Source organism: Acetobacterium paludosum (assembly GCF_008086595.1).
Taxonomy (GTDB): domain Bacteria; phylum Bacillota; class Clostridia; order Eubacteriales; family Eubacteriaceae; genus Acetobacterium; species Acetobacterium paludosum.
The window spans coordinates 56,857-114,527 of the sequence record NZ_RXYA01000015.1 but is presented as its reverse complement, the minus strand read 5'-3'; the positions used below and the strand labels follow the sequence as shown (position 1 = coordinate 114,527).

The 57,671-nt window shown below is 40.0% G+C and carries 51 protein-coding genes and 2 riboswitches (2 of these 53 only partly in view); of the genes, 18 read left to right on the top strand and 33 right to left on the bottom strand.

Annotation, left to right across the window (positions count from 1 at the left end; genetic code table 11):
* The 12 genes from fliR to FZC41_RS14775 all read right to left on the bottom strand — a co-directional run.
* A protein-coding gene (fliR, locus tag FZC41_RS14830; RefSeq protein ID WP_170254003.1) for a flagellar biosynthetic protein FliR crosses the window boundary here: on the bottom strand, positions 1-724 show its 5' portion. The gene continues 32 nt to the left of window position 1, outside the view; 724 of the gene's 756 nt are visible here — the first part of the coding sequence; the start codon lies at positions 722-724; its stop codon lies beyond the left edge, outside the window.
* Between the two features lie 37 nt (positions 725-761).
* The gene (fliQ, locus tag FZC41_RS14825) at positions 762-1,028 is read right to left on the bottom strand and encodes a flagellar biosynthesis protein FliQ (protein ID WP_148568223.1); all 267 of its coding nucleotides are present in this window, start codon (positions 1,026-1,028) and stop codon (positions 762-764) included.
* A 15-nt stretch (positions 1,029-1,043) separates the two neighbouring features.
* The gene (gene fliP / locus FZC41_RS14820; RefSeq protein WP_243136733.1) at positions 1,044-1,832 is read right to left on the bottom strand and encodes a flagellar type III secretion system pore protein FliP; all 789 of its coding nucleotides are present in this window, start codon (positions 1,830-1,832) and stop codon (positions 1,044-1,046) included.
* Position 1,833: 1 nt separating this feature from the next.
* Complete coding sequence (locus FZC41_RS14815; protein ID WP_148568222.1) at positions 1,834-2,181, bottom strand: FliO/MopB family protein; 348 nt, start codon at positions 2,179-2,181, stop codon at positions 1,834-1,836.
* Between the two features lie 18 nt (positions 2,182-2,199).
* Entirely contained in the window at positions 2,200-2,562 is a 363-nt protein-coding gene (locus FZC41_RS14810; RefSeq protein WP_148568221.1) for a response regulator, read from the bottom strand.
* A gap of 32 nt (positions 2,563-2,594) precedes the next feature.
* Positions 2,595-3,722: a flagellar motor switch phosphatase FliY gene (gene fliY / locus FZC41_RS14805; RefSeq protein ID WP_148568220.1), complete on the bottom strand. Its 1,128-nt coding sequence runs from the start codon at positions 3,720-3,722 to the stop codon at positions 2,595-2,597.
* Positions 3,722-4,732 carry a flagellar motor switch protein FliM gene (locus FZC41_RS14800; RefSeq protein WP_148568219.1) on the bottom strand — a complete coding sequence of 337 codons (1,011 nt, stop codon included), beginning with the start codon at positions 4,730-4,732 and terminating at the stop codon, positions 3,722-3,724. Before FZC41_RS14800 ends, fliY begins: the two co-directional genes overlap by 1 nt.
* Before the next feature lie 106 nt (positions 4,733-4,838).
* Positions 4,839-5,042: a flagellar FlbD family protein gene (locus FZC41_RS14795; protein WP_148568218.1), complete on the bottom strand. Its 204-nt coding sequence runs from the start codon at positions 5,040-5,042 to the stop codon at positions 4,839-4,841.
* A 79-nt stretch (positions 5,043-5,121) separates the two neighbouring features.
* A complete protein-coding gene (locus tag FZC41_RS14790) occupies positions 5,122-6,588 on the bottom strand; it encodes a flagellar hook-basal body complex protein (protein WP_148568217.1) in 1,467 nt (488 codons plus the stop codon).
* Between the two features lie 74 nt (positions 6,589-6,662).
* Complete coding sequence (locus FZC41_RS14785) at positions 6,663-7,070, bottom strand: TIGR02530 family flagellar biosynthesis protein (protein ID WP_148568216.1); 408 nt, start codon at positions 7,068-7,070, stop codon at positions 6,663-6,665.
* Between the two features lie 32 nt (positions 7,071-7,102).
* Positions 7,103-7,534: a flagellar hook capping FlgD N-terminal domain-containing protein gene (locus tag FZC41_RS14780; protein ID WP_148568215.1), complete on the bottom strand. Its 432-nt coding sequence runs from the start codon at positions 7,532-7,534 to the stop codon at positions 7,103-7,105.
* A 13-nt stretch (positions 7,535-7,547) separates the two neighbouring features.
* On the bottom strand, positions 7,548-9,134 hold the full coding sequence (locus tag FZC41_RS14775; RefSeq protein ID WP_148568214.1) for a flagellar hook-length control protein FliK: 1,587 nt from the start codon (positions 9,132-9,134) through the stop codon (positions 7,548-7,550).
* A gap of 459 nt (positions 9,135-9,593) precedes the next feature.
* Positions 9,594-9,678: riboswitch (cyclic di-GMP riboswitch) on the bottom strand.
* Between the two features lie 279 nt (positions 9,679-9,957).
* Here FZC41_RS14775 and FZC41_RS14770 point away from each other — a divergent pair.
* Positions 9,958-11,352, top strand: coding sequence for a glycine--tRNA ligase (locus FZC41_RS14770; protein WP_148568213.1), 1,395 nt, complete (start codon positions 9,958-9,960; stop codon positions 11,350-11,352).
* A gap of 52 nt (positions 11,353-11,404) precedes the next feature.
* Here FZC41_RS14770 and FZC41_RS14765 read toward each other — a convergent pair whose 3' ends face one another.
* The 5 genes from FZC41_RS14765 to uvrC all read right to left on the bottom strand — a co-directional run bounded on the left by FZC41_RS14765 (position 11,405) and on the right by uvrC (position 16,803).
* Positions 11,405-11,791 (bottom strand): 4Fe-4S binding protein, encoded by a 387-nt coding sequence (locus FZC41_RS14765; RefSeq protein ID WP_148568212.1) that lies wholly within the window; start codon positions 11,789-11,791, stop codon positions 11,405-11,407.
* 136 nt (positions 11,792-11,927) lie between these two features.
* Positions 11,928-12,998, bottom strand: coding sequence for a peptide chain release factor 1 (gene prfA / locus FZC41_RS14760; protein ID WP_148568211.1), 1,071 nt, complete (start codon positions 12,996-12,998; stop codon positions 11,928-11,930).
* A 103-nt stretch (positions 12,999-13,101) separates the two neighbouring features.
* Positions 13,102-13,878, bottom strand: coding sequence for a phosphatase (locus FZC41_RS14755; protein WP_148568210.1), 777 nt, complete (start codon positions 13,876-13,878; stop codon positions 13,102-13,104).
* Between the two features lie 7 nt (positions 13,879-13,885).
* Complete coding sequence (hprK, locus tag FZC41_RS14750) at positions 13,886-14,881, bottom strand: HPr(Ser) kinase/phosphatase (RefSeq protein ID WP_148568209.1); 996 nt, start codon at positions 14,879-14,881, stop codon at positions 13,886-13,888.
* Positions 14,882-14,970: 89 nt separating this feature from the next.
* Complete coding sequence (gene uvrC / locus FZC41_RS14745) at positions 14,971-16,803, bottom strand: excinuclease ABC subunit UvrC (RefSeq protein ID WP_148568208.1); 1,833 nt, start codon at positions 16,801-16,803, stop codon at positions 14,971-14,973.
* Positions 16,804-16,937: 134 nt separating this feature from the next.
* Here uvrC and FZC41_RS14740 point away from each other — a divergent pair, with 134 nt between their 5' ends.
* Both FZC41_RS14740 and FZC41_RS14735 read left to right on the top strand, forming a co-directional pair.
* Positions 16,938-17,186, top strand: a complete 249-nt coding sequence (locus FZC41_RS14740; protein WP_148568207.1) for a hypothetical protein — start codon at positions 16,938-16,940, stop codon at positions 17,184-17,186.
* Between the two features lie 328 nt (positions 17,187-17,514).
* Entirely contained in the window at positions 17,515-17,715 is a 201-nt protein-coding gene (locus tag FZC41_RS14735; RefSeq protein WP_014356887.1) for a cold-shock protein, read from the top strand.
* Positions 17,716-17,789: 74 nt separating this feature from the next.
* Here the strand turns inward: FZC41_RS14735 and FZC41_RS14730 are convergent, their stop codons facing one another.
* The 12 genes from FZC41_RS14730 to FZC41_RS14675 form a co-directional block, all read right to left on the bottom strand.
* Positions 17,790-17,957 carry a FeoB-associated Cys-rich membrane protein gene (locus FZC41_RS14730; protein ID WP_148568206.1) on the bottom strand — a complete coding sequence of 56 codons (168 nt, stop codon included), beginning with the start codon at positions 17,955-17,957 and terminating at the stop codon, positions 17,790-17,792.
* Between the two features lie 24 nt (positions 17,958-17,981).
* Positions 17,982-20,003 carry a ferrous iron transport protein B gene (gene feoB / locus FZC41_RS14725; protein ID WP_148568205.1) on the bottom strand — a complete coding sequence of 674 codons (2,022 nt, stop codon included), beginning with the start codon at positions 20,001-20,003 and terminating at the stop codon, positions 17,982-17,984.
* A gap of 78 nt (positions 20,004-20,081) precedes the next feature.
* Positions 20,082-20,306: a FeoA family protein gene (locus tag FZC41_RS14720; RefSeq protein ID WP_148568204.1), complete on the bottom strand. Its 225-nt coding sequence runs from the start codon at positions 20,304-20,306 to the stop codon at positions 20,082-20,084.
* Positions 20,307-20,606: 300 nt separating this feature from the next.
* Positions 20,607-23,420 (bottom strand): excinuclease ABC subunit UvrA, encoded by a 2,814-nt coding sequence (gene uvrA / locus FZC41_RS14715; RefSeq protein ID WP_148568203.1) that lies wholly within the window; start codon positions 23,418-23,420, stop codon positions 20,607-20,609.
* 23 nt (positions 23,421-23,443) lie between these two features.
* Positions 23,444-25,420 (bottom strand): excinuclease ABC subunit UvrB, encoded by a 1,977-nt coding sequence (gene uvrB / locus FZC41_RS14710; protein WP_279235190.1) that lies wholly within the window; start codon positions 25,418-25,420, stop codon positions 23,444-23,446.
* 159 nt (positions 25,421-25,579) lie between these two features.
* The gene (locus FZC41_RS14705) at positions 25,580-26,779 is read right to left on the bottom strand and encodes a S41 family peptidase (protein WP_148568202.1); all 1,200 of its coding nucleotides are present in this window, start codon (positions 26,777-26,779) and stop codon (positions 25,580-25,582) included.
* 194 nt (positions 26,780-26,973) lie between these two features.
* Entirely contained in the window at positions 26,974-28,125 is a 1,152-nt protein-coding gene (locus tag FZC41_RS14700) for a murein hydrolase activator EnvC family protein (RefSeq protein WP_148568201.1), read from the bottom strand.
* A gap of 50 nt (positions 28,126-28,175) precedes the next feature.
* The gene (ftsX, locus tag FZC41_RS14695; protein ID WP_148568200.1) at positions 28,176-29,093 is read right to left on the bottom strand and encodes a permease-like cell division protein FtsX; all 918 of its coding nucleotides are present in this window, start codon (positions 29,091-29,093) and stop codon (positions 28,176-28,178) included.
* On the bottom strand, positions 29,083-29,772 hold the full coding sequence (gene ftsE / locus FZC41_RS14690; RefSeq protein ID WP_148568199.1) for a cell division ATP-binding protein FtsE: 690 nt from the start codon (positions 29,770-29,772) through the stop codon (positions 29,083-29,085). Before ftsE ends, ftsX begins: the two co-directional genes overlap by 11 nt.
* 369 nt (positions 29,773-30,141) lie before the next feature.
* Entirely contained in the window at positions 30,142-31,422 is a 1,281-nt protein-coding gene (locus FZC41_RS14685; protein ID WP_148568198.1) for a murein hydrolase activator EnvC family protein, read from the bottom strand.
* Positions 31,423-31,771: 349 nt separating this feature from the next.
* Positions 31,772-32,950 carry a methionine adenosyltransferase gene (gene metK / locus FZC41_RS14680; RefSeq protein ID WP_148568197.1) on the bottom strand — a complete coding sequence of 393 codons (1,179 nt, stop codon included), beginning with the start codon at positions 32,948-32,950 and terminating at the stop codon, positions 31,772-31,774.
* An 89-nt stretch (positions 32,951-33,039) separates the two neighbouring features.
* Positions 33,040-33,142: riboswitch (SAM riboswitch) on the bottom strand.
* Between the two features lie 58 nt (positions 33,143-33,200).
* The gene (locus tag FZC41_RS14675; protein WP_148568196.1) at positions 33,201-34,391 is read right to left on the bottom strand and encodes a M24 family metallopeptidase; all 1,191 of its coding nucleotides are present in this window, start codon (positions 34,389-34,391) and stop codon (positions 33,201-33,203) included.
* Positions 34,392-34,608: 217 nt separating this feature from the next.
* Between FZC41_RS14675 and FZC41_RS14670 the strand changes: the two genes are divergently transcribed.
* Genes FZC41_RS14670 through FZC41_RS14655 form a run of 4 tightly spaced genes read left to right on the top strand, consistent with a single transcriptional unit; the run spans position 34,609 to position 38,964 of the window.
* Positions 34,609-35,319, top strand: coding sequence for a tRNA lysidine(34) synthetase (locus FZC41_RS14670; RefSeq protein ID WP_148568195.1), 711 nt, complete (start codon positions 34,609-34,611; stop codon positions 35,317-35,319).
* 42 nt (positions 35,320-35,361) lie between these two features.
* Complete coding sequence (locus FZC41_RS14665; protein ID WP_148568194.1) at positions 35,362-36,048, top strand: response regulator transcription factor; 687 nt, start codon at positions 35,362-35,364, stop codon at positions 36,046-36,048.
* Complete coding sequence (locus FZC41_RS14660) at positions 36,048-37,853, top strand: HAMP domain-containing sensor histidine kinase (RefSeq protein ID WP_148568193.1); 1,806 nt, start codon at positions 36,048-36,050, stop codon at positions 37,851-37,853. Before FZC41_RS14665 ends, FZC41_RS14660 begins: the two co-directional genes overlap by 1 nt.
* Positions 37,834-38,964 carry a hypothetical protein gene (locus FZC41_RS14655; protein ID WP_148568192.1) on the top strand — a complete coding sequence of 377 codons (1,131 nt, stop codon included), beginning with the start codon at positions 37,834-37,836 and terminating at the stop codon, positions 38,962-38,964. The genes FZC41_RS14660 and FZC41_RS14655 overlap by 20 nt, the downstream gene beginning before the upstream one ends.
* Positions 38,965-39,095: 131 nt before the next feature.
* On the opposite strand, the gene pyk is transcribed toward FZC41_RS14655, so the two are convergent.
* From pyk to FZC41_RS14640, 3 genes are read right to left on the bottom strand one after another with little or no spacing between them, the layout of a single operon-like run.
* Positions 39,096-40,838 (bottom strand): pyruvate kinase, encoded by a 1,743-nt coding sequence (gene pyk / locus FZC41_RS14650; RefSeq protein WP_148568191.1) that lies wholly within the window; start codon positions 40,836-40,838, stop codon positions 39,096-39,098.
* A 37-nt stretch (positions 40,839-40,875) separates the two neighbouring features.
* Complete coding sequence (locus FZC41_RS14645) at positions 40,876-41,832, bottom strand: ATP-dependent 6-phosphofructokinase (protein ID WP_148568190.1); 957 nt, start codon at positions 41,830-41,832, stop codon at positions 40,876-40,878.
* 1 nt (position 41,833) lies between these two features.
* Positions 41,834-45,382 carry a DNA polymerase III subunit alpha gene (locus FZC41_RS14640; protein ID WP_205737085.1) on the bottom strand — a complete coding sequence of 1,183 codons (3,549 nt, stop codon included), beginning with the start codon at positions 45,380-45,382 and terminating at the stop codon, positions 41,834-41,836.
* A gap of 518 nt (positions 45,383-45,900) precedes the next feature.
* On the opposite strand from FZC41_RS14640, the gene glpK reads away from it, so the two are divergent.
* The 10 genes from glpK (at position 45,901) to FZC41_RS14590 (ending at position 56,701) form a co-directional block, all read left to right on the top strand.
* Complete coding sequence (gene glpK / locus FZC41_RS14635) at positions 45,901-47,391, top strand: glycerol kinase GlpK (RefSeq protein ID WP_148568188.1); 1,491 nt, start codon at positions 45,901-45,903, stop codon at positions 47,389-47,391.
* A gap of 142 nt (positions 47,392-47,533) precedes the next feature.
* Positions 47,534-48,151, top strand: a complete 618-nt coding sequence (locus FZC41_RS14630; protein WP_148568187.1) for a glycerol-3-phosphate responsive antiterminator — start codon at positions 47,534-47,536, stop codon at positions 48,149-48,151.
* A gap of 104 nt (positions 48,152-48,255) precedes the next feature.
* The gene (locus FZC41_RS14625; RefSeq protein ID WP_148568186.1) at positions 48,256-49,725 is read left to right on the top strand and encodes an NAD(P)/FAD-dependent oxidoreductase; all 1,470 of its coding nucleotides are present in this window, start codon (positions 48,256-48,258) and stop codon (positions 49,723-49,725) included.
* A 2-nt stretch (positions 49,726-49,727) separates the two neighbouring features.
* On the top strand, positions 49,728-50,996 hold the full coding sequence (locus FZC41_RS14620; protein WP_148568185.1) for an NAD(P)/FAD-dependent oxidoreductase: 1,269 nt from the start codon (positions 49,728-49,730) through the stop codon (positions 50,994-50,996).
* A complete protein-coding gene (locus FZC41_RS14615; protein WP_148568184.1) occupies positions 50,993-51,358 on the top strand; it encodes a DUF1667 domain-containing protein in 366 nt (121 codons plus the stop codon). The genes FZC41_RS14620 and FZC41_RS14615 overlap by 4 nt, the downstream gene beginning before the upstream one ends.
* A 179-nt stretch (positions 51,359-51,537) precedes the next feature.
* Positions 51,538-52,308 carry a GDSL-type esterase/lipase family protein gene (locus tag FZC41_RS14610; RefSeq protein ID WP_148568183.1) on the top strand — a complete coding sequence of 257 codons (771 nt, stop codon included), beginning with the start codon at positions 51,538-51,540 and terminating at the stop codon, positions 52,306-52,308.
* A 15-nt stretch (positions 52,309-52,323) separates the two neighbouring features.
* On the top strand, positions 52,324-52,785 hold the full coding sequence (locus tag FZC41_RS14605) for a DUF4358 domain-containing protein (RefSeq protein WP_148568182.1): 462 nt from the start codon (positions 52,324-52,326) through the stop codon (positions 52,783-52,785).
* 15 nt (positions 52,786-52,800) lie between these two features.
* Entirely contained in the window at positions 52,801-54,201 is a 1,401-nt protein-coding gene (locus FZC41_RS14600) for an MBOAT family O-acyltransferase (RefSeq protein WP_148568181.1), read from the top strand.
* Between the two features lie 10 nt (positions 54,202-54,211).
* On the top strand, positions 54,212-55,399 hold the full coding sequence (locus FZC41_RS14595; RefSeq protein ID WP_148568180.1) for a DHHW family protein: 1,188 nt from the start codon (positions 54,212-54,214) through the stop codon (positions 55,397-55,399).
* A 225-nt stretch (positions 55,400-55,624) separates the two neighbouring features.
* Complete coding sequence (locus FZC41_RS14590) at positions 55,625-56,701, top strand: N-acetyltransferase DgcN family protein (RefSeq protein WP_148568179.1); 1,077 nt, start codon at positions 55,625-55,627, stop codon at positions 56,699-56,701.
* Positions 56,702-56,747: 46 nt separating this feature from the next.
* Here FZC41_RS14590 and FZC41_RS14585 read toward each other — a convergent pair whose 3' ends face one another.
* Positions 56,748-57,353, bottom strand: coding sequence for a flavin reductase family protein (locus FZC41_RS14585; protein WP_148568178.1), 606 nt, complete (start codon positions 57,351-57,353; stop codon positions 56,748-56,750).
* Between the two features lie 230 nt (positions 57,354-57,583).
* Here FZC41_RS14585 and ade point away from each other — a divergent pair, with 230 nt between their 5' ends.
* A protein-coding gene (ade, locus tag FZC41_RS14580; RefSeq protein ID WP_148568177.1) for an adenine deaminase crosses the window boundary here: on the top strand, positions 57,584-57,671 show its 5' end (the start). It continues 1,637 nt past the right edge of the window; the window shows 88 of its 1,725 coding nt (coding positions 1-88); the start codon lies at positions 57,584-57,586; its stop codon lies off the right edge, out of view.

Sequence of the window (57,671 nt, the reverse complement as noted above, 5' to 3'; positions counted from 1 at the left end):
TTTCCATCATAATCATGTTTATTTTAGTCATAAAGCCTGCCAGAGTCGGTATAATTGTGAGAATTACGATCAATCCAATGATTATTTTAAGTTGCAGGTTAATAACAAACACACTGATGTTCGGTACCAGTCGCATCATCACTCCCACGGCAAATTCGGCGATAAGCTCGGTTACGATGATCGGTATGGCAACCTGTAAAGCATATAAAAAAATATAACTGATGAGTTCTACAAAAAAAATTCCAACACGCTGGTCGATATATCCAAAACCCACGGGAATTACCTGATAGGACTTGATAACAACATTTATCAGCGCCAGGTGACAGTTAGAAACAAAAAAAAGCAAAACATACATTGCCCCGAACATATTTCCTGTTGCTGTAATATTGGCCTTTGAAGCGGGGTCATACATGGATGCCATGCTCAACCCGATTTGCATATCGATCAATTCTCCGCTGATTTGGAAAATGGAGAGAAATGATTGCATGATCAAGCCGATAACAAAGCCGATAACGAAGCCTTGAAGCATTGCCCCTACAAACTCGATAATTGTATAGTCGATGACTTGAGTACTTCCAATACTATAAACCGAGAACATGGCGATAACCAAAGATAAACCTATTTTTAGTGTAGTTGGAACACTGCTTCTGCCAAAAATCGGATTAAAAAAGATTACTCCAGCGGCCCTGCAACTGGCTAACAGAAATATCAAATACTGATTCATATCAAACGTCACTAGCATCACCCATTTTTATTGTCTTTTAAATCTGTGTGGCAATTAATTCAAATATTCGCATCGTAAAATCCATCATTTGCTGAAGCATCCATCCGCCACACAAAACAAGTGCTATTGCCACAATAGCTAATTTAGGAACAAAGGTCATGGTTTGTTCGTTGATGGAGGTTGCTGCCTGAAAGATTGCGATAATAAGCCCCACTGCCATTGTCAGTAAAAGAATCGGGGCGGCTACTTTTAATCCGGTAATAACGGCATCTCTAAAAACCTCAATTAAAGCTGATGTATCCAATCTGATTCTCCTTTCTTAGTGATATGTCATAATCAACGTTTTAACGATCAGACCCCAGCCATCCACCACCACAAATAACATCAGTTTAAAGGGTAATGAAATCATAACCGGTGGAAGCATAATCATCCCCATGGACATCAGAACGCTGGCGACGATCATGTCGATGAGTAAGAATGGGATGTAAATTAAAAAGCCAATAATGAAGGCTCTTTTAAGCTCACTGATTACAAAAGATGGAACAACAATGGTCAAGGGCAAATTCTGGGCGGTTAGGTTTTCCACCTCTGTTTGACCTGCCTGAACCGATAGATTTTTAAACAAATCAACAGAATCTGTTGTCGTCTGTTTTAACATCCATTCTTTTATCGGGGATGAAGCCAGATCAATAAACTGCGTCGTATTGATGGTTCCAGCATTATAGGGCTGCAGTGCCACCTCATTAATTTTCATCATTACCGGAGACATTACAAAGAAAGTAATGGCCAACGCCAAACCAACCAGAACCTGATTCGGCGGCGTTTGCTGCAAACCTAAGGCATTTCTTAGAAACGAAAGGACAATGACAATTCGTCCAAAACAGGTCATCATGAGTAAAAGCGTTGGAATAATGGCGATCAGCGTCATTAATACAATAATTTTTACCGTATCCGAGCTTTCTCCAGCTAAAAGACTTTCAATCGAAAAATCTGCACAATACACTTTTGTCATGGTAAGAAAAAACAAAAAGGTGATGACCGGCATTATGACTAGGGCTTTTTTGATAAGCGCTTTTCCTTTGTAAATTGTTTTTTTTCTTATATTCATGCTATTTTTCCTTTTGAGAAAATGTTTTAAACATGCTCAAAAAGCTTTCTTTTGATATTTCTTGTTTTTGTGGGACGACAATCGGTTCTTCAAGCTGTGTCAAAATCTGAACGTTTTGTTCACTGACGCCAACCATATACTGAATTCCCTGAACTTCAATAATTACAATCGATCCCGTTTTACCAACGATCAGTCTGTCAACCACTTTTATATGCTTTGCACCGGTCAGAGATCCATGTGTTTTAGCAAACCGGGTGGCATACCACCGGCTGCCGTAATAGGTTAAAACAATCACGCCGATAGTTCCTAAAAGTGCCAAAACTACAGAAAAGATATCGCTGCTGCTCAACTTTGGACCTTCTTTCTTTTATTTCCCAAGCGCACTGTTAACTGTTTGAATTAATCGATCTGCTTTAAATGGCTTGACAATAAAGTCCAATGCTCCGCTTTTAATGGCTTCAACCACCATTCCTTCTTGTCCCATAGCTGAACACATAATAATTTTTGCTTGTGGTTCCAAAGCTTTTATGGCCTGAAGGGCCTGGATGCCATCCATTACCGGCATGGTGATATCAAGCAGCACCAAGTCCGGATGATTCTCTTTGTACTCGGCAAGGGCCACTTCCCCGTTTTCAGCTTCAATAAAATTCGAGTAGCCTCCTTTTTTAAGGCTATCTTTGATCATCATACGCATAAACGCGGCATCATCGACTATTAATATTTTGTCCATTTTTTTCTCCTTTTATCCATTTCATATCCTGGTTATTTTTTTTGATTCATTTCTTCTTTTACCTTTATTATTTCAGTGATTTTCACACTGTAATTATCGTCTACAACAACAACGTCTCCTTTGGCAATCAACCGACCGTTAGCGATCACATCAACCTGATCCCCCGCCTGTCGATCCAATTCGATAATATTTCCCAGAGTTAGATCGGCGATATCTTTTATTTTCTTTCTTGTTTTTCCCAATTCAACAGTGATTTGAATCGGTACCGACATCAGCAAATCTAAATTGTTGCCGGTAATCGTCTCTCCCTTTTGTTCTTCTCCAAGGGGTTTATATTCATAGGCCGTAACCTGAACCGGTTGTTGCTGACTAACATAGGAATTCACCTCGGCCTGTTCATTCTTGACAACCCGGGTTGACGGCGGTGCCTGTTGCCGCGGCGGTGATGGCGCTTCGTACTGGACCTCCGGCCTTACCGGTTCCGGTTGAACTGGGCTTGGCTGTGGCGGTACTTCTTCCGGTACTACCGGCACTTCTTCTTCATCATCGATCCCAGAAGCCCCCATCGACATTTCCACAATTTCTCGCGCCAGAGCGGGTTCCATCGCACTGATAAACTCGCTTTCAACCAGTCCATCAATACTCAAATGGAAATTTATACTGACGAGGTTTTCACCTTTTAATGAAAAGAGTTCTTTGATGCTCTTATTATTGGTGGTATCTAAAAGAACCGGTGGTGAAATATTAACAACTCTTCCTAAAAATGAAGCAAGGGCACCAGCAGCTGCACCCATCATTTGGTTCATGATTTCCCCGATGGCACTTTTACTGATTTCGTCAAATTCAATGTCGTCGCTGCTCTCCATATCAAATAACTGCGAAAGGATTTTTTTCATGTCTGCTTCTTTTAACAGCAGCACGTTAGCGCCTTCAATTCCTTCAACGTAATTGATTAATACGCCAATCACCGGTTCTAATTGCGTAAATTCAAACTCATCAACGCCGATTGTCTCAATTTTTGGGGTTGTAATATTTACTTTTGTATTCAGAATGGTGGACATGGCCGTAGCCGCTGTTCCCATACTGATATTCATCACCTCTCCTATGACATCAATTTCCATGCTTGTCAACTTTTCCGTATTCGTTTCTGTTTCCGTCATCAGATTGGTTCACTTCCTCTCTCAGTCAGCTCTTCTTTTATTGCAATAGCTTTTTTGTTCTTATATTCGCCCATTTCACCTTTAAACCAGACTTCATCATTAACCACGACATCGACCAGAGCGTTTAGCGGTTTATTAAGCTTGATAATATCCCCAACTTCCAATTCAAAGATATCCTGAGATAATACCTCAGTTTCTCCTAAAACCCCTTTAATTTCCAAATCTGTTTGTCTGATTTCATTGATAATATTTAATCTTCTCTGCTCTTCGGCCAGATGGTCGCCTCTTTTGATATTCTTTTTTGTTTGCGATACCTTCTTTTTAAACAGCATGTCTAATGTTGTTGCCGGAATACAAATATTTATTTTTCCCTGAGTTTCATTTACTTTTATACTCATTACAATAATCACGACATTTTCATCGGCACTGATTCCCTGTAAGATTCTCGAATTTGTTTCGATTTTCATTAAACGGGGCGATATTTCCAAATAATCAAACCAGACATTTTTCATCAGGTTGATCATTCCCTTCACTAAATACTCCAGGACACCTATTTCAATCTCGGTATATTCTCGGTCTTCTCTTAGAGGTTTCCCCGGTCCCCCCAGTAATCTGTCAAAACAGCAGAAGCCAATTTCTTTTGATATATCCATAATAACCAAATCTTCTTCATCATCGCTGTCTTTAATATCAAAATCAATCAATCCCATCAGGACCGAGTCGGGAAGAGCATTGTTAAATTCATAGAATTGCTGTTCTTCAACTTCGATGATCTCCACCAGGCTGTAGGTTTGCAGAATTCCGGTAATATGTGAAGACACCAGCCTTGCATAATTTTCATAAATACTAAACAGATGCTTAAGCTGCTCTCTAGTAAATAGCTTGGGTCTTCTAAAGTCATAATCTTTAACCTTTTTTTCAGGTATCACCTGCGTATCCGCTTCATCTTTTCCACTGATTAAACTGCTTAAAAGGCTATCAATTTGACTTTGTGAAAGAATTTCTGCCATAATTGTTTCTCCTAATATTGTCTTCTAATTCCAAACCATGATTTATGAGTCTTATTTAAGTATCATTGCGCTTTCCATGGTCTCAATTCTTTCTCTCAAATCTTTTTTAGTTATATCGATTATAAAGGCCTCTTTTGAATGAAATAATTTTTGAAATAACCTGGGCCGCGCTGTCTGATACGACATAATTTTTTCCATTAACCAGTTTTATGGTTGTATCCGGTTTTTCTTCAATCGTTTCGATTAAATCACAATTGAGAAAAAATTTTTCACCATTGCGTTGTTTATTTAGCTTAGTTAATTCTATCATACTTCCACCTTAATTGTAGTATAAAACAAATTCTACCCGAAGAAGAAAACTCCTTCGGGCGGAATCTCGTTTCTAATTTTTATCGTTTAAGATTGATTAGCTCTTCTAGAATGGTATCCGATACGGTTATGACACGTGAACACGCCTGAAAACCACGTTGAGCAATAATCATTTCGGTAAACTCTTTTGACAAATCGACGTTTGAACTTTCCAACTCAGAGGAGATAATCTTTCCAGTCTCGTTTGTCCCTGCTATTGATGCCACTGCGTTTCCAGAGTTTTCTGATTGTATGGAGTAGCCATTGCCATCCTGACTTAATCCATCGGTATTTGCAAATTTTGCAATCGCAATATAGCCTAAGCTTTTCGGAACACTACTTCCAGCTTCAATGGTACCGATTTTTGAAGTTGACAACCCGGCGTTATAAGCCGTTAGAAGACCTGCTGAATCAACAGTTAACGTTATTGCATCAGTACCGGTCCCAATAGTAAGCTTTGAACTGGTGTCTGTGGTCGCACTATCCCAGGCAACATCAAATGTTTTAGTCTCTCCGCCTTGGTTAGTAACGGTCGCACGAATGACTGTAGTATCGGTTGCTACCGATCCAAGTGTATAATCATCTGCAGCTGTTGGAAAATTAGTTGCAGCATTTGCAATCGTCACATCAGCTGTTCCATCGTTGTTCGTATCAAAGGTTAATGTCGTTCCCGTTAATTTTCCAGTTACACTAAAGGCAGTACCGGCAGTATTTGAACCTTTTAAAGTATAAACACCGTTTGTACTCGTTAGTGCTAAATCCCCAGCACCAATATCTGCTGCAATATTGACATCAACATTCTCACTTCCGGGAGTAGAATCCGATTTAGTGAAAACAGTTTTTCCAATTGCTACTTTAACATCTCCAGTGTAATTGGATGTTGCTGGCACATCGACACTGGTAAGCCAACCAAAACCGCTGGCTTTTGTAAACTCCGGAGCGCCTGCCTGTGTCCCGGTGATTTCTCCGGATTTACCAATCGCGACGCCCGTGCATTTTTCAAGTATCGCCGGATCAACATTTATAGTCTTTAAATCACTCACCGGCAGTGTTCCGTCTGCATTTAATATCGGATTTCCGGAAGCATCCGTGGGAATACCCAAAATCTTGCCTCCGTTGGCATCCGTTAGATTACCTGCCGCATCAAACTTCAGATTACCCACTCGCGTATATTTTGTCGTTCCACCAGCACCTTGTACCGCCAGATAACCCTCACCATTGATATAAACATCCAGAGACCTTCCAGTGTCCGCTCCTGAAGCGATGGAATTGTTCACATCAATGCTACCAACCTTTGAACCATACCCCAGCTGACTGGCATTGGTACCGCCTGATGTGGAACTGGCAGCATTTGCATTGGATAAATTCTGGTACAGCACATCGCTGAAGACAACGCGGCTTGATTTGAAGCCGTAGGTATTTACATTTGCAATATTATTACCGATTACATTTAATTTAGTTTGGTGGGCTTGCAACCCTGAGACCCCCGAATATAAAGATCTTATCATTTTGATTCCTTTCTCTGTACCGCTTTAAGCTTATCTGTCATTCAAAGCTTTTTAGTTTCCTCGTAGAGGGCCAACTATATAAATACGGCACCGTCAATATCATTGACTAATTTATTTTTCATTTCATTTTTATCCATTACCGTTATGACGTGTTTATCTGCTGCATTAACGATAAATGCTGAATCACCCATCATAATCAACGCGTTGTCAATCCCTTTTTTCTGGGCTTGATCACAGGCACTGCCTAGTTTTTCCAAATCACTGTCAGAAACTTCAATATTTCTTTGCTCTTTTCTGATATTGGCATGCTTTGAAAATGTGACGGTACTGTTAATCTGCTGCTCCAGCAACTGTTGAAAACTATCATCCGTTTTTCCTGTGCCATTGGTTGTTTTTTTTTGCTCTGTTCCCGTTATTCTTTCCGTTTGCCGAATAATCGCATCATTCAAGCGGTAGTAATTTCCGTTTATACTATCAGCCATTTCATCACCTCAGTTCTCAAAAGGCTTTTATTCTATTTTGTTGCTGGTGTTGTTGCTGGTGTTGTTGCTGCTGCTTGGGCTACTTCTACAATACTGGTTGCTGGATAGGTAACACCGCCAACAACAATTTGAGCATCTCCACTTTGCAGATTTACACCCTGAACTGTACCGGTAATATAATTTGTTGTCCCATTTTCAGTAGTTTTAAGACACACTTCTTTTCCGATTAAACCGACACTGTAGGATGTGGTTGATTGCTTACTTAGATCGGATAATGCCTGAACCATTGAATACTGAGCCATCTGACTCGAAAATTGCGAAGTGTCAGCGGCATTGTTCATGTCCTGATTTTTAAGTTGTGCCACCATTAACTGTAAAAAGTCATTCATCGATAAAGTACTGTTCTTTGATGTACTTGTTGTTGAAGCGGTGCTTGCAGAAGCACTTACTGCATCAATTGCCATTTGTTTTTCCTCCTTATATCAAATAATTAATTCTATTGCTGCCATAGTTTTGAAACTGTTGATTAATACTAACAACGGTATCTTCTTCACTTTCCGGTTGAAGATTTTTTAAGCTGCTGCTGTTGTTTCTGATCAAGCTTTCTTTAAGCTGGGCCTGATTTTGTTCCTGCGAAAGATTTGTTCCCATATTCATCAGGGATGCGGAATTCTGACTGCTGCTTTGAGCCGTCTGATTAACAACATGAACGGTATCAACTTGAACATTCTGAAGCGCTAAGCTTCTTACTAATTGATTAACTTCTTTTCCCAATAATTTTTGTGTTTCGGTACTCGCCGCCATGATATTAATGACGAGTTTACCCTGATCATACTTCATTTGAACATCAATATCTCCTAAATTTTTCGGCGATAATGTCATTGTGAAGGTGACTGGTTTGTTTACCTCATAATTTTGCAGAACTTTTTGTTCAATCTGCTGGGACACTTCCACATGTGCGCTGGGCTGAACCTGGGGTTCCTTGCTTACGGTTATACCCCCTAAAGTGCCAACCTGAACATTATTTTCTGAACTATTCACATCTTTCTCATCTTTTGCAACATTCTGTTGCGCAGCCAATTCTTTTTGCGTACCCAACCCAGACTCTGGGGTTGCCTTTTCCTGTAATCCTGGAGATTCTTTGGCATTATCTGAGCTATTTGAGGTTGTTGTCTCTACACTTGCTGTCGGAATTTTCTGCTCCTGTCCATTAAGACCAACTTGCTGCCCGCTCTGGGTTTGCGCTGTTAAACCAACTTCTTGCCCGCTCTGGGTTTTGGCCGTTAAACCAGCTTGTTGCACGCCTTGGGTTTGCGCTGTTAAACCAGCTTGTTGCACGCCTTGGGTTTGTGCTGTTAACCCAGCTTGTTGCACACCCTGAGTTGCCACTGTTGAACCCGCCGGTTGCACGCTTTGTGCATTCTCGGCTGTACCCGCTGTTAAAATTCCCTGATTCTGTCCCGCAGCTTCTTTTAAACTGACAAGCGGTGTACCATTACCTTGCAACCCTTGCGCTTCCAAGCTCTGAATGCTGGCCGGTCCTAAAACATTACCCAATTGACTGGTTGCCGTTGATGTTGCGCTCTGGTTCAAGCTTTCTACCTGGCCGGTGTTGTTCGCCGTTCCGATTTGTATCCCGGTATTTTCTGTATCAACATTGATTTTTGCTGTCGCAAGGCCGTTTTGAAAACTTTGAACCAAATTGAGCAAGTCATTTCCAATAACCGATTCATCGCTGGTTGCCTGTTTTTTATCGTCTGCTGGATTTTCAGCAACCGGTGCATTTTTAACATCATTTTCTGTCCCTGACAAAGCTGCTTTAGTTGAAGGATCGGCATTTTCTGTTGGTTCTGATTCTTTAAGCGACTCTTTCTTTTGTGAACTTCGATCTTTAATTGTTGATTGCGTTATATTACTCCTTGACTGGTTCAGCTGATCCTTAAAAGAAGTGCTCTTCTCGTATGATCCTTTTTGTTCGCATTTTCTGTTACTCACACTTGTTGCCACACTGTGTAATCCATAAGTTGTTGAACCACTATTCGTTGACTGAAACTCTAAATTCATTACTTTCCTCCTTTCCTAAAGTATTTTGCGGTTTTTTGTTGATATTCAGCAAAAAACCGGAGCAATTTTTTGATTGCCCCAATATATAACAGTCGGTTTGACTGGTATAATCAGTATTGAATTTTGGTATATTTCGGTATAGCTTGATGTATTTCGATATAAGTAATTGCAGGTTTTTATTACTGTCATAATATAAACACATAAAAATATTCATGTATTTATATTATATATTATTCCCTTGATATATTGCAACTCATTTAATCTGTTGCAACTCATTTAAACATAATTAAACATGTTTTTATTATCTCCCCAAAAGCACCCATTCTTTTCTTTCCGCAATCAGTTTACTTTTGCCATAGACTAATATTTTTAAGCTATTTTCACTTGCTATTCTACGCTTAATTTCTTAAACAAAAAAACAACGATTAACTCGTTGCATTAGTGATCTGGCACACTTTTTCAGGCAACTGGCTGTCATATAAAAAATTATTTAGACCCTATAGTTTTGCGTCCTTATTTTTCAATAAGTATGCTAATATTATGTTGTTTTAATACTACTTGATAAGTCCCTTTCTGTCAATATAAAAAAGGCTTTTACGGAACTTATTAAAGAAATAACCGGTGTTTACAAGTACAGAACTATATCGACAAATAGATATTATTAAAGTCACTTGCTTTTCAACTTGCGCTTGACATAATCCTTCGTTTTTGATACTCTTCAAGTTAGTTTATAAGTGAATGCAAACTACTGGGAAATACGCTTTGCGAGTTTCTTGTAGTTTTTTTTAAATTAGCTTGAAGTGCTAAAAATTTAGGAGGAAAAATGTCAGAATTTACTATGGCTGAAATTGTCAGTCTCGCAAAAATGAGGGGAATTGTTTTCCCGGGTTCGGAAATATACGATGGCCTTGCAAACAGTTGGGATTACGGCCCTTTAGGCGTTGAAATGAAAAATAATGTAAAAAAAGCATGGTGGAAAAAGTTTGTTCAGGAATCGCCTTATAATGTCGGTTTGGATGCTGCTATTCTGATGAATCCCAAAACTTGGGTCGCTTCCGGACATGTTGGCGGTTTTAATGATCCCCTCGTGGATTGTAAAGCCTGCAAATCACGTTTCCGTGCTGATAAGCTTATTGCTGACTACTTCTTTGAAAAAGGTGAGGATGTCATTGTTGATGCCTGGTCCAATGAAAAAATGATGTCTTTTATCCGGGAAAACAAGATCGTCTGTCCCGAGTGTGGGAAACTGGATTATACGGATATCCGTCAATTCAATCTCATGTTTAAAACCTTTCAAGGGGTCAATGAAGATACCGCCAGCGAAATATTTTTAAGACCGGAAACAGCCCAAGGTATTTTTGTCAACTTCAAAAATGTTCAAAGAACCGCCCGTAAAAAGATACCTTTTGGTATCGCCCAGGTCGGCAAGTCTTTTAGGAATGAAATTACTCCGGGGAATTTCATCTTTAGAACCCGTGAGTTTGAGCAAATGGAACTCGAGTTTTTCTGTGAACCCGGCACCGATATGGAATGGTTTAATTTCTGGAAAGAATTCTGTAAAAAATGGTTGTTTGACTTAGGCATGAAAGATAACAATATCCGCTTTAGAGATCATGAAAAAGAAGAACTGTCGCACTACAGCAATGCCACAACCGATGTTGAATTTAGATTTCCATTTGGCTGGGGCGAGCTTTGGGGAATCGCTGATCGTACTGACTTTGACCTTACTCAGCATCAGACCCACTCGGGCAAAGATATGCGCTATACAAACCCGGTTACCAATGAAAAATACATTCCGTATTGCATTGAGCCCTCCCTGGGTGCCGATCGTGTTTTCCTGGCTTTTTTATGCAATGCCATGGAAAAAGAAGAAATTACCAATGGCGACAAAACCGAAGAGCGAAATGTTATGCGCATTCATCCCTTCCTTTCCGCCTACAAAGCTGCGGTACTGCCGCTTTCTAAAAAATTAAGTGAAAAAGCTACGGAAATCTTTGAAATACTTTCCAAACATTTCATGATTGAATATGATGAAGCCGGCAGCATCGGAAAACGCTACCGCCGACAGGATGAGATTGGAACGCCATTCTGCGTCACTGTCGATTTTGACACCCTGGATGACCAATGCGTAACTTTAAGAGACCGCGATACCATGAATCAGGTTCGTGTTCCCATTGATGAAGTTGTTCATTACATTGCCACACGCATCGATTTCTAAACAAAAAAAAGGTTCCGATTGGAACCTTTTTTTATTTAACACTTTTCTGTTTTTACGCTTCTTCTATTGCCAAAACGTTTTGTGGACATACTTCAACACATTTTCCACAGGCTATACATTTTGAAGGCACTTCTTTATCTGGTGATTTAACAATAACACCATTTGGACAGGCTTCTACACATTTTCCACAGTTCACACATAATTTCTTGTTGATCATGTAAACACCTTTTTTGTTTGCGGTAATTGCGCCAGCTTCACATACTTCTGCACATTTTCCACATTGAACACATACATAAGTTTTTAGTTTTCCCTCTTCTTTTTCAATCCGAATACACGCTAATTCTGGAACTTGTTCTTTGTAAAATGCTTCTGAACAAGCCATTGTACATGCCAAGCATGCTACACATGCTTCCTGATCAACTACTACTACTTTTTTCATTGTTACTCCTCCTCAAGGTCAGTTCGATCTTCAGATCGAATTTGTTTTTATTTTCACATATGGTTCATTCTACTTTTAAAAATTTGGATTGTCAATAAAATACGGAATATTTACATTAACTTCTGCCAATTTTGGTTTAGGAATGTTGCTTTAATTTCTCGGCCTGATCACTTGTGACCAGGGCATTGATCATTTCATCGATGTCCCCATCTAAAAATGCTTCCAGTTGGTAAACCGTCACACCAATTCGGTGATCGGAAATCCGTCCCTGAGGAAAGTTATAGGTTCTGATCCGTTCACTTCTATCGCCGGTGCCGACCTGACTTTTCCGGTCTTTTGCTATTTCGCTTGCCTGCTTTTGCTCTTCTATTTCCAACAACCTTGCTTTTAGAACTTTCAAGGCTTTTTCTTTATTTTTTAACTGTGATTTCTCATCCTGGCAAGTTACCACCATACCCGTCGGCAGATGCGTGATCCGAACGGCGGAATCGGTCGTGTTGACACATTGTCCCCCATTTCCGGAAGATCGGTAAACATCCACTCTTAAATCATTGGCATTAATATCAATTTCAACATCTTCTGCTTCCGGCAGTACTGCTACCGTGGCCGTTGACGTATGAATTCGTCCACCTGATTCGGTGGTTGGTATCCGTTGGACACGATGAACGCCGCTTTCATACTTTAATCGACTGTAGGCCCCTTTACCTTCTAATAGAAAAATAATTTCTTTAATGCCGCCGATGTCCGGGATACTTGAACTCAAGATATCACTTTTCCATCCTTGTCGCTCCGCATATCGGGTGTACATTCTAAACAGATCTCCGGCAAATAAAGCGGCTTCGCTGCCGCCGGCTCCGGCTCGAATTTCAACAATAACATTTTTGTCATCATTGGGATCCTTGGGCAGTAGCAGTACTCTTAATTCTTCTTCCTGTTGAAGGCTTTTTTCTGTTAATTCTTCAAGTTCAGCTTCCGCCAATTCCATGAAATCTTTGCTTGAATCTTTATCCGCCAACATTTCCTTTGCCTCTTCAATGCCTGTCAATGTTTTTGAATATTCATTGTATTTTTCAATGATTGGTTCGATGTGAGATTGCTCTTTCATCAGCTTTCGCCATTGGTTCTGATCCGCAATCACCTCGGGATCACTGATCTTTTTATTTAATTCAGCATATTGTCCTGCTAAAAAGTCTAATTTATCTAACATATTGCTCCTTATTTCTTTTTATTTTTCTACTTAAGTTTATTTTATATTAATCATCAATGTGACTAACCCACCAGGCCAGCACGCATTAAAAAAGACCTGATCTTTATTTTATCACAGTTTCATCTTTTTTCAAAAACAATTCTTGGGCGCTCTTTTCTTCAAAGAGGGTTCGACCCTTGTTTTCCAAAAATTCAATGAGACGTTTTGTCTCCAGATTGATGATCAATTCATCGGGAAAATCAACTGCATCAAGTAACTTATCCACCAAGGTGAAATCGCCAATAGCTGTTGCAAAGTGCGTATCCGTTCCCAGTATCACCGGAATCTCCAATTCTTTGCAGCGGTTTGCAATCCATTCGCAGTTTGGTTTGGAACCCTTTCTGACAAAAAATGAACCATTGTTAATTTCAATCAGAGTATTATGCTTTTTGGCATCCTGAAGAATTACTTCATAATCCAGTTCATACGTTGGATTTCCCAAATGACAGATAAAATCTACATTTGGATTGGCAATTGCTCCCAATACCGCACTGGTATTTTCATTTTTTGTTTTCGGCTTAAAAGTGGGGGTATGCAATGACGCTGATATGATTTCCAATCTTTGAATAAACGGCATCGGAATATCCGTATTTCCATCAACATCCATAATATTACTCTCAATTCCTTTAAGCAGTTTAACATTATTCAATTTCCCGGGAATCACTCGATAATTGGCAAAGAATAACGGGGTGGGTGCTCCCGGAAGGGCTGGTCCATGCTCGGTGATACAAATCATTTCCAAATTCTTTTTTGCGGCAGCTTCAATTAGTTCCAATATTGTGTTGTAAGCATGTCCGCAGGCTAAGGTATGGGTGTGTGCGTCCAATACATAATTTCTCATTTTTTCTTTAATTTCCTTCCCTGTTTTGCTTTTCTGTATTTTGTTTCTCTTCATTTTCTTTTTTCTTCAATTCTCTTTTTTCGACTTCAAGTTCGTTTTGATGGGCAACCCGATCACAGAATACTTGAGCGGAATGATAACCGTACTGTTTTGTGCGATTATTGATGGCTGCCGTTTCAATAATACAGGCTAAATTTCGGCCTCCTGATACCGGGATCATGACCTTGGGTATTTCGATCCCCAGAATATCAACTTTTTCTTCATCCAGTCCCAAACGATCATAGGGTGAGCGATCATCCCAGTTTTCCAACTGAATGACCATATCAATTTCCACCACACGCTTAACGGCTCTGGCACCGTAAAGTGTTTTGACATCGATAATCCCGATGCCTCTGATTTCCATAAAATGCTGCAGCAATTTTGGGGCTGTTCCCATTAGATGATTGTCCCGGATCCGTTTGACTTCGACAACGTCATCGGCAATCAGACAGTGGCCGCGTTTCACAATTTCCAGGGCCGTTTCACTTTTTCCAATCCCGCTGGGTCCGGTGATCAAAACACCGACACCGAATACCTCTACCAGGACACCGTGTAAACTGACCGTTGGCGCCGATAACTCATCCAGATAGCTGACCAAATGATAAAAAAGCGACGTGGTGTGTTCTTTGCTTTTTAGCAGAATACGCCCATATTTTTTTGCCGCTTCCAAAAAAAAGTCTGTCTCTTCCAAATCCCAACAAACAATAAAGCACGGAAATTCATAAGCAAAGAAATCATCAATTCGCTGCTTTCTTACCTCAATATCAAGATCGAGCAGATAAGCCACTTCAACTTTACCAATTACTTGAATTCGATCTGAATCGAAATAATTATAATAGCCATGAAGTTGGAGTCCCGGCCGATTAATGCCGCTGTCACTCAAGTCTAATTCACTCGACTGACAATAAATTTTTTCCAAATTCATTTCTTTGCAAAAATCATCTAAATTTACTTTTCCATTCATTTTTTTCTTGTCTCTTTTCATTAATCTATCGCTTATTAATTTACCCAAATTATTCTACCTCAAAGTTTAATCATATCAAAGTGTTTTCATTAATCCCTGTGAAAATATTCAGATATTGCCTGGGCTGTTTTTTCCGACATCCCCGGGATTGCCATTATCTCTTCTGCATTCGCATTTTTTATGTTATTAATATTTTCAAAGTGGGCCATGAGTGTCGCTCGTCGTTTTTTTCCAACCCCTGGTATTTCTTCCAACCGCGACGCCAGCATCTCTTTATTTCTAAGCACTTGATGATATCCCAATGTGTAACGATGAACTTCTTCTGAGACTTCAAAAAGAAATACGCCCAGCGGCGTTGCCTTTTTTAAAGCAACTTCCTTGCCTTGATAAAAAATCCCCCGGAGTCGATGGTGATCATCTTTCACCAGGCCGCAAACGGCAATACTCACGGGATACAAAGATACAATGCTTTCCACCGCGGTGACATGCCCCAAACCGCCGTCGATCATCATGATTTCCGGAAGGGGCAAAAAGGTGTTTGTTTCCTGGACTTTCATGGCTCGTTCCATCCTGCGAAACACCATTTCCTGCATACTTGCATAATCATTTTGGCCTTCAACCGACTTTATCTTAAAGCGGCGGCATGCTTTTCGATTTAACTTACCGTCTTCAAAAACGACCATCCCTCCGACATTATTCGTTCCACTGATATTGGAAATATCATAAGCCTCAATGCGTTTTGGTATTTTTTCCAATTCTAAAAGATCCGCCAATCCCTCCAAACGACTTTTTGACCGCTCTTCCTTTTGTCGTTTTTCCAGTAAATGCTGTTTCAAGGCAAGATCAGCGTTTTCTGCCACCATTTCCAGCATCTTAATTTTTTTTCCTCTTTGGGGGATATGGAGCTCAATCTTTTTTCCCGCAGTTAGACTTAACCATTGTTCAATGGTTTTTTCATCCTCCATCGCTTCTCTTAAGATGATTTCTCGGGGAATAAATCCACAGCTTGAATAATATTGTTTGACAAAACTTTCCATGATTTCAGAAAGTTTCACTTCGGCAATTCCTTCCAGGAAAAAATGATCACGGCCCATGAGTTTTCCCTCCCGAACATGGAATACTTGAACGCACCCCATATCGTCTGCCATCGCCATCGCAATAAAGTCCTGATCCTGTTTGGTATTCGATATAATTTTCTGTTTTTCAACAATATGTTCAATACCGGATATTTGATCTCGAAGCATTGCCGCCTCTTCATAATTTTGCTGCATTGCCGCTGAATCCATTTTATCTTTGAGTATTTTAATCAAATTGGGGTGTCGACCATTTAAGATATCTAAAATCGATTGAATATCCTGACCGTATTTTTCCATGGATACATTTCCCCGGCACGGGGCCTGACACTGACCGATATGAAAATTCAAACAGGGTCGGCCAATTTTTTTTCCAAACATTACCTGACGATTACAGGTTTTCAAAGGATATATTTTTAATATCGCCTCAATGGTGTTTTTTACAGCAAACGCACTGGTAAAAGGGCCAAAATACTTACTGCCATCTTTTTTGTATTCCCGGGTCATCATAATTCTGGGATACTCTTCATTGATCGTTACTCTGATCCAGGGATAGCTTTTATCATCCTTCAGCAATATGTTGTATCGGGGCATATGGGTTTTGATTAAATTACATTCCAGTATCAGTGCTTCCATTTCAGAATCTGTTACAATCGTTTCGATTGTTTCTATATGTGAAACCAGCACCGCTGTTTTTGATGTCAGGTTATGTTGAGAATGGAAATACTGACGCACCCGATTACGAAGGTTTATGGCTTTACCGACATAGATAATCTCCCCCTGATTATTTTTCATCATATAGATTCCTGGACTCTGGGGCAGTTCTTTTAATTTGTCTTTATCATACATTGTTTTTTCACCTTAGCTGTTTTATCTTAAAATAATCTTTTTTTTATATTTTCCTGTTTATTTCCCTATTAACTTTGGTATAATAGTAATACTATTTATACTTCAATTGATTTTTAAAGAAAGGAAGTGTTACCATGTTTGAAAAAATAACCCTTGATGGCCACAACACCTTAGTTTCTTTCGGCAATTTCGAAGTGAAAATTGTTCCGAAAATTTATGGTGGTTTTACTTTAACGAAAACGGTTAAAGATAACCCTTTTAAAATTATCGAAATACGTGAGATAAGACTTCCAATTTCAGAAAAAGAAATTATCAAGGAAGCAAAAGAGCTTTTGAAACGAAATTATGAATCAATTGACTTCAACAAGTATTGTATCACATAAATCTTGAGTTCTGCTTTTTTTGCCTGACTTGTGTTGCTTAAAACATGGTCCTTGTTTCTATCATTGCGCTAAAGATTGAGCATGACCGAAACAAGGACCGACGTTTGCAGCGAATCTTACCCTGCTCGAACTTGTCTTAACTGAAATAAAGTATTTGCGAATCCATTTGACAAAATTTCTTATCTGCTATATACTGAAAAAGAATTAAAGTGTATTTATTGATTTCACATATTTTTGAAAGTCATTTTTTACGTTTAGATGATTTTCAAAAATATGTGTTTTTCTTTTTTGCATCACGATTTATATTAAAATGTAGGAGGTACCTAAAATGAATAATGGTACAGTAAAATGGTTTAACGAGGAAAAAGGTTTTGGTTTTATTTCTGTAGATGGTGGCGAAGATGTATTTGTACATTTCTCTGCAATTATTGCTGACGGACGTAAAAATCTTGTTGAAGGACAACGTGTAACTTTTGACACAGAAAAAACTGATCGTGGCTTACAAGCTACAAATGTTTTTATTGCATAGTTTCATTATTTAAAAATCCCCCCGTCGTTTAACGACGGGGGATTTTTATTGCCCGGATATTTCTTCCGGGACAATTAACACTTATCTTTTTCTGAAGAATCTGTTCCCGTCTTGCAACCGGGGCAGCTTCCCCCTTTACATCCTTCGCAGGAAAAATCTCCTGATTTCATTTTCTTAACCTTTTTAAAAATAATATAACCGGCCGCGCCCAAAATTAAAGCTGCCAATATCCATGTAACCATTTTCAATCCTTCTCTCTAAACCCTTTAAATAAATATTCTGCTCCCCACCTGATAGATGATTAAAGAAATCATATAGGCTAAGCCAAGTTGGTATACTACTGCGAAAAAAAAGTCTCGCCAGTTTCCCAGCTCTTTTCTCATGGTGGCCAGAGCCGCCATACACGGTGATGCCAGTAAAATAAAGATCACAAAACTATAAGCCGATACCGGTGTGAAAATCTGGCTGATTGCCAGTGTCAGGCCGCCTGCCTGACCAGCGGTTAAGACACTTAATGTACTGATAATCATTTCTTTGGCGGCTATTCCCGTCAGCAAGGCAACAGATGCCATCCAGTTTCCAAAACCCAATGGCACGAAAATCGGGGCAATCACTTTACCAAAAGTGGCTAAAATGCTTTCATCTGCAGATTGTACCATTTGAAAGCCTAGGGTAAAGTTCTGTAAAAACCATAATACGACTGAGGCCGCAAAAATAATGGTACCTGCCCGGACCAGGAATTCCTTGATTCGCTCCCATACCTGCGTCAGGGTATTTTTTATTTTCGGCAAACGAAACGGTGGAATCTCCAGAAGATAACCTGAATCGGCCCCTTTAAACCAGGTTTTTGAAAGGATAAAGCCGGATGAGAACACCACAATCAAACTGATCAGGTATAAGGAAAACACCAGCAAGGTTTGATTTGTTGTGAAAAACACTGAAGCCATCAGAATATAGATCGGCATTTTTGCGCCACATGAAATGAACGGGGTCAATACTGCTGTTAATTTCCGTTCCCGTTCATTCTCCAGCGTACGTGTTGCCATAATCCCCGGCACCGAACAGCCTAATCCAACTACCATGGGGATAAAAGATTTTCCTGATAAGCCAAAATGTCGGAAAATCCGATCCATTATAAAAGCTACTCTTGCCATATATCCGCTGTCTTCCAAAATAGAGATAAAAAAGAAAAGCGCCATCAACTGAGGTACAAAGGTCAAAACAGCACCAACCCCGGTAATAATCCCATCATTTATCAGGGCAATGATCCAGTCGGCGGCGCCGATACTTCCCAGTCCTGCAGCAATATTAACAATCAGCACGTCCTTAATGAACCACGTAATTCCACCGATGGTTACTTGCCCAACCAACGTAATGGAAACATAGTAAATGATAAACATAAACAGAAAAAAGATGGGTAAAGCCGCATAGCGATTCATTAATACCTTATCCAGCTGCTCCTGAAATTGCTGGGTATTTTCTTTTGTTTTTCTTGTTGCCATATTAATTGTCGCGGTAATGAAGCGGTAGCGGTAATCGGCAATGGCGCTATCGACATCATTACCGGAAAACACTTCAATCTTTTTTCTTGTTTTCTCAATGTCTTCCAATAATATCGAGCAATCATCAATCTTCGACAAGACTTCATCATCTTTTTCGATCAGTTTTACTGCCCGAAAAATTCTGGGATAGTCTGGCAACACATTGGGAAACTTGTTCTGAAGCAAATTTTCAAATTCCTTAAATATTTCATTGATTTGTTCCGGAAATATTTTTGGAAATTCCTGTTTTTTATCGTTTTTAACGATCCTCCCGACCATTTTAATCAGGTCGTCAATCCCCGTTTCCTGTTGGGCCGATATTTCTACAAAGGGAAACCCGAACAATTTTTCCAACGCATCGACATCAATTTCCACGCCTTTTTTCTGTACTACATCCATCATATTAAGCGCTCCGACCATCGGGCAATCCAGCTCCATAAGCTGGGTTGTTAAATAAAGATTCCGCTCAATATTTGAAGCATCAATGATGTTAATAATGAGATCCGGACGCTCTTCCAGCAGAAAATTTCGTGATACAATTTCATCCATGGAATAGGGGGCCAATGAATAAATTCCGGGAAGATCCACCAATGTTATCTTTTCCGAAGTATTTTTCAGATCTCCTTCTTTTTTTTCAACTGTCACGCCCGGCCAGTTGCCAACGTATAGATTACTGCCGGTGAGACAATTAAACAGTGTGGTCTTCCCTGAATTTGGATTTCCCGCCAAAGCAACCTTAAATTTCATGTTTTTCCTCGTTTCATTTTTATGCATAGTATTTTGTTTTTAGACAACGAAGCCACCTTGAAAAAGGTGGCTTCGTTGCTACTGAACCATTAGAATGTTTGCGGCGTCTTTTTTTCTTAGACTTAAAGCATAGCCTCTCAATCGTACTTCAATGGGATCCCCAAATGGAGCTGTTTTATTAACTTCAATTTCAACGCCGGGTGTAACACCCATATCCATTAGTTTACGTCGCATTAAACCCTCAACCGCAATAGAGCCGACACAAGCTTTTTGTCCTGGTTTTAAATCTTTTAATGTAAACATAATAAACACCTCCATATTGTCTTTTTCAAGCCTCAACATCAAGATCGACCGTCACCATATATGATGGTAATATGGTTATTTTGCCATCCCTCATTTGTTAGTCTTATTATACTTTAATTGAAAACCATTGTCAATTAGATTTTATATCTATTTAAGTTTTTTTAAGGCAAGTCTAACTTTTTTTCTATGCCCAGACAAAGCGCAAAAACAAATCCCGAAGACAATGACTGATGATTGTCTCCGAGACTTTTATATTGACAGCCTCAATCAATCTAGATAAAAACCGTCTTTTAATACGCCTTAACGCTTTGCTAATATTTTTTTCAGATATTGTCCGGTGTAGGATTCAGGTGCATTTGCAACTTCTTCCGGCGTTCCTGTTACAACAACCGTACCGCCGCCGTCTCCGCCTTCGGGACCCAAATCAATGATATAGTCCGCTACTTTTACAACGTCTAATTGATGTTCAATGACAACCACGGTGCTACCGCTGTCTACCAGGCGTTGGAGAACAATAATCAGTTGATGAACATCGGCAATATGAAGTCCGGTTGTCGGCTCATCCAGGATGTATAATGTTTTTCCGGTATTTCTCTTACTCAATTCCGTTGCCAATTTAATCCGCTGGGCTTCCCCGCCGGATAATTGCGGCGAAGGCTGACCTAAACGAACATAGCTTAAACCGACATCATAAAGAGTTTGCAGTTTGTCTTTTATCTTGGGAATATTAGCGAAAAATTCCAGTGCTTCCTCAACCGTCATATCCAATACATCCGCAATGTTCTTTCCTTTATACTTAACTTCCAGTGTTTCCCGATTGTACCTTTTTCCTTCACAGACTTCACAGGGAACATAAACATCCGGCAGAAAATGCATCTCGATTTTCATAATGCCATCACCGCTGCATTTTTCGCACCGTCCACCCTTTACATTAAAACTGAATCGACCTTTTTGATAACCACGTGCTTTCGCTTCCGGTGTCTTGGTAAAAAGATCCCGAATCAGATCAAAAACGCCGGTATAGGTCGCCGGATTGGATCGGGGGGTTCTGCCAATCGGAGACTGATCGATATCAATAACCTTGTCGATGGTTTCGACCCCCTCAATACCGGTGCATTTACCCGGTTTTTTCAAACTCCGATAGAGTTTTTTAGAAATTTCTTTATAGAGAATTTCATTTATCAACGTACTTTTCCCCGAGCCGGAAACCCCGGTAACACAGATAAATTTTCCTAACGGAAACGCGACATCGATGTTTTTGAGGTTGTTTTCCCGGGCGCCGATGATCTTAATCTGCTCGCCATTTCCTGCCCGCCTTATTGCCGGGATGGGGATTGCCCTTTTTCCGCTAAAATATTGACCGGTAATGGATTCCGGAACCGCCATTATTTCTTCCAGGGTTCCCTGGGCGACGACCTCGCCACCGTGCACCCCAGGACCCGGGCCGATATCGACAATATAATCGGCTTCCTGCATGGTTTCTTCATCGTGTTCTACCACAATCAGGGTATTCCCCAAATTGGTGAGGCGACGCAGCGTTTCCAGCAGTTTGCGGTTATCTCGCTGATGCAGTCCGATACTTGGTTCATCCAAAACATAAAGGACGCCAACCAGGCCGGAGCCAATCTGCGTGGCAAGGCGAATCCGCTGTGATTCGCCGCCGGACAAAGTACCGGCATTTCTTGAAAGAGTTAAATATTCCAACCCCACATCTTTAAGAAAATTTAGTCGGGCATCGATTTCTTTGAAAATTGATTCACCAATCATGATTTCCCTTGCCGTCATTTCCTGGTTTTTGAAAAATGCCAGTAAATGCACCACCGACATATCGGTTATTTCGATGATGTTTTTCCCATGAATGGTCACGGCCAGACTGGTCGGATTTAACCGCTTGCCGTGACAGGTCGGACAGGGCGTTTCAGACATATACCGCTCAATCAGGCTTCTCATCCGCTCTGAAGTCGTTTCGATATAGCGCCGTTCCATATTTTTGATCAGACCTTCAAAGGTTGATGAATAGGTTCCGGAGAACTTTCCTTCATAGGCAATCTCCACCACCTCGTCACTGCCGTACAACAGCGCCTTTAAAAACTCCGGACTGGCATTTTCAATGGGTTCATCCATTGAAAATTGATGCTTTTCCGCCAGTGATTTTATCATATTAAAATAATATTTCGAATCGCTTTTTAAGCCAAAAAATTTAATTGCGCCACCCGGAATTGATAAACTCTTATCCGGTATCAATAAGTCAGGGTCTACCTGCTGATGAAAACCCAGTCCGTGGCAATCCGGGCACATGCCGAAGGGGTTGTTGAATGAAAAGGTCCGGGGTTCCAGAGTGTCCATGGCGATTCCACAATCTGCGCATGCCAGTTTTTCACTGAAAAGCTTCTGTTCTTTCCCAATCACATCGCAGATTACCAGACCGCCGGAAAGCTTTAAGGCCATTTCAACTGAATCTGACAAACGTTTTCCCAGGTTGTCTTTCGCAATCAAGCGATCCACCACCACGTCGATGGTATGCTTTTTGTTTTTTTCCAGATTGATTTCGTCGGTCACTTCCAGGGGTTCCCCATCAACAATAATTCGCACAAAACCCTCTTTTTTAATATGGTCAATGATTTTTTTGTGCTGGCCCTTCTCTTTCCGGACAATGGGGGCTAAAATCTGAAACTTAGTTTTTGGCGGAAGGGTCAGAATGGCATCGACAATCTGATCGACTGACTGTGATTCCACCACCTTCCCGCACTTTGGGCAATGGGGAATCCCGATTCTGGCATAAAGCAAGCGCAGATAATCATAAATCTCCGTCACGGTTCCAACCGTTGATCGCGGATTTCGATTGGTTGTTTTCTGATCAATGGAAATCGCGGGAGACAACCCGTCAATACTTTCCACATTTGGTTTTTGGGACTGGCCTAAAAACATTCGGGCATAGGAAGAAAGGGATTCCATATAGCGACGTTGTCCTTCTGCATAGATTGTGTCAAATGCCAGAGAGGATTTCCCCGATCCGCTCACTCCGGTTAAAACCACCAGCTGATCCCGGGGTATTTTTAAACTGATATTTTTTAAATTGTGCTCTTTTGCACCCTTGATATCTATAAATTTCATGTTTCTCCTTAAATCGATGGCTGCTAATTATTAAGATGCTTCAACCAATGAATTTCGTCTCGCAGTTTAGCCGCTCGTTCAAATTCTAAGGCTTCGGCAGCGCTTAACATTTCTAATTCCAATTCTTTAATCTTATTCTCAATCTCAAAGGTCTGACCTTCAACTTCATAGGTTTCCTGATTCTCGGCAACCTTAGTAGCTTCAATAATATCCCGGATGCCCTTTTTTATCGAGCTGGGAACGATGTGATGCTCCTCATTGTAGGCTGTCTGGATGGTCCGGCGCCGATTCGTCTCGCCGATGGCGCGCTCCATTGACGGTGTCATTTTATCTGCATACATGATGACATGCCCCTCGAGATTTCTGGCGGCCCGTCCAACCGTTTGAATCAACGCGGTTTCTGATCGCAGAAAACCTTCTTTGTCCGCATCTAAAATAGCTACCAAGCCAACTTCCGGCAGATCAAGGCCTTCCCGCAAAAGATTGATACCGACAAGCACATCGAAAGTACCGAGACGCAAGTCACGAAGAATTTTCATCCGATCGATGGTGTCGACATCTGAATGCAGATAATTAACTTTGATCCCATTTTCTTTAAGATAGTCAGTCAAATCTTCGGACATTTTTTTTGTCAAAGTGGTAACCAATACGCGATTGCCTTTTTCTGTCGTAGCATTGATTTCTCCCAGCAGATCATCAATCTGACCGTTAACCGGGCGCACCGTTATTTCGGGATCAATAAGGCCGGTTGGCCGAATAATTTGCTCGACGATTTTCTGGCTGTTCGCTTTTTCGTATTTGCTGGGAGTCGCTGTGGTAAAAACAATCTGATTGATTTTTCCTTCAAACTCCTGAAAATTCAGGGGCCGGTTGTCATAGGCTGAAGGTAATCGAAAGCCATAATCTACCAGATTCTTTTTTCGTGCCTGGTCCCCGGCATACATTCCGCCAATTTGAGGAATGGACACGTGCGATTCATCGGCAATCATTAAAAAGTCTTTGGGAAAATAGTCAATGAGTGTGTAGGGGGGTGATCCTGGCGGCAGCCCATTAATGTAACGGGTATAATTTTCTATGCCATTGCAATATCCCATTTCACGGAGCATTTCAATGTCGTAATTCGTTCTTTGCAGAATGCGCTGAGCTTCAACCAGCTGATTGTTCTTCGTGTATTCATCGTACCGCAATCGCAATTCGTTTTGTATCTCGGCGATCGCTCTTTCAATATTTTCCGGAGTTGTGGTATAGTGAGATGCCGGAAAAATGGATACGTGATTGAGTTCTCCGTATATTTCGCCGGTCAGGGTATTAATTTCCGTGATCCGTTCTATTTCATCTCCAAAGAATTCCAGCCGCACCGCTTTTTCTGAGGATGCTGCCGGAAATATTTCCAGAATATCTCCTCTGACCCGAAAATTGTTTCGTTCGAAGGCAATATCATTTCTGGTGTATTGAATATCGACTAATTTTCGGATGATGGCATCCCGATCTTTTTCCATTCCCGGACGTAAAGAAAGCACCAGATTCTCATAATCAATCGGGCTGCCTAATCCATAGATACAGGATACGCTGGCCACGACAATGACATCCCCTCTTTCAAACAGCGAGGCGGTGGCCGAGTGCCTTAATTTATCAATTTCATCATTAATGGATGAGTCTTTTTCGATAAAAAGATCGGAATGCGGCACATAAGCTTCCGGTTGGTAATAATCATAATAACTTACAAAATATTCAACCGCATTATCTGGGAAAAAGCTCCGAAATTCGTTGGTTAGCTGCGCAGCGAGGGTTTTATTATGGGCAATCACAAGGGTTGGTTTTTGGACCGCTTCAATGACTTTCGCCATGGTATAGGTTTTACCTGATCCGGTTACACCTAACAGCGTTTGGAACTTCAATCCCTCTTTTATCCCTTTTGTAATTTCTTCAATGGCTTTTTTCTGATCACCTTTTGGTTCATATTCCGAAACAACCTTAAATGGGTTTTTCATTTTTTTCATCAGCGCCCTCCAATCAACGATCTGAACATTCGTTCTATTATCTTACCATAGGATATTATTTATGGCAATTAGTAACCTTTCTAAATTAAAAAAAATATAAAAAGCACACCACGCGGGTGTGCTTAAATAATCGACCAATTTTTGATTATTTTTATTAAATCAGTTTGTGCCACCAAGATCTGCCAATGCTTTTTGTAATTGAACGTCTTGTTCATCGGTAAAAACATTGTTTTTCATATCATCACTGGCATCAATGACGTCGTTAGGTTGCAAACCAATTTTATTGATGCTATTGCCATTGGGCGTAAAATATTCTGAATTCGTGATTTTTATACCACTGCCATCAGCCAGACTGATTACTTCCTGAACGATGCCTTTTCCAAAAGATTTTGTTCCAACAAGGGTTGCCGCACCGGTATCTTGAAGTGCCCCTGCCAATATCTCTGAAGAACTGGCTGAACCTTCATTAATCAATACCACCATCGGCAAAGCTAACTGCTGCGTCGCATCCGAATTATATTCGGTCTTCTTTCCCGCTTTATCAACGGTATAAACAACCACTGTCTGTCCCAATAATCGATCGGCAATATTCACCGCCTGTTGTACGCCACCACCGGGATTATTACGCAAATCAATCACCAGTCCGGTAATATTTTGCGCTAATAATGCGTTAAGCTGGGTATCAAAATCGGTGGCGGTATTATTGCCAAATTCACTGATCTGAATATAGCCCTTATTTCCGATCACCCGGGAACCAACCGTTTCAACTTGAATGGCTTTTCTGACCAGTGCCAAATCGATTGTTTCTTCACCTCTAAGGATGGTCAGCGAAACGCTCGAATCGGCTGGTCCCTTAACCTTGGACACCACGGCTTCGGAACCGATGGTGCTGACATCCTCTCCATCTACTTTAACAATCCGATCGCCGGTTTTAATTCCTGCTGCCTCAGCCGGTGTTCCCTTTTGAGAGGCAATCACCGAGGTATGGCCTTCGTCATCTTGAGTCACAACAACACCGATTCCCTCATATTCTCCTGTTGCCATCTCCATGAAATCACTGTATTCGTCTTTTGTAAAATAAGTGCTGTAGGGATCCCCAAGGCTATCATACATTCCTTTAATGGCACCATCCATCATCGTATTATCATCAGTATCTTTATAATAATCCGCGGAAATTTTGTTTTTTAGTTCAATTAGCTTTTTTATCCCATTGGCAGTTTCTTTGCTATCGACATTTACGATCAACTTATTACCCAGCAAATAGTTTCCTGTTGTCGCCATCGTAAAGGTGAAAACATTTGTGAGAACCAACAATACCGCAATGATAATGATTAGTTTTTTCTTTAATTTCTTATCCATATTCCTCCTAACAAGCCATTGCTTATCAATTAATATAGCCACCAATACATGGCCTAAATTTTTCTGTGTTTCTCAAACAATCTCAAGTGAGTGATGCACTTGTTCAACTCATTGTTTTTGCACAAAATATAACAGGAGAAAAGAATCACGATTCTTTTCTCCTGTTCTTTATTTTCTATTGTACTTTTAAACTCTTAAAAGTAACCCATAGGATCGACAAAATCTCCACCAACAAGGATTCCGAAATGACAATGCGGTCCGGTAGAATTTCCCGTTGAGCCAACCAATCCAAGGACATCGCCCCGATTGACCGTTTGTCCGGCAGATACGTTTATTTGACTCATGTGACCGTAATAGCACTGCATGCCGTTACCTAAGTCGATAACAACACAATTTCCATAACCGCCGTTCCAACCAGCCGAAATAACCGATGCATTACCCATGGCTAAAATTGGTGTTCCGGTAGAAGCACCAATATCTACTCCCTCGTGGTATCCGGTATATGGGTCTGTACGCGGTCCGAAGGGGCTTGTGATCTCGCCGCCGCAAGGCCATGTGTAATTACCAGAAGGCACGAAAGAAGCACTGCCGCCAGTCGTTGAACCATTAGCAGCATTTGCAGCATTCGCTGCCGCAACTTCTGCCGCAATCTGTGATTTCAGATTTGCTGCGTCAGCTGTTTCAGCATCAAGAGCCGCTTGAGCTTGGGCTATGATCGCTTTGTTTTGAGCAACCAGCTGATCCTTTTGTGCTTTAACCTGCTGTTGTTGTGCTAATTGTGTTTCCTGTTCGGCTTTTTTGCTAACCGTTGCCAGTCGATCTGACTCAATACTCGCTTTTTTCTCTGCTATAAGCTGCTTCGTTTCTTCCAAAGCAGTTAATGCTTCTTTGTCCGCTTCAACAATATATCGGGACATATCTACCTTTGAAACAAAATCGGAAAAACTGGTAGAAGAAAACAAGAATTCCATGACACTCCCGTTTCCGTACATATACATCGTACGGACACGCTCATCCATTGCCGTTTCTTGTTCGGCACGTTTTGCTTCGGCAGCATCCAACTCCACCTGGGTCTGCGCAATATTTGCTTCTAATGTCGAAATTTCGGTGTTAATGCCATCAATCACGCCGCTGATACGGCTCATTTCATCATTTGCTTTAGTAATCTCAGCTTCTATGCCATCGATTGTCGTTTGTGTCATATCAATCTGATACTGTGCCGCTGCTGCTCGATCATTGCTGGCAGCCAATTGGTCTGAAAGCGACGCTGCATTAACTGGCGAAATCACAATGCCCAGCATAATGATGGTCCCCAATATGCCTGTTACAATTCTTTTTTTAATCATCCCACTAATCCTCCTGATTTCAAACCACTTCTTTTCAATTTAATCATTTTTTATACGTCCAAAAATTTGCGAATTGCAAAGATACTACCAATAGCTCCAATTAATCCTCCGTAGATCAGGAAAAAGTATATGAGTTTTCCCATTACCAGATCAGGTGATGCCAGCGTTGTACCGACGGGCAGAAAAGAACTTCCGCTTAAAAGGCCCAACACATAATAGTATGCGATTCGAATAACCAAAAATGCAACAATCGCTCCAATAAGACCTAACAACGTTCCTTCTAAAATGAAAGGGGATCGAATATAATTATTGGTTGCCCCCACATACTTCATAATCCCAATCTCTCTACGCCTGGCAAATACGGTTAATTTAATCGTGTTATAGATGATAAAGATCGAGATGATGGACAGAACCACCAGAACGACCAGACTCAGTGTATTGGTAAAATTGCTAAAGTTCACCAGTACCTGAACATACTCTTCTCCATATTTCACATATTCAACACCTTTATCTTTAAAAGTCATTGCCAAGGTTTGAACCGCTTCAAGATCATTTGGGTCTTTAACCCTTATGATAAAGGATGCCGGCATTGGGTTGTTTTGAGAATTATAGCCGCTTAAAAGCGATGAATACTGGTCCAAACTTGCTGAAAATTTATCTAACGCTTCCTGTGAACTCTCAAATGTGACGCTCTCAATCATGTCGCTATCTTCCAGCGCCTGCTGAACAGTAAGCTTTTGGGCATCTGTAAAATCAGATTGAAGAAAAACTTTAAGTTCAAGCCTGGATTCTACGTCTTTTGTTAATTCCGAAACATTAATGGTTAATATCAAAAATATACCTAAAATAATCAAAGCGGCAATAACGGACAATATTGAAGCCGCACTCATCAGATTATTTCGTTCAATACTTTTTAACGTATCACGAACAACATTTTTGGGCATTGTTTTTATTGAACTAAACTTCATATCCGTACCTACCTATTGCATCATCAACTGTGAGCGCACCATCTTCCAGGGTCAATACGCGTTTTTTCATAACATCAACGATCTCGCGATCATGCGTAACCACTACAATTGTCGTCCCACGTCGGTTTATTTCTTCCAATATACTGATAATTTCATATGAAGTTTCAGGATCCAGGTTTCCGGTCGGTTCATCACAAATGAGGATAGTCGGATTATTAATAATCGCTCTGGCAATAACTACTCGTTGCTGCTCGCCTCCTGAAAGTTCATGAGGATAATGGTTAATACGATGTGATAAGCCAACCATGTCCAGAGCTAACGGTACCCGCTTACGGATCTGTTTTTCCGACTTTCCAATAATCTCCATCGCATAAGCGACATTCTCAAATACGCTTTTGTTTTCTAAAAGACGGAAATCCTGGAAAACAACTCCCATTTTGCGTCGCAAAAATGGTATCTCTCTTTTTGAAAGGTTGGCAATATTGTAGTTGTTGATAAAAATCGAACCTTGCGTTGGCTCTATCTCTCTTAAAAGAAGCTTAATAAATGTTGACTTTCCTGCTCCACTCCGACCGACAAGAAACACAAATTCGCCCTTATCAATAAACAAACTCACATTTTTGAGTGCATCACTCTTGTTTTTTTCATAACTCTTGGTTACATTTTTAAATTCTATCATATTCTATTTTTCACTCCCAGGATGCATACCATCCGTATTCATTTTTGCACGACATTTTAACACATCAAGTTACATTGTATCTTAATGCTCTTTTGGTAAACTCTCGTTATTTTAATTCTATTTTGATGGAATGTGAAAGACTTCTAATTTTCCAGCTTTCATCATTAGCTGCAAAATCATCCTCTTGCTAATTAATGTATTTATTTTAGCATACTTTTTCATTAATTTCATTAAAAAAATAAATTTTTTGTAACAAATGTAACTTATTCTAATCAAATCTCCGCAGAAGAAAATGAGAACATAAAAAAAAGAGAAAAGTTGGTATCTTTTCGGACCAATCTTTTCTCTTTTTCTATATCTATTATTTGCTTAAATATAACTGTATGGATCAACGGCTGTTCCGTAAAGTCGTATTTCAAAATGAAGGTGTGGTCCGGTGGAATCTCCGGTACTTCCCACTGCACCAACTGTTTGTCCGATGCTGACGGTATCGCCTGACGAAACATTAATCGCACTCAAATGGCCATAAACCGCAGATAATCCATTTCCAATATCAACAATAACACAGTTGCCATAACCACCATTCCATCCTGCCGATATTACTGTTCCGTTACCGGCACATGCAACAGCTGTTCCTGTCGAAGCTCCGATGTCAACACCTGAATGATATCGGGTTGTGCCCGGGTTAAGGGGATCATCACGATATCCAAAGGGACTGGTAATTTCTCCGCCACAAGGCCACTGATACCCATTTGAATAAATTGGAGCTGCTGTTGATCCGCCGCCATTATCACTACTGCCAGTATTTCCGCCGCCAGATTCAGTCGCATCGCCGGAGCTACTGCCGGTATTGTCAGAGCTACTGCCGGAGTTATCAGTAGCGCCACTGCTTGCCGCATTATCCTGTGCAACCTGGGTAGCTTGTGCTGCCTGGGCTGCATAATAAGCCTGAAGTTGACCTTCAATGTCAGATGAAGTTGCTGCTTCGGAATCTTCAATTGCCTGATATTGTGTTAAGACCGTTTGATTTTGTGCCAACAATTGATCTTTCTGTGCTTTCACATCTTCTTGTTGACTTAACGCAGCTTCCTGCTCGGTCTTTTTCTCAACGGTCTTTACTTGATCGGCTTGAATACTCTGTTCTTTTTCATTAATAACTTTTTCTGTTTCTTCAAGAGCATTCAGTGAATCCTTATCGGCTTGAATTATGTAACGAGACATGTCCACTTTCGTTACAAAATCCGAGAAATTAGTGGAAGAGAACAAAAATTCAAGGACACTGCCATTGCCATACATATACATGGTTCGTACCCGATCACTCATGGCTGCTTCCTGTTCAGTCTTTTTCGCCTGTGCTATTGCTAATTCTTCCTGGGTTTTTGCAATATTCGCTGCTAAAGCTGAAATGTCGGTATTGATTGAATCAATTTGACCACTGATCTGACTGACTTCAGTATTTACTTTACTAAGCTCTGTTTGAATACCGTCAATGGTGTTTTGAGTCATGTCAACCTGATATTTAGCAGCTGCTTGCCGTGCACTGCTTTGTGCCAACTGCTCAGTAAGAGAAGTAGCATTAACGGGTACTGCTAAAAATGCCAAAACCAACGAACCAGTAATTATCCCTGATATGATTTTTTGTTTTTTCATTTTACCCCTTTTTTTCACAACTTTTTAATCATTATGAAGCTATCTAAATTTTAATTTGTCATATTATTTTTGTAACAATTGTATTATAACACATCAAGGGCGATATTAAAACCGAAAACAAAAGAAATATTTAAAAATATTTTATCTGAAACATGGATGAATCCTTTGTTTTTTCACTTCGAATGATGCTTAAAGACTTTTTGAGTTGCATCAAAACTTTTAATAAAGTTAAAAGTCCTGGAGATAATCATAACATCAGTTGTCTGCATCATGGCAAACCGGCCGCCGGTCCGAACATGTAGCAGACAACGATTTACGCTTATCTCCAGGACGAGTTTATTACAACTTTTTACAAATTACTTTTCAGCTTTTCAACCATGTCAAGTCGTTCCCATGGCAAATCAATATCGGTGCGTCCAAAGTGGCCATATGCCGCTGTTTGTCTATAAATCGGGGCCCGCAAGCCAAGATTCTTAATTATGGCCGCCGGTCTGAGATCAAAATATTTGTTAATCAATTCAATGATTTTGTCTTCTGATATTTTCCCCGTTCCAAATGTATCAACATGAATGGAAACTGGTTTTGCAACCCCAATGGCATAAGCCAGTTCAACTTCACATTTATCCGCCAAACCTGCGGCAACAATATTTTTGGCAACATGTCGGGCGGCATAAGCTCCCGAACGATCCACTTTTGTCGGATCTTTTCCGGAAAAAGCACCGCCGCCATGTCTACCATAACCGCCGTAAGTATCGACAATGATCTTTCGGCCGGTTAAACCGCAATCTCCCTGTGGCCCGCCGATCACAAATCGTCCCGTGGGATTGATAAAGTATTTGGTATCATCGTCCAATAATTCAGCCGGAATCACCGGTTTTATGACCTTTTCAATCATATCCTCCTGGATCGTCTCAAAGGCAACATCAACACTGTGCTGAGTCGAAATAACAATCGTATCGATTCGGGTTGGAACCCCATCATTATACTCAACGGTTACCTGAGTTTTTCCGTCGGGTCGTAAATAATTCACCAGCTTCTCTTTTCGTATATCTGATAACCGTTTGGCCAGCTTATGCGCCAATGAAATCGGCATTGGCATCAATTCTGGTGTTTCATTGCAGGCAAAGCCAAACATCATGCCCTGATCTCCCGCTCCGGTAGCCAGGTCCAGTTCGTCACCTTCCCCTTTTTTTGACTCTAAGCCTTCGTCAACGCCCATTGCAATATCACCGGATTGTTCATCAATGCTGGTAATAACGGCACAGGTATCACAGTCGAAACCATATTTCGCACGGTCATACCCAATTTCTCGAACCGTATTACGCACGATTTTAGGAATATCGACATAGCATGATGTTGTAATTTCACCGGCAACCACCACTAAACCGGTCGTGACCATCGTTTCGCAGGCAACCCGCGCCATTGGATCCTGTTCAAAAATAGCATCGAGTACCGCATCTGAAATCTGGTCGCACATTTTGTCTGGATGCCCTTCGGTAACGGATTCCGAGGTAAATAATTTTTTCATCTGTTTCTCCTTTTGAATAATAATGTAACGTCTATTTACCCGATATCAAAAAAGCCTCGTCTTTTGACGAGGTTAATGATTTACATTAAATCCCATCATTGCGAACTTGCAGAAATTCGCAGGTATTGGCACCATGCTTGCGCTGGTTGCCGGGTTTCATAGGGCCTGTCCCTCCACCTCTCTGGATAGGTAAATATTCAATTACTTTTTTAAATGATACACTTCAACTTTTCCGATGTCAACGTTTTTTTTATAATACTTCACAACCATTCGCCGTGATCACTACATCATCTTCAATCCGAACACCGATGCCAAGCTTGTCCATGTATAAACCGGGTTCCACGGTCAAAACCATGCCTGGTTTTAAGACCAAATCACCGGCGGGACACAAATCATGCGTATCCAAACCTAAAGAATGGCCAATTCCATGATAGTAAAATTCAGTGATATCCTGATTTTTAGGAATAAAGCCGGCATCACAGCATTTTTCCAGGAACAAATCTTTTGCTAATCCTTGGAGCTTTTTCATGACCGCTCCGGGCTTATAGGCCAAAAACATTTCTTTCTGCACAGATTCTACCATGCGAACAATTTTTTCTTGGATAAATGTCATCTCTCCATTCACAGCAAGGGTTCGGCTAATGTCTCCGCAATAACCATTAACTCTTGCTCCCAGATCAAAAAGAATCAGGTCTCCCGCTTTTAGTTTGGCGTGATTTGACACATAATGGAGAGTCGTGGCATTTTTTCCTGATGCAACAATACTTTCAAAGGCAAGTCCATCAGCGCCTGCTTTTTTTAGAAAATATTCAAAAAAGGCAGCGAGTTCGTATTCATAAATACCAGGCTTAATCAACGTCCGCATTTCTTTGAAGCCTTCTTTTGTCATGGCGTTGGCTTTTTTTATTGCCACAATCTCTGCAGGTGTTTTTATCATCCGCATCTTTGCAAGAATGGGGTGCAAATCCCTTAACTTGCATTGTTTTAAGAACTTCTGGACATTTTCATCTTTGGTTTTAAAACTCTGATGTTCAGGTATTTTAAAATCAAAATATAACAACTTAGCCGAATCAACTTCATCAACCTCGCCTATTTCTTTTGCCAAATTTTTGCTGTAGTCAATTACTTCAATACCCGATAATCCTTGCGCCTGTTCTTTATCAATTTTTTTTCCAACCCATTTTTCCTTAAATGGATCGGCTTCTTCGATAAATAATTTCTCGGTTACAAGGCCATCCATATCTTTTTTTATAATCAAAACCACATTGGGTTCCCTAATACCGGTTAGATAATAAAAGTTGTTGCTGGCAAAAAAAGGATAGTCTTCGTCCAACGACATCTCAACTGCTCTGCCCGAAAACACTATAGCGATGCTGTTTTTTTCCTGCTGTTCGCCAACTTTTTTTCGGTTATTAATATAAAAGCTTTGTATTAACGCCAATTTTTTCCTCCTGAATTTTTAATTAAATCAATAATTTGATAAAATGACTGCTTTATAAAAGATAATCCCCTTTTAATCTCTCTCATTAAATGTTAAAATAACCTCAGGATGTCTTTTGCTATTTATTGTACCTTCGAAAGAATTTTTTGACAAGTGTTGAAAAGCAACCCTTCCAAAAAGAATGGTATCGGACATCTGAATGAACAGGAGAATCTTTATGAAAAAAATTCTTGGACCGCTTCGTCGCGGGGTCGAAAAATACGAAATGATCAAACCTGGCGATCGCATCGCCATCGGTTTGTCCGGCGGTAAGGACAGCACAGCTCTCCTAGTTGCGATGAAACGCTTCCAGACCTTTTCTCCGGTTCCTTTTGAACTTGAAGGAATCACTTTAGATATGGGTTTTGGCGGAATGGATCTTTCTCCCTTAGTTGCTTTGTGTGCAAGTCTGGATGTACCCTACACCATAAAAAAAACAGCTATCGGTCCCATTGTATTTAAGGAAAGACACGAGAAAAACCCCTGTTCCCTTTGTGCGCGAATGAAGCGCGGCGCTCTCCACGACTTAGCGCTTGAACAAAACTGCCGAACCATTGCGCTTGGACACCACGCTGATGATGCCATTGAAACCTTTTTTCTCAGTCTCTTTTATGAGGGTAGAATCAATACTTTTTCCCCGGTGACCTATTTGGATCGAAAAGCGATCACCCTTATCCGTCCTTTAATTTTTGTTAAAGAACGGGATATCATTAGTTACTTTAAAATAAAAAATCTTCCCGTGATCGAAAGCACCTGTCCCGCCAATGGATTCACCAAACGGGCGGATATCAAAAACATGATTAAGGATCTTCGTAAAACGATACCTGATCTCGATGATCGGGTTTTAGGGGCTATTCAAAATAAAGAACAATTAAATCTTTGGTTTTAAACGATTTAGCATTAAACTAAAAACTAGAAAGTAGGCACTAAAATGAATGAAAAAATACTCGTCGTAGATGATGAAGCATCTATTGTTGATTTAATAAAATTAGAACTTGAGTTCGAAGGATATCAGGTTGAAACGGCGTATGATGGTGTAGAAGCGGTCGAAAAAGCATTAGCTATTCACCCTGATCTGATTGTCTTGGATATTATGCTTCCTAAAAAAAATGGTTATGATGTTTGCCGGGAACTTTGTCCGCAGTTAGGTGTTCCCATTATTCTTTTAACTGCCAAAACCGACATCATCGATAAGGTTTTGGGGTTGGAACTCGGAGCCGACGACTATCTTACCAAACCATTTGACAATCGGGAACTTTTAGCCAGAATTAAAGCTCATTTGAGACGCTCAGCCATTGTAATTGAACCTAAAAAACAAGATTCTCTATTAACGAACGGCGACCTGAGCATTTATGCTGATGAACGTATGGTTTTGCTGGAAGGAAAAGAAATCCATTTAACGCCAAAAGAATTTGAGCTGCTTTTCCTGCTTGCTTCAAATCTTGAGCAGGTCTTCCCTCGGGATACGCTTCTTGAGAAAATCTGGGGCTATGATTACTATGGCGATACCAGAACCGTTGACATGCATGTTCAGAGAATTCGACGAAAAATTGATAGCCAAGGAAACAAATACATCCAAACGGTATTTGGAATTGGATATAAAATGAGGAAGCTCTAATGCATCTGAGCTACCGAAAAAGAATGATCATCTACAACATTTTTCTTTTTGCTTTTGCATTTCTAATTGTTGTATTTTGTGTCTTTCAAGGAACCTCTTATTATTATATAAATCAAGCAAAAAATAACCTGTTGGAAATGACTCAAGACACTACTTTATATATTGATCAAGCGCTCAAAGACTCCTCGGATTCTGATTCGCTAATGAATCGTTTTTCCGCAAATGGTCTTTACTTATGTAAAAATATCGCTGTTAATGAAAATAATCGCGTTTTGCTTTTTGATACCAGTGGATCCCTTATTGCTGATTCGGTTGACCTAAGCAATACAAATACCCTAGATACCGAAATAAATTTGTCTAAAGCCCAGTCTTCCCCGGTGTTTACTTTGAAGTCCGTGAACAACGCCAGCGTTGCCTATTATGTCGCTCCCATTAATATTGATAACTCGATAGTGGGGTACATCGGTTTTCTATATCCCATGCATGAACTGGATACTTTTCTTCATATCACCAGTATCCTTTTTGCAATCGGCGGACTCATTGGTCTTTTTGTGTTGGTACTGGTAACGACGATTTTTTCCAAACATTTTTTTCAACCGATTAAAGATTTAACAAAGATTTCCAAAGCAATCAATAATGGGAACTTTAATCTGACTATTTACTATAAGCATTCTGATGAAATCGGTGATTTAACACAAGCTTTCAATGGCATGATTACCAATATTAACAATGTCATTCTTCAGCTGGAATCAGAAAGAAAACGACTTGCCGGGGTACTCGCATCGATTGATGATGGTTTGTTGGCTATTGACAAAAACGGAAATATCATTACTTCAAACAGTTATATAAAAACTTATTTCAATGTCAGCAATCCAAAAACGATTTATGATTTTCAGTATCAATCATTCTTGCGGGATATTTTTGACAGTCTGAAAAATGGGAAAAACCATATTTCAGAAGAAATTGATTGTAATAATCGTAATCTTTTACTGATCGGAAGTCCTATTCGAGAAAAAGGTTTTGAAGAAAACTATTTGATCATAATCCGTAATATGACAGCTGCCCGGCACCTTCAAGACGAACAGCGGAAGTTTATCAGTAGTGTTTCTCACGAATTGCGCACGCCTTTAACAACCATTATCGGGTATACCGATATGCTGACGCGAAGACAGGTTGCTGATCCAGAAATAATAAACCGCTCATTAAACACAATCAACCGTGAAGGCCATCGTCTTCTTCGTCTTGTCGATAATTTGCTGAATGTAAATAAACTTGACAAGGCCGAATTTGATTTTAAAAAAACGAACTTAAATATTGTTGTTTTAATTTCTGAAGTCGTTGAACAGATGCAAATTAAGGCAACTCAATCTGATATCCAAATTAATTATATTTCTGATGACCTTCCTGAAATTCTCGGTGACTATGACCGGCTTCAGCAGGTATTTATAAACATTCTTCACAATGCCATTAAATATTCAAATAACGGTGACATTATTGATGTTATTTCCACCCTGGAAGAGGACCACATTGTCGTATCCATTCGTGATTATGGCCCCGGAATCGCAGAAATTGAGCAGCAACGTATTTTTAATGCCTTTTATCGAGTTGAAGAAGATCGGTCCCGGGGACCCGGTGAGGGCGGCTCAGGGCTTGGACTTTATATTGTTAAACAGATTGTTGAAAAACATGAGGGTAAAATTGAAATTGTCAGCCAGGTTGGCGAAGGAACTAATATTATTGTAACCCTTCCCATTTTATCCGTTTTAATATATGGAGGTGATAAAAATGAAAAGCCTAAAGAATAAGAGCCTTTTCCTTGCTTTTATCATCATGATCGCATTGTTTGCCAGCGGCTGTCAAAATTTATTTATTCCAGTTAATGTCCCGGTGGTCCTTAAAGAAGGCATTTTCTCTGGAATTCGGTCTCCTCAGAAAATCAGCATCCAATCTTTTAATGTTATTTCGTCCGGTGTCGTTCAAGATATTACCAATAACGGAAATAATTTGATCATCCTCAATAGCGGAACAACCTTTAATATCGATACCTTTAATACCGATACTCAGCAATTGTCTTCATTTGTCAATTCAGATAAACATGAGTTATCAGCGCTTTATGATGCCAATGATACCGGTATCTATTATATCGAAAAAACGATTGAACCAAATTCCGGAAACTTGGACAGTCAACTTTTATGGACGGACATCAATAAAAACATCACCCGTACTATCTCAAATCCTGAAGAAAATGTCAATCAGTTTTTCAGTACCAATGAATCGAATCAAGTCGTTTATAGCAACAATAATAATGAACTTGTTTTGGCTGATAACGAAGGAAACCGCACTGTTTACAAAACGCTTCGGGATTATCCTATTCTATCCATCAATTATATTGAAGATGCCCAGGGTTTTGTGTTTATCGCTTATGATCCTATTAAAGAAGAAAAGACGAATCTGTACTATGCTAAAATAAAAGATGATTCCCTCGAATTGTCGCCAAGTTTAATCGCGGAAAATGTAAATAGTTTTGATATTAATGATGTTACAAATCAAGTGATTTTTATAAAAAACGGTGGTGAATCACAAAGCATCGGCACTTGGAAAACCAGTGATATTAAATCATCAACAATTGCAACCGGTCATTTTGGAACTGTGAAATTTACTCCAAATGGTGAAAATATTATTTACACCCAGTATTCACCCAATTATGATTCTCAATCACAGTCAATTTGGGTCATGGATACCAACGGTGATAATCCCCTCCAGGTTACAGCTCCTTTGAAATTAAGCTCGCAGGTGTTTTGTCATCCAAATAAATCAATTCTGTATTTTTCAGCAGAAACAAATGCTGCCAGCACAAATTCTACCGTAGATAGTGTCCCTTCTCAAACCTATCAAATTATGTATAAAATCGATTAGTACCTAAACAAACGATAAAAAGCCTTTCTATTATTATCCGTGTCATGCCCAGATCGGACACCCTTTGGGTGTTCGCCTTGATGCACATCAATGAATAATAGAAAGGCTTTTTTATATTCAGACTAATCTGTTTAAATCATTTGCACTCTTCCCTGGTAAATAATTCCACGTTTTGGATCAAGGGAAATCAACTTGCCATGCTCGATAATTTTCAATGCATTTGAAACATTAACAATGACCGGAATGTCATAATGAAGTCCGGCAATCGCACCTTCTGAACTTAGCCCGCCTTCTTCGGTAATAATCGCTGAAGCCATATGAAGAATATGACTGATCTCTGGTATCAGAGATTTTACAACGAGAATATCACCTTCAATAAAATCGTCAGTATTGACTGCTGTTATAATCTTAGCATAACCAGTAACCGGTTTTTTTCCGATGCCAACGCCAGTCATGATTGCATTACCAACGGTATGAACTTTTATGATATTGGTATTACCCTGAACGCCCAGTGGTACTCCGGCCGCAACAATTGCTATATCTCCAAATTTTACATACCCCTGCTCAACAGCCTTTTCAACAGCATCCATGATCATGCTGTCGGTATCTCCAAACTCGGGTGTATAAATACAATCAACGCCCCAAACCAAAGCCAGACGTCGAACCGTCGTCACCTTATCTGTCACTGCCAGGATCTGGCAATCCGGACGATATTTTGAAATCATTCGCGCTGTATGGCCAGATGATGTTGCCGCAATAATGGATTGCGCATTGAGCTGATCGGCAATTTGGCAAGCCCCTTCGCTCACTGCATTGGTGGTGGTCAGTTCTCCGTGTTCCGGTTTTTTCCGCCTGGCATATTCTTCGGAATTTTCGCTTTTAACGACAATATTGCACATTGTTTTTACTGATTCTATGGGGTAAGATCCCGCCGCCGTTTCGCCCGAAAGCATAACCGCATCGGTTCCATCAAACACTGCGTTTGCGACATCCCCAACTTCTGCCCGAGTCGGTCTGGGATTACGCATCATCGAATCAAGCATCTGTGTCGCTGTTATCACCGGTTTCCCAACCAGATTACATTTCCTGATAATACTTTTCTGTACCAATGGCACTTCTTCCGCCGGTATTTCAACCCCCAGATCTCCTCTGGCAACCATTATTCCATCTGAAACATTAAGAATCTGGTCAATTTTTTTGACTCCTTCTCGATTTTCTATCTTCGATATAATATTAATACCACCGCCGCCGTTTTGTTCCAACACTCTTCTGATTTCTAAAACATCTTTCGGTTTTCTAACAAATGAAGCAGCAACAAAATCCACTTTTTGTTTGATTCCAAAAATAATATCTTCTTCATCTTTTTTAGTCAAAGCTGGCAATTCGATGTTTACCGCAGGAAGATTGATACTTTTTTTATTACCTAAGGTTCCCCCGTTTAATATTCGACAGCTAATTTCAGTTCCCTGAACGTCTTCTACTTCAAGCTGAATCAACCCGTCATCAATGAGAATTCTACATCCCACTGATACTTCACTGGGAAGATTGTCATAAGAAATGCTGAATCGCTTTTCATCTCCCAAAATGTTTTCAGTCGTTAAAGCGACCGTTTTTCCAGCTTCCAGTTCAACTTTTCCCTGAAGTAATTCCCCGGTTCTTATTTCCGGACCTTTTGTATCCAGCATAATAGCCACGGGTATTCCCAGTTCTTTACGGATCTCTTTAATTCTCTGAATTCTTGCCGAATGTTCCTCATGAGAACCATGAGAGAAATTTAAGCGGGCGACATTCATTCCATTTAGGATCAGCTCTCTTAATATTTCCTTTGTATCTGACGCTGGACCCAAAGTACATACAATCTTGGTTCTTTTCATTTTTTTACCTTCTTTCTATATCAAGACTTTTTTTAAATCATATGGATAATACCGATGCCATATCATAAATATCCTGTCGGAATATTTTTGGCATTTTAAGTGCTTCATCAATGGGAATGCCCAAATAAGATCCGCAACGTTCAACAATAATACGTCCTGTTTCTTTTTTTATGATACTCAACACGGCATTATAACCCATAAAACTTGCTAAAATTCTATCCGCATTTGATGGCGAACCACCTCTTTGAATATAGCCTAAATTCGTTCCTCTTGTCGTTACTTGAGTGCGTTCTTCAATCTTTACGCAATAATCTCGGTAATTTCCACAGCCTTCAGCCAACATCACGATGCTGTGAAGCTTGCCACGGTCTTTTCCCTGGAGAAGTCTCTCGCAGATAGCATCCAGATCTGTTTCAACTTCCGGCAGAATTAATGCTTCTGCACCTCCGGAAAGTCCTGCATAAAGTGCTATATCACCGCATTTTCTGCCCATAACCTGAACAACATTGATGCGATTGTGTGAATAGGTGGTATCTCTTATTTTACTGATCGCATCCAGCGCCGTGGTAACCGCGGTATCAAATCCAATGGTGTTATCACTGCAGCCTAAATCATTATCAATTGTACCCGGAACACCAATCACATTGACTCCCAGTTTTTGAAGTGCCAGGGCGCCGTTCATACTTCCGTCACCGCCAATAATAATGAGATGTTCAATTCCGTATTCTTCGAGAACCGCAGCACCTTTTTTAACTCCCGCATCGGTGGCAAAAAATTCACTTCTTGATGTTCTGAGAATCGTGCCTCCCCGCTGAAGAATATCAGCGACCGAGTAAACACTGAGCGGAGTGATATCCTCTTCCAATAAACCTGCAAAACCTCGGTTGATTCCATAAACTTCAATTTTATTAAAAATCGCCGTCCGAACAATAGCCCGGATGGTTGCATTCATTCCCGGGGCATCGCCCCCACTCGTTAATAATCCAATTCGCATTTTATTTTACCTCCACGTTTTGATTTCCTAAAATATGAGTTAATTCACTGATTAGTGCCTCTCCCGGGGTCACCCATAAGTTTCTATTGGCTCCGAAATTCTTATGATCATTTCTTAAATACAACACAACCGGTACCGGTCCCGGATACTTTATTAGAACTGATTTTACTGTTTTTATCAAGGACTTCTCTGTTAAATCGTCGAAACTTAATACCAGTTTCTTTTGAAGCTGGGTTCCATTTGTCGTTTCATAGGGAGCAGAAATTTCTTCGACTTTAAGAGTTTTCAATTGATTCGAAGGTTGTCCTATGGGACATATTTGCGAGGCAATCACGGATGTTTGCGCTTCTTCGTTATAGTTTATTCGCCCTTTAATCACAATCGGCTGGTCCTGTTTTAAGTAATTTCGGTATTCATCATAGGTTCGGGGGAAAACGACCACTTCAATCCTTCCATACAAATCCTCAATGGTTAGGAAGCACATCATCTGGCCTTTTTTTGTCATCATAGTTTTCAATTCAGCAATTAATCCCCCCACACTGACCTGTTGTCCATCCCTGATGCCGGCATCTTTTAAATCTTGATAACTATCAATCATATTGGAAAAAAGCGTCACTGTCTTTTTTAATATTTCTTCATACTTTTCGAGCGGATGTCCGGTTACATACAAGCCTAAAACTTCTTTTTCCAATACCAAACGCTCTTCTTTCGAAAAAGGTTCCTTTTGCGGGAAATGCTCTTCTTTTAATATCAGCATCGCTCTTGAATCTCCCAAATTCGCCATATCCAACAATGACATCTGGCCTGAGAGCCGATCTTTTTTTTCTCTTTGAACCTGATCGACAATTAATTCCGCAGTGGCCAGCATCTGGGCCCGATTGTTTCCGATCGAATCAAAAGCGCCGCCCTTGATAAGACTCTCAATACTGCGTTTGTTCAAAGATTTCAGGTCGACACGTTCACAAAATTCCCTCAGACTTTGAAAATCGCCGCTCTTTTTTCGAGCCTCAATGATTGCTGCGATGGCATTTTTGCCAAGTCCTTTTACCGCCCCCAGCCCAAAGCAAATTGAATTTTCCGAAACACTGAACTTCTCATAACTGGCATTAATATTTGGCGGCAATACCTGAATCCCAATTTTACGGCAGTCTTCAATATATTTGGCGACTTTTTTCTCATCATCCATAATGCTTGACATCAACGCCGCCATAAACGCGGTGGGATGAAAATATTTGAGCCATGCCGTTTGATAGGAAATGACTGCATAAGCAGCTGCATGGGATTTGTTAAATGCATATTTAGCAAAATCCTTCATCTCTACAAATATTTTTATCGCGACTTTTTCCGGAACCCCGCGACGAATCGCTCCATCAACGACGATTTTTCCATTTTCATTCACTTCTCCATGAATAAAAACCTGGCCTTCGGCTTCCATCACATCCCCTTTTTTCTTGGACATGGCACGGCGGACCAAGTCGCTTCGCCCCATCGAAAAACCGGCTACATCCCTGAATATCTGCATCACCTGTTCCTGATAAACCATACAGCCGTAAGTTACATTGAGTATGGGTTCCAGAATCGGATGATCATACGAAATACAGTTCGGATTTTTTTTGTTTTCAATATAGCGTGGTATTTGCTCCATGGGACCGGGGCGATACAGCGATATTCCGGCAATAATATCTTCAAAATTACTGGGCTGGAGTTCTTTCATAAACTGCTGCATACCGCGGCTTTCCAACTGAAACACACCCATGGTGTCCCCTTTTGAAAGCATCTCATAGACTTTGGCATCGTTCATCTCCAAAGCTTCCAGATCCGGGCACGGCCTGCCGGAAAGGACAATGTTTTCCAGGGCATCGCGAATGACTGTTAATGTTCGCAAACCCAGAAAATCCATTTTCAGCAGTCCCAAATCTTCCAACAGACCCATCGGGAATTGTGTCGTAATCGCATCGTTATTTCGATAAAGGGGAATATATTCCACCAGCGGCTTGTCTGATATGACAACTCCGGCCGCATGAGTCGAAGCATGACGCGACAATCCTTCAATGGATTGAGCTGTTCTGATCAACTTGGCAACATCTTCATCCGCTGCTTCCATCTTTCTTAACTCGGGATTCTCTTCTAGAGCGTCTTTAATGGTTACATTGGCTCCCGGATGAATCGGTATCTCCTTGGCGACCCGGTCGACTGCATTATAGGGCATATCCAGGGCTCTTCCAACATCCCGTAAAGCCCCTCGGGCCGCCATGGTTCCAAAAGTGATAATTTGGGCAACCCGGTCTTCACCGTACTTATGAACCACGTAATCAATAACTTCCTGACGGCGTTCGTAACAAAAATCAACGTCGATATCAGGCATGGTGACCCGCTCGGGATTTAAGAATCGTTCAAACAGTAATTGATACTTAATCGGATCGATGGTGGTAATCCCTAAACAGTATGCGACAACGCTTCCGGCCGCACTCCCTCGCCCCGGACCGACCATAATTTGATGATCTTTTGCATACTTGATAAAATCCCATACAATTAAAAAGTAATCATCAAAGCCCATTGTATGGATGGTGTCCAGCTCATATTCCAACCGATCATCCAATTCCGATGAAGCATTCTGATATTTCTTTTGCATTCCCTGGATACACAACTTTTTAAGGTAATCTTTTGCATTTTCATTTGCCGGCAGTTCAAATTTGGGCAAATGCGTTTCTTCCAAATCAAATGTTACTTGACACCTTTTTGCGATTCGATTGGAATTCTCGATCGCTTCCGGCACATCTAAAAATAGTTTGGACATTTCCTCAGGACTTTTTAAATAAAACTCATTATTGGGAAAACGCATCCGTTTTTCTTCCTGAACGGTGGCCGCTGTTTGGATACATAAAAGAACATCATGATTCTCGCTGTCTTCCTTGTTAATGTAATGAACATCGTTTGTCGCTACCAACGGTATCTCATACTTTTTGGAGAATTCCAGCATCCGTTCATTTACCAATGCTTCTTCTCTTAAACGATGATCTTGTATTTCTAAAAAGAAATGATCTTTCCCAAATATATTCTGATATAACAAGCACCGTTGAACGGCTCCGTCGACATCATTATTTAAAATCATTTGGGGTATTTCTCCTCCGATACAAGCAGACAGACAAATAAGACCTTCACTGTTTTCCTTTAAATAATTGTGATCTATCCGAGGTTTGTAATAAAATCCATCAATAAAACCTTTTGAAACTATTCTCATAAGGTTTTTATACCCCTTGTTGTTTTCAGCTAACAGAATAAGATGGAAACGTTCCTTATCCAATTGTGGTTCTTTTTGTTCTAACCCTCTGGGTGAAACATAAACTTCACAACCGATGACCGGATGTATTTTTTCTTTTTGACAGGCTTTATAAAAATCAATCGCACCAAAAAGAACACCATGATCCGTAAGTGCCACACTGTCCATCCCTTTTTCTGCTGCTGCTTTCACCAAGGCGTTGATTCGGCAAAATCCATCTAACAAACTGAATTCGCTATGCACATGAAGATGCGTAAAATTTTTTTCCATATTAGTTACCATTTTTCATTCTTAGATTTATACTTTTTAAAGTTTTTCCGATTTTTTATACTAAATATTATACCATACTTTTCGAAAAATAAATAGCTACTTGTCCCAGCCGGATGTTATTGATCCCACTAAATCCTTACTTTTTCAAACTCGTAAGCCTATAAATTCATATCTACCGACAATCTTAAATGATAATTAATTACCCTTAAAATGAGTTGAACAGCCTTTATGTTAATTAATTAACGTTCTTTTTTTATCAGTAACCCTTTACATTATTTCTAAATTGTGTTATTATGACCAAATAAAGCAATTTAATAATTTCACACAAAGATAAACTAATTTCATATTTGGCAGGAGTTATGGAGGGCCGTACTTTCGTTTTTACATTAAGAGAATATGTAAATTTGTTAGTATGTGCTCTTTTTGTTTTTTTTCGTAATTTTTCGGTTTTTTTCTTTAGATTTTATTATGTTTTTACATAATTAAATAAATAATAAAATAAATAGGGGGTTATACTTATGAAAAAGTATATCTTATCACTGGATGCGGGAACCACGAGTTCAAGAGCGATTTTATTTAATCATGACAGCGAAATCGTCAGTGTTGCACAAAAGGAATTTACGCAGATCTATCCAAAAGCTGGTTGGGTTGAACATGATGCCATGGAAATTTGGGCTACCCAAAGTGGAGTAATAACTGAAGCGATGTCAAAAATCAGCGCTACCGCTGATGATATTGCTGCCATCGGAATTACAAATCAACGCGAAACCACAGTCGTTTGGGACCGAAAAACTGGTGAACCTATTTATAACGCAATTGTTTGGCAATGCCGTCGAACGGCAGCATTTTGCGACGAATTAAAAGCCCGTGGTTTAGAGGACTATGTCCAGGAAAACACCGGACTTGTTATTGATGCATATTTTTCAGGAACTAAAATAAACTGGATTCTTAATAATGTTCCCGGCGCACGCGAACGAGCTGAAAAAGGCGAATTAGCCTTTGGAACCATTGATACCTGGTTGATCTGGAAATTGACAGACGGTAAAGTACATGTTACCGATTATTCAAATGCTTCCAGAACGATGGCCTTTAATATCAAAACCCTAAAATGGGATGAAAAAATGTTAAAAGAACTGGATATTCCGGCTTCTATGCTGCCAGAAGTGCGACCTTCTTCCGATGTTTATGGAACAACTACTTTATTCGGAAATCCAATTCCAATTTCCGGAGCTGCCGGCGATCAGCAAGCGGCACTCTTTGGTCAAGCTTGTTTTGAACCAGGGATGGCTAAAAACACTTATGGAACCGGTTGTTTCATGCTTATGAATACTGGTGAAAAACCGGTAAAATCAAACAGCGGTTTGATTACAACCATTGCCTGGGGTTTGGATGGTGTTGTCGACTACGCTTTAGAAGGCTCTATCTTTGTAGCCGGTGCAGCGATTCAATGGTTACGTGATGAAGTAAGACTGGTCGATTCAGCACCTGACAGTGAATACTATTGCAATAAAGTTCCAGATACCAATGGCGTATACATGGTACCAGCCTTTGTTGGATTGGGTGCTCCCCATTGGGATATGTATGCACGTGGTGCCATCTTGGGATTAACCCGTGGTGCCAACAAATCTCATCTTATCCGGGCTACCGTCGAATCTCTTGCTTATCAGACAAAAGACGTATTAGATGCTATGGAAAAAGATTCTCAAATTAAATTGGCAAGATTAAAAGTTGATGGTGGTGCCTGTAATAATGATTTCTTGATGCAGTTCCAAGCAGATCTTCTTGGTGTTCCCGTTGATCGTCCTTCCATCGTCGAGACAACGGCTATGGGTGCTGCTTACCTGGCTGGTTTAGCAGTTAAATTCTGGGATGGTAAAGAAGATGTCACCAAAGCCTGGAAACTCGATCGATCTTTCAATCCAGTGATGGCTGCTGATGTTCGTGCTAAATTATATGCTGGCTGGTTAAAAGCAGTTGAATGTTCTAAAGGCTGGGAAGACGTAGAATAATTCCTTCTTGACCTGATAAACTCTGTTGATGGTGTTGGGGTGTTTTCATCACACCCCAACAATTTTAGATTTTTCTCTTTCCAAATTAAGTGGTTGTGTTATATAATGAATTTGTAAAATACAATCCATAGGGAGGAGAGTTATGGCTACGAGAAAATGTCTTCTGATGTTTCAGGACAATCCGATCATTGCTGCTGTTCGTAATCCCAAGGATATTTATGATGCGATTCATTCTCAATCGCAAATCATATTTTTACTGACCGGAAATGTATTTAATCTAAAAAAATTAGTGGAGCTTTGTATAAAAGCCGATAAGTATGTTTTTATACATTTGGATCTGATTAAAGGTTACTCCCAGGATAATTATTTTATTAAATATCTTAAAGATGAGATTAATCCCACCGGAATCATTACGACAAAAAATAACATTATCACCCGTGCTAAGCAGGAAAATCTGATGACAATCCAACGCTTATTTTTATTGGATTCTTCCGCCATGGATATTTCCATTGAGTCAGCTAAAAAAATCAAGCCTGATGCAGTTGAAATTCTTCCTGGTTTAGTCCCCAAGCTCATTAAAAGCGTTAAAAAAGAAATTAATATCCCCATTGTCACTGGGGGCTTCATTGAGACAGAAGAAGAAGTTCGTTCTTGTCTTGCTGCTGGTGCACTATCAGTCAGCACATCTCATAAACCATTGTGGGATAAAATAAAGCTTATTCGAGAAGAGCAAAAATTATTATTGCAAACTATAAGCTAAAATAAAATACAAGGCAACGGAGAGCCACACTGTTTTCTTAAATGAATCCTTCATTTGAGAAAATTGTGTGGTTTTTTATTATTAGTTCCAAGGAGGAATAAATTATGTATGATATCGCTATTATTGGAGCCGGCATAGCCGGTTCCTACATTGCCCGAGAATTATCTCGGTACAAATTAGATATTGTTTTGTTGGATGGAGAAAATGATGTGGGTAATCAAATTACTATGGCCAATTCTGCCATTGTCCATGCCGGTTTTGATGCCCCATCCTATAAACTAAAGGGAAAATTCAATGCTGCCGGAAACATCATGTATGGAAAAATTTGTGATGATCTGGATGTCCCCTTTAAACGTTGCGGTTCATTAGTCGTCGCCCATGATGAATTTGAAATGGCAACCATCCACGATTTGTATAAAAACGGTTTGAAAAATGGTGTTCCTGGATTGAAGATTTTATTCAAAGACGAAGTTCATGCCATGGAACCCAATCTCAGTGAGGATATCTGCGGAGCGCTTTATGCCCCGACCGCTGGAATTGTTTCACCTTTCGAACTCTGTGCCCATGTTGCTGAAAACGCGGTTGACAACGGCGTTACCCTTAAACTCAATCATATGGTAACGGCCATTAATAAAGTCGATGATTATTTTAGTATCACTACCGCTGATGAAAACATCGATGCCAAATTAGTTATCAATGCGGCGGGCCTGTATGCGGATGACGTTTATGAAATGGTTGGCGAACCCTATTTTAAACTTCTTGCCAGAAAAGGTAATTACTTTATTTTTGACAAAGACGCGGGTTCTCTCGTAAACAGTGTTATCTTCCCTTGTCCATCAAAAAATGGTAAAGGTATTTTAGTTTCACCAACCGTACATGGCAACCTATTAATCGGTCCGGATGCTTCGCCAGTAGATAAGGGGGATGTCTCAACAACCGGTGAACAACTGGATTATATCAAAGCCAATGCTTTGAAAAATTGTCCTGCTCTGCCCTTTAAAAAAATCATTCGCTCATATGCGGGACTCCGAAATACGCCTGTTGCCGATACCTTTACCACCACCGATGGTGACTTCATCCTTGAAGAATCCCCGGTAAAAGGATTCATTAACGTCGCTGGTTATGAATCTCCCGGATTAACATCGATTCCAGCTGTCGCTCATTATGTTGTTGAAGAAATTGTAAAACCATTAATTCCCAATATTGAAAGCAACCCCAATTTTGATCCAAAGGTTCGTCCGCATCTTCGCTTTGAAGAGCTTTCTGACGAAGAACGGGCTGACATTATTAAAAAAGATCCCAAGTATGGTAAAGTCATCTGTCGTTGCGAAACGATTACCGAGGGTGAAATTCTTGATGTCATCCATCGGAATGCTGGTGCTCGAACAGTCAAATCCGTTAAAAAACGATGCCGTGCCGGAATGGGTCGTTGTCAAGGCGGCTTCTGCTCCCCGCGGGTCGTTGAGATTCTTGCCCGTGAACTCAACTGTTCGTTGGATGAAATTATGTATGATCAACAAGACTCAACCTATATTCTTGCTGGACAAACAAAATCAGCTAAGGAGGAGGCATAATCATGATATATGATGTTGTTATTTTAGGCGGCGGCCCAGCTGGTTTATCCGCTGCGGTAGAAGCTAAAAAAGATGGCGCGGAAAATGTTCTTATTCTGGAACGGGATCGCGAATTAGGCGGTATTCTGAACCAATGTATCCATAACGGTTTTGGTCTTCATACTTTCAATGAAGAATTAACCGGTCCTGAATATGCGGAACGTTATATTCACCAGGTTACTGACCTTGGTATCCCCTATCTGCTCAATACCATGGTTTTAGACCTGACCGATAACGGCGATCTCAAAACAATTCATGTCATCAACGAAGAAGATGGCTACACCGTTATTCAATCGAAAGCTGTGATCTTGACGATGGGCTGTCGGGAACGAACATCCGGAGCCATTGGCATTCCTGGCTACCGTCCATCCGGGGTATTCACTGCCGGCACGGTTCAACGCTATATCAACATGGAAGGTTACATGCCCGGTAAAGAAGTTGTTATTCTTGGCTCCGGAGATATCGGCCTCATCATGGCTCGTCGGATGACTTTAGAAGGCGCTCATGTTAATGCCGTTTGTGAGCTGATGCCTTATTCAAATGGTTTGGTACGTAACATTGTTCAATGCCTGGATGACTACGATATCCCTTTGAAACTTAGCCATACCATTACCTTTATTCATGGTAAAGACCGTATTGAAGGTGTTAGTGTTTCACAAGTCGATGAAAAAATGAAGGTAATTCCTGGAACGGAAGAATATATTCCCTGCGATACCCTGCTTTTATCCGTCGGTTTAATCCCCGAAAATGAAATCACCCGTAATGCCGGCGTTGAAATGGATGACCGAACCAATGGATCTGTGGTTGGAGAACTTCGCCAAACCTCCATTCCCGGCGTTTTCGCTTGCGGTAATGTGGTCCACGTTCATGATCTGGTGGATTTTGTTAGTGAAGAAGCAGTTCTTGCCGGCAAAGGTGCCGCTAAATACGTAAAGGGAACGTTGGATACCAACGTCACTTTTACAACTGTTAATGGAAATGGCATCAGTTATGTCGTTCCTCAACAGGTGGCCATGAAAAATGTGGAGGAAAATGTAACCTTCTACATGCGTGTTCGTCAGGTCTTTAAAGATCGGGTTGTCAATGCCTATATCGGCGATCAGCTCGTTGCCACAAAAAAGGAGAAAAAATTACTTCCTGCTGAAATGGTCAATTTCAAAATTGCTAAAGAACTATTAGCCCAATATCCTGCCGGAGAAATCCGTTTTGTCGTCGAGGAGGCCAAAAAATGATCAAAGAACTAACCTGTATCACTTGCCCCATGGGCTGTCAGTTAACCGTTGTGGATAAAAATGATGACGGCAATTTTGAAGTTACCGGCAATACCTGTAAACGTGGTCCCAAATATGCAATCAATGAGCTAACCAACCCAACTCGGGTTATTCCTACCACCGTTGTTGTCAGAAATGCCATGCTTCCGCGTCTGCCCGTAAAGACAGCCGAACCTATTCCTAAAGGAAAGATTTTTGATGCCATGAAAGTCATTAATCAAGTCGTTGTCGATGCCCCCATTAAATCGGGCGATATTATAATTGAAAATCTTTTGGGTCTTGGTATTAATGTCGTTTCCACAAAAACCATGGCCAAATGTTAACCTATTAATCTAAAGTGTCAAGGGCCGCTGCTCAGAGATTTTCTGAGCGGCGGCCCTTATTTTCATTCAAAATTGTGACATTGAAACAACTAATTTGTTACAAAAAGAACGTTGTATTATCTGCATAATGTGTGATATTGTATTAACTATATGAAAATAACAATTGAAGGTGAATCCCTTTGAAAACAAACAAACTAATCCGCAAAATTAAGACCTCTCCCCGAATAGTTGTGATCATTATCCTGATGCTAATTATTGGCGTGGTTGTTATTATGAACTTCCAGAATATAGCCAAACAAAACTCAGAAATCAAAGCCGGAGTTGATGAATTGACCTCTTTGGAATCAAGGGATCTTTTTACAATGGAAGAAAAAATTGATTTCATGAAACATGAAGCAGTAGATGCTGGTAATTATCCTGATCTGTTTGATTCTTCTGTCGTTTATGGCGACTCTATCGCTGAAGGTTTAGGACTTTATGGTTATTTGAGAGCATCTTCGCTGGTAGCGATTCTTGGAAAATCGATTGACAACAGTCAAGAAGATGTTCCCAAGATAGTCGATTTATCTCCTCGAACGCTCTTTATTGAATTGGGTCTAAATGACATCAGCCATCCTGACAGCACTCTTGACTCTTATATTGCTTCCTATGAACAGTTAATTAATGCCATCCAAGATCAGTTGCCAAACACTCAAATCTATATTTGCAGTATCTTCCCGGTTACGGATAAAGTCCTACAAGAACAACCGGTATTCAGTCAGATTGAAACTTATAATGCCGCACTTATCGAAATGGCTAACCGCAAAAACATCCATTATATTGATACCTATACCCTGTTAAAGACAAATCCGCAGTACCATGAGGACGATGGCATCCATGTGATAAAAGCATTCTATCCCTTGTGGTTGGATAACCTGGTAAAGAATAGTGACCTTTCAAAATTATTATAGAATTGGAAAGAACTGATGAAAAAATTCTCCATCATGATACTTATTATAATACTGACTTTCCCTCTTCTTGGCTGCCAGCACAACAGCAACCGTTCTTTGACTGATATAGAAACAGATCTTTTAGCTTCTGTTAGTGATTTGGGTATGGTAAAAGGTGAAGGAAAAGATTTAAAACGTTTTTATGGATTAAACGCCAATGATTTTGACGAATATCTCATCTATATCCCATCAAACTATATGGATGTATCAGAAATGCTGATTGTTAAATCAAACGATTCGGCTCAAATTGATCTTGCTGAAGATGCGATTGAAACACGGGTGGCAAAACAGCAGGAGAGTTTTAGCGGTTATGGCCCTGAACAATGCGCGCTTCTTGATAATTATGAGCTAAAAATAATTGGTAATACCTTATTTTATTGCGTTTCGCGAAACGCAACTGATCTGAAAGATGCCTTTGTCGCAAGCATGAAAAAATAATAGCAAGGAGTTACTATGGTCTTTAGCAGTATTTTGTTTTTGTTTACATTTCTCCCCATTTCCCTGGGTCTTTACTACATCGTACCCAAACAAATAAAAAATGCCGTATTGCTGTTGGCAAGTTTAATTTTCTATGCATGGGGTGAACCAGTTTATGTCTATCTAATGATCTTTACCATTATTTTCGACTATTCTATTGGAATGATCATGGATAATAAGTCGGCAAATATCCGAAAACGGTTATTTTTCCTCACCTTAATCGTAAACCTTGGGGTGCTGTTCTTTTTTAAATACTGGGGATTTCTGCTTGACACCATTAATCAGATTTTCAATCTGGGAATTCCTTATACTCAGCTTCCTTTACCTATTGGAATCTCGTTTTATACCTTCCATATTCTATCCTATTTCATTGATATCTATTTTAGAAAAGCACCTGTTCAAAAGAATATTATTTCCTTCGGATTATATATTACCATGTTTCCGCAACTCATGGCCGGCCCAATTATTCGCTATACTGATATTAATGAACAACTTTCCAATCGACCGGTGAATCAGGAAAAATTTGGAATTGGGGTTGAACGTTTTATTCAGGGTCTTGGCAAAAAAGTGCTTCTTGCAAATAATATCGGTTATGTCTGGACCATGATTCAAGCCATCGATGTCGGTCAAATGTCGATCTTAACCGCATGGATTGGTATTGTAGCCTTTACTTTTCAGATTTATTTCGATTTTAGCGGATATTCTGATATGGCCATCGGGCTTGCCAAAATGTTTGGTTTTGACTACTTAGAGAATTTTAACTATCCCTATATTTCAAAAAGTGTTTCTGATTTTTGGAGACGCTGGCATATCTCTTTGGGGACATGGTTTAGAGAGTACCTCTATATTCCATTAGGTGGCAATCGAGTTCCGATTCCACGGCTTTTTATAAATCTCTGTATCGTTTGGTTTCTCACCGGGCTCTGGCATGGTGCCAGCTGGAATTTTGTGATTTGGGGTCTTTATTACGGCCTCCTCCTTTTCATCGAAAAAGTGTTTCTATCTGCTCTTCTGGAAAAACTACCCGTGTTTCTTCAGCGTTTATATACCATGCTTTTTGTCATTATCGGTTGGGTTTTTTTCGCCAGTCCAAACTTGGGCTATGCGCTGCATTATCTCAGTGTCATGTTTTTCACTGCCGGTGCACCACTGATTGATTCAACCGGGGTTTATTATTTGTATACTAATTTCATTTTATTGATTATCTGTGGTGTTTGCTCAACCCCATTCATTCATAATCTATACACGAAACTTATTCATACCGAAAAAAGTTGGATTGTTCCAACCGCTCTGGGACTAAATGGCATTATCATGTTCCTATCCATTGCTTATTTAGTAACAGAAACATATAATCCATTTTTATATTTTAGATTTTAGGTGAATCTTTATGCAAAAACAAAATACAAGTCGTACTCATGAACATCATAACCGCCCTCTTATTTACAAAAAATACATCAATTATTTAAGCTCATTTTTTGTGGCTCTTTTAATTATAATTCCATTGGCAACATTGCTATTGCCGGATGTGAAATTTTCCGCAACTGAAAACCGAATTTTAACACAATTGCCACGTTTTTCCATCGACAGCGTGGTGGATGGCCGTTACATGAAAAAGGTCGAAATGTATACGGCCGATCAACTGGTCGGCCGAAATTTCTGGATTCATGCCAAAACCGATGCCGATCGAATAGAAGGTAAAGATTTCTCAAACGGTGTTTATTTGGGAAAAGATCATACCTTGCTCGAAAACTTTAATCCGCTTCCTTCTGCAGATGTAGAAAAAACGAAAATGGCTTTAAACAATTTTGTGACAAAACATCCTGAACTTAAGCACTACTTTATGCTGGTACCCACCGCTATCAATATTTATAGTGATAAGCTGCCTGCCGATGCGCCGGTTCTTAATCAGAATGATTATATTGATTCCTTTACATCGAGTTTAAATGAAAACATGGTTATCCTTGACCCAAGGCCCATTCTGGAAGAAAGCAAGGATCAATTACTCTATTATAAAACCGATCATCATTGGACAACGCTGGGGGCCTGGCTTTCTTTTCAAGGTGTTTCCAAATCTATGGGTATTACCCCAGATTTGGACGCCTACACGGTCTACCCGGTAACGAATTCTTTTTCCGGCGCACTCGTTTCTGAAAGTGGTTATTCAATCAAGGATACGGACACCATCGATGTTTACATTCCCAAAAATGATAACGACTATTCGGTTGTCACTTATGTGGAAGAACAAAAAAAGTCACCTTCTCTTTATGCTTCCGATCAACTGACCGGGAAGGATAAATATGCGGTTTTTTTAGATGGAAATCATCCCATTGTTACGATCAAAAATCCCGTCAATAATGGCAAGCACCTCCTCGTGCTTAAGGATTCTTATGCCAACGCCTTTATTCCATTTTTAACCCCTTTCTATAGTGAGATTACGATTGTTGACCCTCGCTATTACTATGACAGCATTGAAACCCTTATTGCTAACGCTAATATAACCGACGTTTTATATCTTTATAATGCCAATACTTTTTTCAGAGATACAAGTCTCGAACCGGTTCTCAATGATATCTAAAAAAGCCCTCGGAAACAGGCTTTTTTAATATCTATTTCTGATACCGGGAATTTTCTTTTAAGTAAATCTAGTGGGTTACCGTTTAGACATCACTTTATATGGTATAATATATTATGATGTATATCGGACTCTCTTTATTCCCATCCTTTTTTAATCGAAACCAAATTAAATAGTTTGTCTTTTAAAGCAATTGTTCCTGGTTACAACGAAAGGAAGTTTTCAAACATGAAAGAAAAAGCTTTAGTATACTGTGAAGGTCATTTTGGTGATACAGATGGAAAAACAGCAAACGGTTTAATTCGACGTTCTCAAAAATATCAAGTCGCCTGTGTGGTCGACAGCACACATTACGGTATGGATGCCGGCAAGGTTCTGGATGGTACTGAAAATGGCATTCCCATCTATCGTGATTTAGGAGATGCCGTAAATAAATTATCGGAACTGCCCAAATACTTTATCTATGGCATTGCACCCAAAGATACCTATTTATCAAGTGATGAGCGAAGAATTTTTCTCAAAGCGATATCCATGGGTATGAACATCGTTAACGGCCTTCATGAATTTATTTCAGAAGACACCGAATTCAAACGCGAAGCCAAGCGTTATGATGTAAAACTCTATGATATCCGAAAACCTTTGGCTAATCGTTATCTTCATCTTTTTACCGGAGATATTCTGAAAGTCAAAACCCCCAAACTGGCAATTTTCGGGACAGACTGTGCCGTCGGTAAACGAACCACCGCCATGCTGTTAATTCAAGCTTTAAAAGAACAGGGCCTGCGCGCTTCATTTATTGGAACCGGGCAAACAGCTTTGATTCAAGGTGAAAAATACGGAATTGCAATGGATGCCATTCCTTCAGAATTCATGACCGGTGAATTAGAAAACGCCGTTATGGAAGCCGATATCCATGAAAAACCGGATATTATCATTTTAGAAGGACAGGGTTCACTCAGTCATCAGGCATTTGTCAGCTCATGTGCCATTATCCGAGGAGGAAGGCCAGACGCTTTCATTCTCCAACACCCACCCACGCGAAAACAACGGATTGATTTCAATTATCTTAAGATGCCTACAATCAACAGTGAAATCAAGCTTATAGAGGGTTTCTCCCAATCAAAAGTCATTGCACTCACCCTAAATCATGAAGGTATGGGCAATGAAGCTATTAAGGAAACCATTAAAACCTATGAGCATGAATACCATCTACCTACAACAGATGTTTTAACCCATGGTTGCAATAAACTTGTTAAAACAGTCTTAAAAACATTTCCTGAATTAAAGGAAAAAATTACGCTCTAACCCAAAAGAAGCCAATGTGATTTTCACATTGGCTTCTTTTTATTAACTATTGAGTTGTCTGGTAATAGGCATAGGTCATGGGTTCTTCTTTACTAAACCCATCGCCATCAACAACCTTACCAATAAACATATAATGAGTTCCTAAATCGATGGTCTGTTCAACTTCACATTCGACAAAACACAGTGTTTCCAACAACCCTGGGCAACCTGTTTTTTCACCGGTAATGTAGCTTAGTGTTTTAAATTTATCAACATCTCTTCCGCTCTGACATCCAAAATGACTGATCAGGCTACGATTATCTTTTCCCAACATTGAAACTCCAAATACGCCGGATTCTCTTACATATTCGGAAGTAAGGGTTTCTTTTCCTAAACAGACACTTGCTTTTAATGGCGTATTTGCGATCTGAATGAAGGTGTTGGATACCATTCCATTTAGCTTTTCGTCTAAGATTGATGAAATAATATATAACCCATAACTGACATTGAATAACAATCCTTGAATCGCTTCTCTTTCCTTATCCGGTAAATCATCTGGTATCTCTTCCACCAAAACAAATTTATTCGGACCTACCCCACAAATAGGACATTTTTCCGGAGAAGTATCGCCTTCATATTGATAACCGCATACAGTGCACCGCCATTTTTTCATTTTGTTCACCACTTTCTTGGAATTACTTTTCGCTTTTTACATTTTAGTCGCAATAATTTATAAGCAATTTGAAGTCAACGGGATAAAATTACTATCTTTATAATTATATACCTATTTCTGAGATATAAACATAAAAAATGCATTTTTTTGTAAATAAAGGGAATAATATTGATTAATAGTTTGCTTCAAAAAATAAAAAGAGTAAGAAGTAAGCGTAAGGGGGTAAGATAATGAATATAATGAGTCAAATTTTACAGAAAAACATCGCCGCATCGGCTGGTTTTGAGAAAGCCGATCTTGTTCTGAAAAATGCAAAAA

Coding starts and splice junctions, on each gene's coding strand:
- FZC41_RS14705 (WP_148568202.1), bottom strand. CDS start 26,779: ATGGATAAGAAATTAAAGAAAAAACTAATCATTATCATTGCGGTATTG.
- ftsX (WP_148568200.1), bottom strand. CDS start 29,093: ATGAAGTTTAGTTCAATAAAAACAATGCCCAAAAATGTTGTTCGTGAT.
- FZC41_RS14595 (WP_148568180.1), top strand. CDS start 54,212: ATGCAAAAACAAAATACAAGTCGTACTCATGAACATCATAACCGCCCT.
- fliY (WP_148568220.1), bottom strand. CDS start 3,722: ATGACGGAAACAGAAACGAATACGGAAAAGTTGACAAGCATGGAAATT.
- FZC41_RS14795 (WP_148568218.1), bottom strand. CDS start 5,042: ATGATAGAATTAACTAAGCTAAATAAACAACGCAATGGTGAAAAATTT.
- FZC41_RS14790 (WP_148568217.1), bottom strand. CDS start 6,588: ATGATAAGATCTTTATATTCGGGGGTCTCAGGGTTGCAAGCCCACCAA.
- FZC41_RS14605 (WP_148568182.1), top strand. CDS start 52,324: ATGAAAAAATTCTCCATCATGATACTTATTATAATACTGACTTTCCCT.
- FZC41_RS14670 (WP_148568195.1), top strand. CDS start 34,609: ATGAAAAAAATTCTTGGACCGCTTCGTCGCGGGGTCGAAAAATACGAA.
- FZC41_RS14775 (WP_148568214.1), bottom strand. CDS start 9,134: ATGAATTTAGAGTTTCAGTCAACGAATAGTGGTTCAACAACTTATGGA.
- hprK (WP_148568209.1), bottom strand. CDS start 14,881: ATGAATGGAAAAGTAAATTTAGATGATTTTTGCAAAGAAATGAATTTG.
- FZC41_RS14765 (WP_148568212.1), bottom strand. CDS start 11,791: ATGAAAAAAGTAGTAGTAGTTGATCAGGAAGCATGTGTAGCATGCTTG.
- FZC41_RS14590 (WP_148568179.1), top strand. CDS start 55,625: ATGAAAGAAAAAGCTTTAGTATACTGTGAAGGTCATTTTGGTGATACA.
- FZC41_RS14785 (WP_148568216.1), bottom strand. CDS start 7,070: ATGGCTGATAGTATAAACGGAAATTACTACCGCTTGAATGATGCGATT.
- metK (WP_148568197.1), bottom strand. CDS start 32,950: ATGAAAAAATTATTTACCTCGGAATCCGTTACCGAAGGGCATCCAGAC.
- uvrC (WP_148568208.1), bottom strand. CDS start 16,803: ATGTATGATAAAGACAAATTAAAAGAACTGCCCCAGAGTCCAGGAATC.
- FZC41_RS14655 (WP_148568192.1), top strand. CDS start 37,834: ATGAAAAGCCTAAAGAATAAGAGCCTTTTCCTTGCTTTTATCATCATG.
- FZC41_RS14585 (WP_148568178.1), bottom strand. CDS start 57,353: ATGAAAAAATGGCGGTGCACTGTATGCGGTTATCAATATGAAGGCGAT.
- FZC41_RS14730 (WP_148568206.1), bottom strand. CDS start 17,957: ATGGTTACATGGATATTGGCAGCTTTAATTTTGGGCGCGGCCGGTTAT.
- prfA (WP_148568211.1), bottom strand. CDS start 12,998: ATGTTAGATAAATTAGACTTTTTAGCAGGACAATATGCTGAATTAAAT.
- uvrA (WP_148568203.1), bottom strand. CDS start 23,420: ATGAAATTTATAGATATCAAGGGTGCAAAAGAGCACAATTTAAAAAAT.
- FZC41_RS14735 (WP_014356887.1), top strand. CDS start 17,515: ATGAATAATGGTACAGTAAAATGGTTTAACGAGGAAAAAGGTTTTGGT.
- glpK (WP_148568188.1), top strand. CDS start 45,901: ATGAAAAAGTATATCTTATCACTGGATGCGGGAACCACGAGTTCAAGA.
- FZC41_RS14700 (WP_148568201.1), bottom strand. CDS start 28,125: ATGATTAAAAAAAGAATTGTAACAGGCATATTGGGGACCATCATTATG.
- ftsE (WP_148568199.1), bottom strand. CDS start 29,772: ATGATAGAATTTAAAAATGTAACCAAGAGTTATGAAAAAAACAAGAGT.
- FZC41_RS14800 (WP_148568219.1), bottom strand. CDS start 4,732: ATGGCAGAAATTCTTTCACAAAGTCAAATTGATAGCCTTTTAAGCAGT.
- FZC41_RS14740 (WP_148568207.1), top strand. CDS start 16,938: ATGTTTGAAAAAATAACCCTTGATGGCCACAACACCTTAGTTTCTTTC.
- FZC41_RS14685 (WP_148568198.1), bottom strand. CDS start 31,422: ATGAAAAAACAAAAAATCATATCAGGGATAATTACTGGTTCGTTGGTT.
- uvrB (WP_279235190.1), bottom strand. CDS start 25,420: ATGAAAAAAATGAAAAACCCATTTAAGGTTGTTTCGGAATATGAACCA.
- FZC41_RS14630 (WP_148568187.1), top strand. CDS start 47,534: ATGGCTACGAGAAAATGTCTTCTGATGTTTCAGGACAATCCGATCATT.
- fliP (WP_243136733.1), bottom strand. CDS start 1,832: ATGAATATAAGAAAAAAAACAATTTACAAAGGAAAAGCGCTTATCAAA.
- FZC41_RS14755 (WP_148568210.1), bottom strand. CDS start 13,878: ATGAGAAATTATGTATTGGACGCACACACCCATACCTTAGCCTGCGGA.
- FZC41_RS14720 (WP_148568204.1), bottom strand. CDS start 20,306: ATGTTTACATTAAAAGATTTAAAACCAGGACAAAAAGCTTGTGTCGGC.
- FZC41_RS14665 (WP_148568194.1), top strand. CDS start 35,362: ATGAATGAAAAAATACTCGTCGTAGATGATGAAGCATCTATTGTTGAT.
- FZC41_RS14620 (WP_148568185.1), top strand. CDS start 49,728: ATGATATATGATGTTGTTATTTTAGGCGGCGGCCCAGCTGGTTTATCC.
- FZC41_RS14660 (WP_148568193.1), top strand. CDS start 36,048: ATGCATCTGAGCTACCGAAAAAGAATGATCATCTACAACATTTTTCTT.
- FZC41_RS14625 (WP_148568186.1), top strand. CDS start 48,256: ATGTATGATATCGCTATTATTGGAGCCGGCATAGCCGGTTCCTACATT.
- pyk (WP_148568191.1), bottom strand. CDS start 40,838: ATGAAAAGAACCAAGATTGTATGTACTTTGGGTCCAGCGTCAGATACA.
- FZC41_RS14770 (WP_148568213.1), top strand. CDS start 9,958: ATGTCAGAATTTACTATGGCTGAAATTGTCAGTCTCGCAAAAATGAGG.
- FZC41_RS14810 (WP_148568221.1), bottom strand. CDS start 2,562: ATGGACAAAATATTAATAGTCGATGATGCCGCGTTTATGCGTATGATG.
- FZC41_RS14645 (WP_148568190.1), bottom strand. CDS start 41,832: ATGCGAATTGGATTATTAACGAGTGGGGGCGATGCCCCGGGAATGAAT.
- feoB (WP_148568205.1), bottom strand. CDS start 20,003: ATGAAATTTAAGGTTGCTTTGGCGGGAAATCCAAATTCAGGGAAGACC.
- FZC41_RS14780 (WP_148568215.1), bottom strand. CDS start 7,534: ATGGCAATTGATGCAGTAAGTGCTTCTGCAAGCACCGCTTCAACAACA.
- FZC41_RS14640 (WP_205737085.1), bottom strand. CDS start 45,382: ATGGAAAAAAATTTTACGCATCTTCATGTGCATAGCGAATTCAGTTTG.
- FZC41_RS14615 (WP_148568184.1), top strand. CDS start 50,993: ATGATCAAAGAACTAACCTGTATCACTTGCCCCATGGGCTGTCAGTTA.
- FZC41_RS14600 (WP_148568181.1), top strand. CDS start 52,801: ATGGTCTTTAGCAGTATTTTGTTTTTGTTTACATTTCTCCCCATTTCC.